This is a genomic window from Streptomyces sp. NPDC046909 (assembly GCF_040644695.1).
Taxonomy (GTDB): domain Bacteria; phylum Actinomycetota; class Actinomycetes; order Streptomycetales; family Streptomycetaceae; genus Streptomyces.
In genome coordinates this window covers 168,127-225,797 of sequence record NZ_JBEYXC010000016.1, presented here as the reverse complement: position 1 = coordinate 225,797, position 57,671 = coordinate 168,127, and the positions used below count along the sequence as shown (strand labels likewise).

The window sequence follows — 57,671 nt, the reverse complement described above, 5'->3', positions numbered from 1 at the left end:
CGTCCCGCACGAATCGGTAGACGATCCTCGCGTTCAGTGTGTCGCGGAAGATCCCGTCGTCGATGCCGTCCTCGAGCACCTTGGTCCACAGGCGTTCCACGTCCCGCTGTCGCTCGTCGAGGTAGCTGAAGCGCGAGAACTCGTGGAGGTAGTGCTGCTCGTTCTGGAGCACGATCACCGCGGCATGGTGGTGCTCGATCGACTCGAAGGCGGCCCGCACCAGTCGGCTGAAGGTATCCCTCGGGTCGGTCCCGGACTCGGTGATCTCCCGGTAGGTCCCCAGCAGCTCGTCGAAGTAGCTCGTGAAGAGCTCGTCGGCGATGGCTTCCTTGGAGTCGAAGTGGTGGTAGAGGCTGCCGGACAGTACGCCCGCGGCGTCGCCGATCGCGCGCACCGTGGTCGCCTTGTAGCCGCGCTCGGCGAACAACTCCGCCGCGATGCGGACGATCTGGGCGCGGCGTTCGGATGACGCTCCGGTGTCGGCCGCCGACTTGCGGGTTCGGCGCCCCGTCGATGTGTGCTGTTGTGCGATCCCCTTGGCCACGCGCGCCAGTATCTGCCCCCGGCGGACAGTTGTGCAAATGCTTGCTTGCTGAGGGCGCGCCGTCTCCGGCCTGCCGGATGCAGTGGCGTCAACCGCTGTGCAATCACTTGATTGGATCGTTCGATCGGCTTACAGTCTCGGCCGTGACCGGGCGATGGAGCCGATGGGACCGGCTCCGCGCCGCCCTCGTCGCCCGGTCACGGCCGCGGCAGAGTACGGGAGGTACGTATGCCGGGATCAGTCATCGTCGCAGGGGTTCGCACGCCCATCGCGAGAGTGGCCGGAGGTCTGCGGGACCATTCGGCGGTCGGTCTCGGCGCCCTGGCGATCGCCGCCGCCGTTCGGGCCGCGGGCATCGACGGGGGTGACGTGGACGCCGTGGTGATGGGCAGCGCAGTGCAGGCCGGGGCCGGGCCCAATCCGGCGAGGCAGGCGGCGGCCGACGCGGGAATCCCGATGGACGTCCCCGCGACCACCATCAACAAGCTGTGTCTGTCCGGCCTCACGGCCGTCGCGTTCGCGGACCAGCTCATCAGTACGGGCCAGCACGACATCGTCGTTGCGGGTGGCATGGAGTCGATGACGAACGCCCCACGTCTCCTGCCTCCGCGACACCATGCCGAGCGAGGCGCGCGCGGCGCGAACTCCGTCGACCACGACGCTCTGCGCTGCGCGTTCGATGGGGAGATCGCGACCGTCGCCACCGAGCGCTACCAGGAACTGGTCGACGTCCCCGCCGAGCAGCGGGACGAGTTCGCCGCCCTGTCGTACGCCAAGGCCCTGGCCGCGGACAAGGCGGGCAGGCTGACGGAGGAGATCGTCCCGGTGGGCGCAGGACCCGCGAGCGTCGACACGCTCCTCGAACACGACGAGGGCGTGGGTCCCCAGGCCACCACTGGGGCGCAAGGACGCTGTCACGCGCAGCCCTCCGACGGTGGGTGTGCGTTGGTGCTGATGAGGCGGGAGCACGCCATGCGGCTCGGACTCGACTGGCTTGCGGAGATCGGTGCCTACGGCGTCACCGCGGGAACGGATCCTTCTCTCTTCGGGCAACCGGCTGCCGCCGCTCGCGACGCCATGCGTCGAGCGGGCCGCATCGCCGTACGGGACGTCGACCTGTTCGAGATCAACGAGGCGTTCGCGGGCGTGGTCATCGCTGCCATGCGCGATCTCGGTCTCACCTCCGACCGCGTCAACGTCAATGGAGGCGGCATCGCCCTCGGGCATCCCCTCGGCATGACGGGTGCCCGTCTGGTCCTCACGCTTGCCCTGGAACTGTACCGGCGCGGCGGGGGAGTGGGGGTCGCCGCACTGTCCGGCGGCGGAGGGCAGGGGGACGCGGTCCTGCTGCGTGCGCCTGCGCGTCGGTGACCGGTACGGCGGGTCACAGTGCGGTGGCCCCGCCGTCGATGCTGAAGGCCGCACCCAGGACGTATCCGGCATCCGGGCCGAGCAGGTAGGCGACGAGCCGCGCGACCTCCTCCGGTTCGGCCCACCGTCCGGCCGGCGTCGCCTCGACCGCCTCTTTCACCATCTCCCGGTACGGCAGGTTCATGGGCGTGGCGATGTAACCCGGGCACACCGCGTTCGCGCGGATGCCCAGCGGCCCGTACTCCACCGCGAGCCTCTTGGTCAGGCCCAGCACGCCGTGCTTCGCGGCCGTGTAGGCGACGCCGCCGGCGCTCGCGACCAGCCCCGCGAGGGAGGAGACGTTGACGATCGCTCCCGCGCCACGCTCCAGCATCGATGGCAGTACCGCCCGGGCTGCGAGGAAGGGACCGGTGAGGTCGACGGACAGCACGCGCTGCCACTGGTCGGGCGACATCAGATGGCAGAGGGCCGCATCGTCCGGGATCCCCGCCACATTGGCCAGCATGTCGACGCCGCCGAGCGCGTCGACGGCGGCGTTCACCGCCCGGTCCACTTCGTCGACCGAGGTGACGTCGGCGGTCAACGCGAGGTGTCGTTCGGTGCCGCCCGGCAGCCCGGCCGCCGTCTCCTGCGCCGCGTCCGTGCGTACGTCGAGCGCCGCCACCCGTGCTCCTCGCCGCGCCAGTTCCTCCGCGACCGCCTGTCCGATGCCGGAACCGGCGCCGGTGACCAGAGCGGCTTTGCCTTCGAATTCCCCCACGGCGAACGTCCCTTCGCTGAGGTCGGGGCTGCCATCTCAGTATTTAACCAAGCACTTGCTTGTGTCTAGACTAGCGCTTGCTCAAGTCGTAGTCTCCGGGCATGCCACTCGTCGACAGGGACATCACGGACGGCTACGCGCTTGGCATCGACGTCGGCGGCACCTTCACGGACATCGTGCTCGCCGGACCCCTCGGCCAGGTCGCCGTCACCAAATGCTTGAGCTCGCACGACGACCCAACCGAAGGCATCCTGCGGGGTGTGCGGTCGGCGCTGTCCGAGGCCGCCGTGACACCCGCGGCGGTCACTCGCGTCGTGCACGCCACCACCCTCGCCACCAACGCCATCCTGGAACGTCAGGGCGTACGTGTCGCCTATGTGACCACCCGGGGTTTCCGCAGCATGCTGCCGCTCGGCCGCTACGCACGGGTCGAGGAGGACCGCTACGACATCCACTTCGATCCGCCCGCCCCGCCGGTCGCACTCGCCGACTGCTTCGAGGTCCCCGAACGGGTCGACCACCACGGGACCGTCCTCGTCCGCCTGGACGAGGACGCCGTACACGAGGTCGCCGCGCGGATCGCCGCTACCGGCGTGGACGCGGTCGCCGTCTGTCTACTGCACTCCTACGCCCACCCGGAGCACGAGCGCCGGGTGGCCGAGATCCTGCGTGAGACGTTGTCTCCGGATGCGACCGTGGTTGTCTCCTCGGACATCTGGCCCGAACTGCGCGAGTACGAACGCGCCACCACCACCCTCATGTCGGCCTACGTCGGCCCGGTCATGACCCGCTATCTGCGCAGGCTGGAGTCGCGGCTGGCCGAGTCCGGCATCCAGGCCACCGTGCAGGTGATGGAGTCCGGCGGCGGAGTGATGTCGGCCGAGCTGGCCGGACGCCGTGCCGTGGCCACCATCGAGTCCGGCCCCGCGGCCGGAGTGATCTCCGCGCGGGCCACTGGACTGGCCGTCGGCAGGCCGGACGTCATCTCCTTTGACATGGGCGGTACCACCGCCAAGGCCTGCGTCATCCGCGACGGACGGCCCGACGTCACCCGGGAGTTCCACGTCGGCGGAAAGGGCAGCTTCGGCGGCAGGCGGGCCGGCACCGGCGTCCCCGTCAAGACGCCGGCCATCGATCTTGCCGAGGTAGGCGCGGGCGGCGGCTCCATCGCTTGGGTCGACGACGTCGGAACCCTGCATGTCGGCCCCCGCTCGGCCGGCTCCCAGCCCGGACCGGCCTGCTACGACCTGGGCGGCACCGAACCCACGGTCACCGACTGCAACCTCGTCCTCGGCTACCTCGACCCCGACACCATCGCCGGCGGCACCCTCGCCCTGCGCCGGGACCTGGCCGAGCGGGCGATCGACACCCGACTGGCCGGTCCGCTGGGCGTGGACCGCGCCGTCGCCGCGCACGCGGTGCACGAGATAGCCAACGCCACCATGGGCGGCGCCGTCCATGTGGTCACCGTCCAGCGGGGCATCGACCCGCGCGGCTTCGCCGTCGTGGCGTTCGGCGGGGCGGGCCCGATGCACGCGGCGCGCGTGGCCGAGCGGTTCGACATCGACACTGTCATCGTCCCGCCGTCCTGCGGTGTGGGCTCCGCCGTGGGCCTGCTGGTCACGGACCTGAGCACCGACCGGGTGCTGACCCGGCCGGTGACGCACGCGGACGCCGACCTCGACGCGCTGGAGCGGACGTTCACCGAACTGAGCGGGTCCGCCGCCCTCGATCTGGGCGTCCAACTGGCCGATCCCGACGTGGAGGTGCACCGCTCGGCAGACGTTCGCTTCACCGGACAGGCCCACGAACTCACCGTCTCCGTCTCCGGCAGCCCCCTCACCAAGGCCGACCTCGACGAGGCCGCCGAGCGGTTCTACGCCGAGTACCACCGCGCGTACGGCATCGAACTGCGCGGGCCCGTCGAGTTCGTCAGCTGCCGGGTCCGGGTGACTCGCGTGGTGCCCAAGGTCCCCGTGAGCCGCAAACCGGGCGGCGCCGAAACCGCCTCGGGAGGCCTCGCGCACCGCCCGGTCTGGTTCCGCGAGTACGACGGCCACCGGGCGACCCCCGTGTACGACCGGGCCCGCCTGCGCGACGGTGACGCCTTCGACGGCCCGGCGATCGTGCAGGACGCCGAGTCCACCGTCGTCGTCCCGCCCGCCTGGCACGCGCGCGTCGACGCGGAGGGCAACGTCGTGCTGAGCAGGACCCAGAGCCGAGCGGGAGGAACCCGATGACGGACACACTGACCTCCGAGGTCTTGCGCAACGCCCTGGCCGTGGCCGCCGAGGAGGCGAGCATCGTCGTGGTGCGCTCGGCCCACTCCACGTTCATCGTGGAAGGCTCCGACGCCTCGGCCGCGATCCTCGACCGCGAGGGCCGGCTCATCGCGCACTCGGTCGCGACCACGCTGATGAACAGCATGGCCCTGTCGGTGGCGCTGCCCTACGTCGTCGAGGACTTCCCGTTGGAGTCGATGCGGCCGGGCGACGTCTTCATGACCAACGACGCCTACGGCGGCGGCATCCACACCAACGACCTGCTGGTCTTCCGTCCCGTATTCGTCGACGGCCGCGTCGAGTACTTCACGGCCACGCTGATCCACGTCTCCGACCTCGGCGGCATCTCGGCCGGCGGCATGGCCACCCTCGCCACCGAGATCTACCTGGAAGGCCTGCAGCTGCCGCCGGTGCGGATCGCCACCGCCGCGGGAACCGACGACCAGATCACCCGCATCCTCGCCCTCAACAGCCGTACCCCGGACAAGGTCCTCGGCGATGTGCGGGCCCTCATCGCCGGTACGACGGTCGCCGCCGGACGGGTGGAGAAGCTGCTCGGCGAGTACGGTCCGAAGGCCTTCCGGCAGGGCGTCGTCGACTACCTCGACCACACCGAGCAGCGCACCCGCTCCGCCCTCACACAGTTCCACGGCGGCACCTACCGCTCCGAGTACGCCATCGACGACGACGGCATCCACCCCGACGCGTCCTACACCGTGCGGGTCGCGGTGACCATCGGCGACGGCAGGGCCGTACTCGACTTCGAGGGCACCGACGCCCAGGTGGCCGCGGCGGTCAACTCCAGCCTCTCCCAGTCGCTGGCCGCCGCGGTGTTCGCGGTCCGCTGCTTCCTCGACCCCACGATCCCCATGAACGACGGCTGCCTGCGCGTGCTCGACGTCCGCCTCCCGGAGGGCTCCCTGCTCAACGCGCAGTCCCCGTACCCGTGCGGGGGGCGCTTCATCCCCTGCTACGCCGCTATGGAAGCCATCTGGCAGGCACTGTCGGACGCCTTCCCGGAGCGCGCCATCGCCGCCTCCGGCATCCTGCAGCCCTTCACCATCGCTGCGCACGACGCCCCTTACTGGATCCACCTGGCCTACGACTTCGGCGGCGTCGGCGCGCGCAGCGGCAAGGACGGACCGGACGCCACTGGGGTCCACTTCGGCCTGGGCCGTAACTCGGTACCCCAGGTCGAACCCGTCGAGAGCCGCTGCCCGTTCGTGGTCGAGAGCATGGAGTACGTACCCGACTCCGGCGGCGCCGGCCGCTGGCGGGGCGGCCTGGGCACCCGCACGGTCTTCCGTCTGCACGCCGACGCCCACGTCACCACGCGGGGCGACCGGCTGCTGAACCCGCCCCGGGGACGCGACGGCGGGACGGCCGGAGCAATCGGTGGCTTCTACCGGCTCACCGGTGACGGCAGCAGGCAACGGCTGCCGTCGAAGATGAACAACGAGCTGTTCCGGGCCGGCGAGGCGTTCGTCGTGGAGACCAGCGGCGGCGGCGGAATCGGGCAGCCCGCCGTCCGGGACATCGACCTCGTGCTGAGCGACCTGGCTGACGGCCGTGTGACACCCGAGGCCGCGACCGAGGTCTACGGCGTGGTCCTCACCCCGAGCGGCGAAGTCGACCACGACGCCACACACGCCATTCGCTCCGCCCGACAACCGTGATCCGCAAGAGCCGCTTGATGAACACCGCGATCCACAGGCGCCCCGGCGCCCGCGGCGCGCTGCACGCAGAGCAACCGATACGCAGGGGAGACCGATGAAGTTCTCGATGATCTTCGAAGCCCAGACGGCGGACTCGTCGCCGGCGGCGGAACAGCAGGTGCTGCGGGACTGTGTCGAACAGGCCGTCCTGGGCGAGGAGATGGGCTTCGACCGGGTGTGGGCGGTCGAACACCACGCACTGGAGTGGTACGCCCACATGAGCGCGCCGGAGATCTTCCTGACCTGGGTGGCCGCGCGCACCTCCCGCATCCGCATCGGCCACGGCGTGGTGTGCATGCCGTTCAACTACAACCACCCGGTGCGCGCGGCGGAACGGGCCGCGATGCTGGATGTGCTCTCGGGCGGCCGGGTCGACGTGGGCGCCGGCCGGGGCGCCACCCTGCAGGAGATGGCGTTGTGCGGGGTCGACCCGGAGCGCACCTATGCCGAGGTGGACGAAGCCCTGCGGCTGTTCGGGTCCGCCTGGCAGAACGAGACGTTCGAGTGGCACGGTGAGCTGCTCGACATCAAGCCCCCGGAAGGCAAGTACCACAAGATCCTGCCCCGCCCCGTGCAGACCCCGCATCCGCCGCTGTTCCTGGCCTGCACCAAGCGGGACACGGTGAAACTGGCCGCCGAGTACGGTGTCGGCGCCCTCGTCATGGGGTTCGCCGGACCGGACGAGATCCGCCTCTACCGCAAGATCTACGACGAGGCGATCGCCGCGCGCACCCCGGACACCATGGTCTCCACCGTCGCCAACGACTCGCTGGTCGCCCTGTGCCCGACCATCGTCTCCGACGACGCCGAGAGCGCCCGCCGCTACGGCGTCCGCGGGCAGCGCTTCTTCGCCGAGTCCATCGCCTACTGGTACGGCGGCGGCGAACCCCCCGCGCTGGAGTTCGGTGACGACCCGCTGGGCGATCTGGAGGAGCGCAAGCAGGCCCACATCTCCCGGCTGCACGAGGCGCAGATCCCGGTCAACCCCGAGACCGCGGCGCCGTTCAACGTCAACCACGCCTATGGCGACGCCCAGCGGGCGATCGACTACGTGCAGCAGCTGGTCGACGCGGGCGCCGACGAGATCATGTGTCTGATCCAGATGGGCTTGGTCCCGCACGAGGTGTGCATGGAGACCATCCGCCAGTGGGGCGAGACCGTCATCCCGCACTTCCGCGACCAGCAGAAGAAGGCCTGAGCACATGCCCGGCCTGGAGGGGAAGGTCGCGCTGATTACCGGGGCGGGCCGGGGGCAGGGCGCGGCCGAGGCCCGTCGGTTCGTCGCGGCGGGAGTCCGGGTGGTCGTCACGGACGTGCTCGCCGACGACGGCAAAAGCGTGGCCGAAGAGTTGGGCGACAGCGCGGTGTTCGTGCCCTTGGACGTGGCCGACCAGGAGCAGTGGCGCCTCGCGGTGAGCACGGCGGTCGAGATGTTCGGCCGCCTGGACGTCCTCGTCAACAACGCGGCGATCTACGGCACCCGGCCACTGTTGGAGGAGACCGCCGAGCGGCTGGAGCGGTTCTACCGGGTCAACACCATCGGCGCGGTCCTCGGCATCCAGGCCTGCGCGCCGGTGATGCGGGAGGGCGGCGGAGGCTCGGTCGTCAACATCTCCTCCGCCGCCGGTCTGGCCGGCTACCCCGGTCACGCCGGCTACGGCGCCACCAAGTGGGCGCTGCGCGGCCTGACGAAGACCGCCGCCCTCGAACTCGCGCCGTACCGCATCCGCGTCAACTCGGTGCACCCCGGCGTGATCGACACCCCCATGATCGCGGGCGCCTTGTCCGGGGCGGACGAGGACTTCCCGCACGTGCCGCTGCGCCGGGCCGGCAGACCTGAGGAGGTCGCCGAACTGGTCCTCTTCCTCGCCTCCGACACCTCCTCCTACATCACCGGGGCCGAGTTCACCATCGACGGCGGCGCCTTGACCGGCCCCGCCCTCCAGGACGGACGGTGACACCGTGGCCCTGTCCGCCACCGCGGCGGCGATCGTCGCCGAGATCGACCTGGTCATGTCCCGCATCGGCACGGAGATCACCGACGCGGCCGAGGCCCGGAAGCTCATGGCCACCCCACCCGAAGCTCTCACCGATCCGACCCCCGTCGGCTCGGTCGAGGACCGCACCGTACCCGGGCCGCACGGCCGCACCGTGCCGGTGCGCGTCTACCGGCCCTTGGACGAACCGGCCTCGCCCGCGCCGCTGATGGTGTTCTGCCACGGCGGCGGCTGGACCTTCGGCGACCTGGACGGACACGACGACATCTGCCGTCGGCTCGCCAACCGGACCTCCTGCGCTGTCGTCTCCGTCGACTACGGACTCGCCCCCGAGCACCCTTTCCCCGAGCCGCTCGAAGACGTCTACGCGGTCCTCGAGTGGGCGGCACGGCAGGGTGGTCCGGTGGTTCTCGCGGGCGACAGCGCCGGCGGGAACCTCGCCGCCGCCGCGGCCCTGCTGGCCCGGGACCGGCACGGACCCGCCGTTGCGTTCCAGCTGCTGATCTACCCCGTGCTCGACACCGACTTCACCCGTCTGTCCTATGTCGAGAACGCCACGGGGTACCTGCTCACCGCCGACCACATGCGTTGGTTCTGGGACCAGTACGCCATCGACCCGTCGGCTCGCGCCGACCCGTACGCGGCACCGCTGCGGGCACCCGACCTCACCGGGCTGCCCCCGGCGCACATCGTCACCGCCGAGCACGACGTGCTGCGCGACGAGGGCGAGCACTACGCCGAGCGGCTGCGCGAGGCCGGGGTGTCGGTCACCGCGCACCGCTGTGCCGGCGCCTTCCACGGTTTCTTCGGATTCGGAGCCCTGCTGCCGGTCGCCCGCGAGGCGTTCGGCGAGGCGGTGGCCCAGGTGCGGGCGGCGCTCGACCGCCCCTGAAACATCGTCACATCCCGCTGTCCGGTCGGGAAGCGAGAGAGGCCAGCATGTCCCTGTTCTTCGGATTCATCCTCACCGGCCTGGTCTCCGGCGCGATTTACGCGCTGATGGCCTCCGGCCTGGTGCTGTCCTACACCGCTTCGGGCATCTTCAACTTTGCTCTGGGCGGCATCGGCTTCGTCAGTGCGCTGACCTACTTCGAGCTCAACACCGGCCTCGGCATGCCGGTCGTCCCGGCCGCCGTCATCGCCGTCTGCGTCATCGGACCGCTCATCGGACTGGCCCTGCACCGGCTGATGTTCAACGAGCTGTCCAGGTCGGGCGAGGTGGCACAGATCGTGGCCACCATCGGCCTGCTGGTGGCGCTGCCCTCCCTAGCCCTGTTCCTCGTCGAACAGGCGATCAGCAGTCTCCACCTCGGCCTGGCGAACCCGGCGAACCAGTACTCGGTGCCCGGACTGGGCCCCTCGCCCGCACACCACTGGAAACTCTTCGGCGAAGTGGGCGTCGACTCCAACCAGCTCATCACCTTCGTCGCCGCCGCGGTCGTCGCGGCGGGCCTGTGGTTCCTGCTGCGTAGGACCTCCCTGGGGCTCTCGATGCGGGCGACGTCGGACCGCCGTGACCTCGCCGCCCTCCGCGGTGTGGACCCGGACCGGGCATCGGCAGCCTCCTGGATGCTCAGCTGCCTGCTCGGCGGACTCGCCGGCGTCCTCGCCGCACCCGTCGTGGGCCTGGACTCCAGCGCGTTCACCGTGCTCCTGGTGCTCTCCGCGACCGCCGCCGTCTTCGCCCGGCTGCGCTCTGTCCCCGTCGCCTTCGGCACCGGCCTGCTGCTCGGCGTCGTACAGAACCTCGTGGCCGGGTACGCCGACTTCGCCGGAGGCATCCCGGGCTTCCGCTCCTCCTTCCCTGTCCTGCTGCTCTTCCTGGGCCTGTTGTTCTTCAACCGCTCCCGGCGCCGGATCGCCGGATCGGTCGCCGAGGACGCGCCGCCGCCCGACTACCTGGCCGACCTTCCGCCCTGGCGGCGCGCCCTGCCGTGGGCTCTGGCGGTGGTCGCCCTGCTCGTCTGGCTGTTCTTCTTCGCCTCGGACTTCTGGGCCGGTCTCGCCGCCCAAGGGCTCGCCTTCGGCGTCATCTTCCTGTCGTTCGTGATCGTCACCGGCATCGGAGGCATGGTCAGCTTCGCGCAGGCCACCTTCGTCACCGCCGCCGCCCTCGTCACCGGCGCGCTCACCGCGCGCGGGGTGCCGTTCGGCGGGGCGGTGCTCGCCGGTGTCCTGACGGCCACCGTGCTGGGTGCGTTGGTCGCCCTGCCCGCCCTGCGCCTGGGCGGCCGGGTGCTCGCACTGTCCACGCTGGCGCTGGCCATGCTCGGCGACAAGCTCCTCTTCCAGCTCGACGCCATGACCAACCACCAGCTCGGCTGGGACCTGCCGACGGTGGCGATCGCCGGCTTCAACCTCACCGACCCCCGGGTCATGACGGTGTTCCTGCTCGTGGTGGCGGGCATCGTCTCCCTCGGCATCATCAACCTGGAACGGTCGAGCACCGGCCGAGCCGTCCTCGCCGTACGCAGTGCCCCCGCCGCTGCGGCCACGCACGGCATCTCGGCCACCCGCACCAAGCTGGTCCTGTTCATGTCCTCGGCCGCCATCGCCGGACTCGGCGGCGTGCTCGCCGCCATGTACAACGGCCGCATCATCAACACTGACTACCCCGCCTTCGCCGGGTTCTTCTGGCTGGCGGTCGTCGTGGTCCAGGGCGTGCGCCGGGTCGGTCCCGCGTTGCTCGCCGGGTTCCTGGCGGCCGTGGCGCCGCAGCTGTTCTCGTACGTCACCGACTCGCCGCACATTCCCAACATCCTCTTCGGGGTGGGCGGCATGGTGTTGGCCAAGTACCCGGACGGGGCCGTCTCCCAGTTCTCCGAGATGCGGCACCGGCGCCGGAACCGCCCCTCTGCCGCTGAGCCGATCGCCGCACCGGCCCGGGCCACGAAGGTCACCGAACCCGCGCCCGCCGCCGAGCTGGCCGAGTCCGCCGAGCCGACCGTCCTCGAACTGCGCCAGGTTGACGCGGGCTACGGCGATGTGCCCGTGCTGCGGGGCATCGACCTCGTCGTGCGCCGCGGCGCCGTGGTTGCCCTCCTCGGAGCAAACGGGGCAGGCAAGTCCACGACGGTGGGCGTGTCCACTGGCCAGGTCGCGGTGACGGGTGGGCACGTGATCTTCGACGGCACCGACGTCACCGCGTGGCCCGCACACCGGCGCGCCCGGGCCGGACTCTTCACGGCGCCCGAGGCGCGCGGCGTGTTCCCCGGCCTGACCGTGGAGGAGAACCTCGGTACCTGGCTGCGCGACGCCGACGAGATCGCGGAGGTCTACGACCGCTTCCCGATCCTGGCCGAGCGCCGACGGGGACTCGCGGGGGTCCTTTCAGGAGGCGAGCAGCAACTGCTCACCCTCGCCCCGGTGTTGGTCCGACCACCGAAGCTGATCGTCGCGGACGAGCCCGCGCTCGGTCTCGCACCGCGCGTCGTCGACCAGATATTCGAGGTCTTCGCCGAACTCCGCGACCGGGGTGTCTCGCTTCTGCTGGCCGAGGAAAAGGTCCACGACGTCCTCGCCATCGCCGACGAGGTCGTCTGTCTGGCCGCCGGACGCGTGACCTGGTCGGGGCCGCGCCGGCTGGTCGACGAGCCCCGACTCGCCGAGGCCTATCTGGGCATCACGGCCGAAGCCCCGACGACCAGGAACACGGTGCAGGCATGAAAACGACAGCCGAAGAGCTCGACACCCTGCAAGCGACGACCGTCGGCGCGCCGGCCGCCTTGGAAGCCGAGGACCTCACCGTCCGCTTCGGCGGAGTGCGCGCGGTGAACGCCGTCTCGCTGCGGGTCGCCCCCGGTGAGCTGCTGGGCCTCATCGGCCCCAACGGGGCGGGCAAGACGACCCTGTTCGACGCAGTCTCGGGCCTGAACCGGCCCAGTGCCGGTCGGGTCCTGCTCGGCGGCCGCGATGTCACCGGTGAGACGGCGCTGAACCGGTCTCGGCTGGGCCTGCGCCGCACCTTCCAGCGGCAGCAGGTCTTCGGCCGGCTCTCCGTCCTCGACAATCTGCTGGCCGCACTGGAGTGGCATGGCGGCGGAGGCGGCCTCATGGCCGACGTGCTGGGCCTGCCGTCCCGCCGCCGACTGGAGCGCGTCCGGCGAGCGCGGGCCGAGGAGACGCTGCACGAGGTCGGCCTGTGGGAGCAGCGCGACACCTACGCCGGTCATCTGCCGGTCGGTCTCGCCCGCCTGATGGAGCTGGCCCGCGCGGTCGTGGACGAGCCGTCGGTGCTGCTCCTCGACGAGCCGACCTCGGGGCTGGACGAGGCGGAGTCGTCGCGCCTCATCGGCATCGTTCACCGGCTCATGGAGAGCCGGTCCACCGCGGTCCTGCTCGTCGAGCACGACGTGCGGTTCGTCATGGACAACTGCGGGCGGATCGTCGTCCTCAACCTCGGCGAGGTGCTCATGGAGGGCAATCCCGCCGAAGTGGCCGCGGACGAGTCCGTTCGCGAGGCGTATCTGCGCGGATGAGACGCAACGAGAGGAGCTCGATGACGGAAACGCCGGAAGCGAAGGGCAGGACGGCCCTGGTGACCGGGGGAACGAGCGGTATCGGAGCGGCGATCTGCCGCCAACTCGCCGCCGCCGGGGCCCGGGTCCTGATCGCCGACGTCGACGAGCCAGGCGCCCGGGGCGTCGCAGGCGAACTGCCGGACGCCGTCGCCCTCGGTATCGACCTCGACGACCAGGAGGCGCTGGCGCTCCTCGGCCGCGAGGTGGTGGACCGGTTCGGCGGCGTCGACGTCCTGGTGAACAACGCGGGCGTCACCACGGTCCAGCCGTTCACCGAGAGCGACCCTGCCACCTGGGACCGCATGTGGCGCATCAACCTGCGTGCCCCGATGCTGCTCTCGCACATGTTTCTGCCGGGGATGCGGGAGCGCGGCTGGGGTCGGCTCGTCTTCGTCGCCACCGACGGTGCCCGCGCCGGAGCGGGCGGGGAGAGCGTGTACGCGGCCTGCAAGGCGGGGCTGTTCGGGCTGGCCAAGACCCTCGCCAGGGAGGCAGCCCGGGACGGCGTCACCAGCAACGTGGTGTGTCCCGGCCTGGTCGACACCCCGATGTTGCGCAAGGTCGGCGAGGAACGCCCCCGGATGATGGAGGCCCTCCTGCGTACGGTGCCCCTGCGCCGGGCGGGGGAGCCGGACGAGGTGGCCGGCCTCGTGACGTATCTCAGCGGCGACTCGGCGGCGTACGTCACCGGTCAGACGATCAGCGTCAGCGGAGGCGTCACCATGGTGTGACGCCTCCCAGCACAAGGGAGTTGTGACGATGACCGACACACCCGGGTCTGCTCCAGTGGGCTCCAACTGGGACCGCTGGGGCGCGGACGACGAACGGGGAGCGGCGAACCTGCTCACCCCCGAAGCCGTCCTGGGCGCCGTTGGCGCGGTTCGCGAGGGACGGCTGATCAGCCTCGGGATGCCCATCCGCGGTTCGACGTCCGGTCCGGGACGGGCCTCGGTCCCGCATCTGCCCGGCCGACCGCTGCCCCAGCACTTCATGTCCGTCGACGGCGCCGACTACACGGCCGGCGCGCGGATGCTGAACGGCAGCATCGGGGTGGCGGACGACGCCCTGATGCTCTCCCACCACGGCACGACCACGCACATGGACGCCCTGTGCCACATGTGGCGGGGCGACAGACTGTACAACGGCCACTCCGCCGCACGCGTCCGCTCCTACGGGGCCACCCGTTGCGGTATCGAGAAGGCCGGGCCTCTGGTCGCGCGCGGGGTGCTCTTCGACGTGGCGGCCCACCTGGGAGTGCCGTATCTCGACGAGTCGGTGCGCATCGGAGCGGATGTCCTGGAGGACATCGTGAAGTCGCACGGCGTCGAACTCCGGCCGGGTGACGTGGCGTTGGTGCGCACTGGATGGCCGACGGTGTACGCGGCCGACCGTGTCCGGTACCAGGGTGGCCAGCCGGGTCTCGACCACTCCGGTGGCCGGTGGCTGGCCGACCACGATGTCACGGCCGTCGCCTGCGACAACGCCGCGGTGGGAGCCCTGGCGATGGACGGTTCCTTCGATGCCGGGCCCGACGAGGACCTGCACCTTCTGCTGTTGTGGTCGCGGGGCGTCTACCTGCTGGAGATGCTCTGGCTGGAGGACCTCGCCGCCACCGGCCGCCATGACTTCCTCTTCGTCGCCGCCCCCCTCGCCATCGAGGGGGGCACCGGAAGCGCGGTCAACCCGGTCGCGGTGCTGTGACCGGGAGGCCGACGTTCATCGGAACGCAGGGATGACCTCCTCGGCGAAGAAGCGCAGCGTCTTCTTCATGTCCGCCAGTGGTACCGGGCGGGTGCTGCCGAAGTCGCACATCAGCTGCGAGTAGCCGAACTCCTGCAGCATGCGGATCTGGGAGATCACCCGCTTGGGGTCGCCGATCACCTCCAGCTGCTCCCAGCGGAAGTCGTTGTCGACCGCTCCGCCCTTGAGATAGCGGTCCTGCCAGTACTCGAAGCCCTTGGCGACCTCACCGGTCCCGGAGTCGATCGGAGCACTCTGGCGGTTGAAGATCCGTGACCGGTCGAAGAGCTTCTCGAAGCGCTCCTGGTCGGCACGGGCCTGTTCGACGGTCGGGGCGACATACACCGAGCGTGAGACCACCAGCTCGACGTCCGCGTCGTCGTGGCCGGCCGCCGCCGCGGCGGTGTGCCAGGCCTCAGCCGCGCGGCCGATCTTCTTGAAGGGGGCGGCGGGGTCGGCGAGGATCGGCAGACCGCGCGCGGCGTACAGCTCGACGGTCTCCGGGCTCACCGCGGCGACGTACACCGGGGGATGGGGCTTCTGCTCGGGCTTGGGCACCAGGTTGATGGTGCCCGTGCTGTAGTACCTGCCCTCGTGCCGGAAGTCGTCCTGGGTCCACAGACCCTGGATGACCTCCAGACACTCGTCGAACCGGTCGCGGGCTTCGGCGAGGTCCAGACCGAACGACTCGAACTCCACGCTCTGGTAACCGCGTCCGATGCCGAAGTCGACCCGGCCGCCGGACAGGACGTCCAACTGGGCGATCTGTTCGGCGATGTGCACCGGGTTGTGCAGGGGCAGCACGACGATGCCGGTGCCCAGGCGCAGGCGCTCGGTCCGCGCGGCGAGGTACGACAGCAGAGCGGGCGTGCAGGGCACGGTGCCGTAGTCGCGGAAGTGGTGTTCGGCGACCCAGAAGCCGTCGAAGCCGAGTTCCTCGACGTACTCGGCGAGTTCGAGGTTGTAGTCGTACACCTCGCGGACGGTCATGCCGTCGAAGCCGTGGAAGAGGTTGAACGTGGAGAACTTCATAGGCCGTCGCGGTGCTGACACTCTGCGCTCCTCAGGGGCTGGGGCGGTCCGGCGAGGCTGGGTGCCTTCGGCTCTCGAGGTGGGCGCTCTCGCCGTAGACCAAGCGTTAGCTTGGTTTGTACAGTAGCAGCGCGGCCGCCACCGGAGAAGCGGTCCGTGTCATCGAGGAGGCGCGTATGAAGGACTTCGCCGACCGTCCCGGAGCGGCGGTCGTGGCCGGGGCCACCGGAGGTATCGGGGCGGCGATCGCGCGGATGCTGGCCGAACGCGGCAGCGACCTCGCCCTGACCTACCGCAAGAACGCCGAGACCGCCTCACTGCTCGCGGACGACGTGGGGCGGTCCGGGCGGCGGGCTGTTGCCTGGCAGTTGGACCTCGCCGACGAGGCGGCGACCACGGGGTTCCTCCAGGACGTCGCCGAACGGTTCGGAGCGATCCACACCCTGGTGTACGCCTCGGGGCCGCACGTGCCGATGGTGCATCTCAGCCGTGTGCCGCCCGCGCAGTTCCGCCGGCAGGTGGAGCAGGACGTTGTCGCGTTCTTCAACCTCGCGCAGCCCTCGCTGGCCTATCTGCGCGCTTCCAAGGGCTCACTCGTCGCCGTGACGACGGCCGCCACACGGCGATTCCCGGTTCGTGACGGTCTTTCCGCCGGGCCGAAAGGTGCCGTCGAGGCGCTGGTGCGCGGGTTCGCCGCGGAGGAGGGGAGGTTCGGGGTGCGGGCCAACTGTGTCGGTCCCGGCATGCTCGTGGACGGTATGGCGGTACGGCTCATGGAGTCCGGTGACCTCGACGAGGCGGCGCTCGAGGTCGCCCGGGCCAACATTCCGCTGCGCCGCTTCGGCAAGGCGCACGACATCGCCGAGGCGGTCTGTTTCCTCGCCTCCGACCGTGCCGGATTCATCAGTGGGCAGACGCTCGACGTCGACGGTGCCTACGGAGTCTGAGCTCTGCTCCGTCGAGTGCGGAAGTCCGCATCTGACGGAAGCACGGGCACGTCAGTCGCCCTGCCCCTCCATCATGCGTTCCGAGATGGTCGTTGCGGCCTGCTTGACCGCGAACACGGCCTGCTGGAGGTCGACGTCACGCCGCTCGTTCTCGTCCCAGGCGACACCCACGCTGCCCAGAGAGGTCTTCTGATCGGTGAGAATGGGTGCGGCGACGCTGCGGACGCCGGGATTGAACTCTCCGACGGTCAGGACGTAACCGTCCCTCTTGATCTGTCCCAGGGTCGCGCGGAAGTCGGTCCACGTGCTGCCCAGCCCGGCGTTCTCGATTTCCTTGCTCTGGCGGCGGTAGACGGCCTTGAGGCGGTGATGGGGGAGATAGGCCAGGATGACCTTCGACACCGCTCCTTGGAACAACGGGCGCCGCTGACCGCGGCTGAACCGGTTCGCGGGGCTCGACGGGGCGCGGTACTCGCCGACGCACAGAACCGAGTCGCGAAACGCGGTACACAGAAGAGCCGAGTGCCCGATCTTGTCCACCAGTTCCTCGAGTACGCCATGGCTGGCCAGGAGCAGTGGGTCCGTCAGGCGAATCTGGAGGTCCATCTCGATGATCCGCGGGCCGAGAGCGTAGTGGCCATTGCGCACCACGGTGAGCAGCCCCGCTTCGTGGAGCGTCTTGATGTAGCGATATCCCGTCGACCTGGAGGTCTCCAGGGCCTCGATGATGTTGGCCGTCGACCAAACGGGCTCTGCCTCGCTGAACAGCTGCAGGATGTGCAGCATCTTGGCCAAACTGCCGGCGCTGTCCGGAGTTGCTGTCACCGTCATCTTTGGACAATATCTCACAATATGGGATTTTGTCCACGTGGTGAATGGGTGCCCATCTCGACCACCATGGTAATGCCCGGCCAAATGGCGGACTTCTGCCCCTCCGCACTCACCGGAATTCAGGGCCTGAGCGGCGCCGATTGCCCCGCTCAGGCCCTCGGCGGGTCAAACCCGTGGGATCGCCATGTACTTGTACTCCAGGAACTCGTCGATGCCCACGCGACCGCCCTCGCGGCCCAGACCGGACGCCTTGACGCCGCCGAACGGCGCGGCGGGATTGGACACGATGCCGGTGTTCAGGCCGACCATGCCGACCTCCAGGGCTTCCCCCACACGGAATCCGCGGTCCACGTCCTGAGTGAACAGGTAACCCGCGAGGCCCCATGGGGTGTCATTGGCCATGCTGACGGCCTCCTCCTCCGTGTCGAACGGGACGACGGGAGCCACCGGACCGAAGATCTCCTCGGTCATGAGGTCCGCCTCCGCCGAGACGTCCGAGAGGACGGTGGGGGCGTAGAAGTAGCCCGGGCGCTCCGGCCGGTTCCCGCCGCAGACGACCTTCGCGCCCTTGGCGACGGCGTCGTCGACGAGCTCCTGGACCTTCCGCAGGGCCTTCTCCTCCACGAGCGGGCCGACCTCGGTGCCCGGCTCGGCGCCGTCGCCGACCGACAGCGCGTCCAGCCGCGTGGCGAGACGGCGAGCGAACTCCTCAGCGACGGGCCGCTGGACGAAGATCCGGTTGGCGGCCGTGCAGGCCTCGCCCATGTTGCGCATCTTGGCGGCGACCGCGCCCTCGACTGCACGGTCGAGGTCGGCGTCCTCGAAGACGATGAAGGGGGCGTTGCCGCCGAGCTCCATCGACGAGCGCATGACGTGCTGGGACGCTTGCTCCAGCAGGCGGACGCCCACCCCGGTCGAACCCGTGAAGCTGATCTTGCGCGCGATGCCGCTCGACATCCACGGCGAGACCACCGCGGACGCCTCGGTCGTGCACACGACGTTGAGGACTCCCGCGGGGAGCCCGGCCTCGACCAGGATGTCCACGAGTGCCAGGGAGGAGAGCGGGGTGAGGTTGGCGGGCTTGAACACGATCGTGCAGCCGGCCGCGATGGCCGGTCCGATCTTGCGGGTGCCCATGGCGAGGGGGAAGTTCCACGGGGTGACAAGCACACAGGGGCCGACGGGTTCGCGCGAGACGAGGATGCGGTTCTTCCCGTCGCCCGTCGTCGTGAGGTCGCCGCCGATGCGGACGGCTTCCTCGGCGAACCAGCGGAAGAACTCGGCGGCGTACGCGACCTCGCCCTTGGCCTCGCCGAGGGGTTTGCCCATCTCGGTGGTCATGATGAGGGCCAGCTCGTCCTGCCGTGCCATGATCAGGTCGTAGGCGCGGCGCAGGATCTCGCCGCGCTCACGGGGAGCTGTCCTGGCCCAGTCCTTCTGTACGCGGCCCGCGGTTTCGATGGCGCGGAGGGCGTCCTCGGGGCCGCCGTCGGCCACGGTCGCGATGACTTCCTCGGTCGCCGGATTGACGACGTCGAAGCGGGCGCCGGACGCGGCTTCGCCCCAGTGTCCGTCGATGAAGACGCCTGTGCTGACCGTGGCGATGGCCTCGCTTGCGCGCTGCGAGGTGCGCAGGGCGCCGGCATTCGTCGTCATGAGAGTCCCTCTGATTGCTTGGTGTGGCGGTCGGTCGTGGTGGTGGAAGTCGGGTTGGCGGCGGTGGTTCTGCCCGGGTCGAGGACCTGAGCCAGGTGCAGGCCCGGTCTCGCGGCATCGAGCTGGTCGACCTGTCTGGCGCACGAGAAGCCGTCGGTCAGTACGGCGGCGTCGTGGCCGGTGGCCCTGAGCGCGGGGGCCAGCGACTGCTCGGCGACCCGCATGCTCACCTCATAGTGCTGGGCTTCGAAGCCGAAGTTTCCGGCCACGCCGCAGCAGCCGTTCGCGTCGACGACCTCGCGTACGCCGGCCGCCTGAAGTGCCGTCCGCTGGGCCGCCGCTCCGAAGACCGAGTACTCGTGGCAGTGCGTCTGTAGCACGGCCTGCTCCGGCACCGGTGTCGCCGGGGACGGCTCCCAGCCGGCGGACACCCGGTCGGCGATATGCGCGGCGAAACTGCGCACCCGTGCCGCGACCCGCTTGGCCTGCTCCGTGTGAACCAGCTCGGGCAGGTCCTTGCGGAGCGCGGCCGCGCAGCTTGGCTCGACGACGACGATCGGTCGGTCGGTGCCGTCGTCGAGCGCTTCCGCGGCCTTGGCGAGCAGCCGTTTCGCGGTACCGAGCTGGCCCGTCGAGATCCAGGTCAGACCGCAGCAGACGTCGGCGGAGCATGCGACGGCGGCGCCGGCGTCCGCGAGGACGCGAGCCGCGGCGCCGGCTACTTCGGGCCGGAAGCCGCGCGTGAACGTGTCCACGAACAGGACCACCGAGTCCGCGCCCCCGCTCGCCGTGGTGATGCCGGCGTCGGCGACCTCGCGCCGCCACTCCCTTGCCCCGGCGAACCGTGGCAGCGCGCGTTTCGTGGTGAGCCCGCCCGCCGCCGCTGCGACCTTGCCCATCGGGGTCGCGAGCACCGCGTTGACTAGGCGGGAGAGGCGGCCCATCAGCTTGAGCCAGCGGGGGAGCCAGCCGAGCGAGAAGTGCGCGAGCGGCCGGAGGCGGCCTCGGTAGTAGTGATCGAAGAACTCCGACTTGTAGGTGGCCATGTCCACGCCGGCCGGGCAGTCGGTCGAGCAGGCCTTGCACGCCAGGCAGAGGTCCAGCGCCTCCCGGACCTCCTCGGACCGCCAGCCGTCCTCGACCGTGCGCGCGCCGCGGACCATGTCCTGCAGGACGCGGGCACGTCCTCGCGTCGAGTCCTTCTCGTCCCGCGTGGCGCGGAAGCTCGGGCACATCACCCCGCCGCTGTCCGCGCGGCACCGGCCCACGCCGATGCAGCCCTGTACGGCGTGAGACCACGGATCCGTCGCGGCGGACGCCGCCGGGCTCAGGTCGAAGCTCGTGCGCCATTCGCGTTCCGGCACCCCCGCGAGGGCGAGGTGGGCGTCCATGGGGTCGGGGTCCGTCATGGAGCCTGGGTTGAGGATGCCCGCGGGATCCCACAGGCGGCGGCACTCGGAGAACGCGGCCATCATCTCGGGCGAGTACATGAGGGGCAGCAGCTCGGACCGTGCACGGCCGTCGCCGTGCTCGCCGGACAGCGATCCGCCGTGCCGGACCACGAGTTCGGCGGCCTGGTGGGTGAACGTGCGGAAGACCTCGCGGCCCTTCTCGCTCCGCAGGTCGTAGGTGATGCGGATGTGCATGCAGCCGGCGCCGAAGTGCCCGTACATGACCCCGGTGAGCTGGTGCTCGGCCAGGAGTTCGCGGAGGTCCGCGAGGTAGTCGGCGAGGCGCTCGGGCGCGACCGCCGAGTCCTCCCAGCCCGGCCAGGACTCGCCCCCCGACGCCAGTCGGGAGGACAGGCCCGCCCCGTCTTCCCGGACCCGCCAGAGCGAAGCGCGCTCCGCCGGATCGGCGGCCGCCCGGCCCTGCACCAGTCGCCCGTTCTCCGCCAGCCGTGCGAGCAGCCGGTCCGCCTGGGCGCGCACCGATGCCGGGTCGTCGCCGTCGAGGTCCACGAAGAGCCAGGCCCGTCCTTCGGGTAGGCCCAGGACGGAATCGGGGCCCCGACGGTCCCGCATCGTGGCGACGATGGCCTCGTCGGTGCCCTCGACGGCGGCCGGAGAGAATTCGAGGATCGTCGGGATGTCGCGGGCGGCGTCGACTACGTCCTCGTAGCCGAGGCAGACGAGCAGCGCGCTCGCCGGCTTCGGTACGAGCTTCATGCGAGCCCCGACGACGATGGCCCACGTCCCCTCGGAACCGACAACGGCGCGCGCGATGTTGAACTTCTTCTCCGGCAGGAGATTGTCGAGGTGATAGCCGGAGACCTGCCGGGGAATGCGGCCCAGTTCGAGGCGGAGAGCGCTCAGGTTCTCCTGCGCGAGCCGGGTCAGCGACGCCGTGAGGGCAGCCGCCCGGATGACGGAGAACGTGTCGGAGGGATCGGTGGCCTGCAGGCCTGTCTCGGTCGCCGTCAGGCGCGCACCGTCGGACGTGACGAGGTCGATCTCCGCCACGTGGTCGGAGGTGCGGCCGTAGCGTACGGAGTGGTTGCCGCAGGCGTCGTTGCCGATCGCTCCGCCGACCGTGGCGCGATTCTTCGACGAAGGGTCGGGCGCGAACGTGCGGCGACCGCCGGTGGCCCGTTCCACCTCGCGGGACAGGGTCGCGAGGACGACGCCGGGTTCGACGTCGGCCGTGCCAGCCTCCTCATCGACGGCGAGGACGCGGTCCATGTGCCGTGAGAAGTCCAGGACGACACCGGGGCCGACGGCGTTGCCCGCCATGGATGTTCCGCCCCCTCGGGCGATGACCGGGGAGCCGCTCGCCCGGCACGCCGCGAGGGCGGCCACGACGTCGTCGACGGTGCGCGGGAAGACGACCGCGAGCGGTTCGACTCGGTAGTTGGAGGCGTCGTACGCGTATTCGGAACGTCGCCGTGGTGACGTGTCCGCCGGCACCCCTGCTTCGGCGAGTTCCCGGAGCAACGCCGGACGGCCGGCGTAATGGGTCATGGGCATGAGCTCTTTCTCGGAAGGTCAGGCGGTGGCCGGCGACCGGTGTCGACTCAGAACCTGTGCAGCACCGCGCGGAAGAAATCGGTCGGCTCGACGGCCTCGACGGGCACCGGACCCTCGCCCGCTAGGAACTCGTAGCCGGTCTCGGGACCGTACTTCTCGCCGCCTGTCGTCACCCTGCCGTTGATCTGGAAGAGGATCTCGATGGAGGGGTGCAGGCCCGCCTGGTAGACCGCGCCGGCGTCCAGGCGCAGGAACCCGATCCGCAGGTCGCGTTCCGTGAAGCTGCCGAGCCACTTTTCCGAGACGCCGGGGTCGCTCTCCTGCCAGGCGTAGGCCTCCGGGTTCATCGCGATGACGTCGGTGTAGCGCGGGGTCGCGAACTCGAGCTTGCCGCCTGTGGCGTGCTCGAAGATCGCCTCCGAGCCGTCCTTGGTCTGGGGTACACCGTTGGCGTCGGTGTAGTGGTACAGGCCCTTCTTGAACTCGCCGGTCCTGGCCAGCTCGGCGTTGACTGCCTCACGCTGCGCGACGCTGAGGTAGCCGGCGCCGCTCGCCCCGCCGCATTGCAGCACCATGGTGCGAAGGCCCTCGGGGCGCTCCTGGGGGCCGTAGTGGACGCTCTCGGGGAAGTACCCCACCCAGCCTTCCTCCAGCACGTGGCTCTCGGTGTAGGGCAGCCGGCCCTGAATGACGTAGCGGATCTGGTCGAAGTTGTGCCGGTGGCGAGGGGTCCGCCAGCCGCCACCGCCGGTGAGGCCCATGTTCAGGTCGTAATTGTTGGGCGAGCCGTCTTCGCCGACCAGGAGGTGCTTCTGGTCGAGCGTTCCCTCACGCATGGTCCCGACGCGCTCACTGCCGGTGTCGGATGCCTTGCTGACGCGCATCTCTACTCCTTCACAAAACGGGTGTCGTCCCGCGGCCGAAGCCGATCAGGACCGATAGCCTTCGTTGACGATATCCCATAATGCGGGATAACGTTCAAGAGCCCCCTGGATGAAGTGCGACGCCGCGAGGATCGACGATGACGACGACACCCCTGACTCACACTCCCTATGACTCCGGCGTGCCGGCGTCGGCGCGGGATTTTGGCGTCGAGCGGCGAGTGGTTGTCGTCACCGGTGCCGCCCAGGGCATCGGCCGCGAACTGGCCCGCCAGTTCGCCGCGGCCGGAGCCTTCGCCGTGGTCGCCGACCTCGACGTCGGCAAGGCGGACTTGGTCGTCAAGGAGATCCATGACGTCGGCGGGGTCGGCCTGGCCGTCAGGGTGGACGTGGCCGACGAGGCGTCCGTCGAGGCGATGGTCGCCACCGTCATCGAGAAGTGGGGCCGGGTCGACGTACTGATCAACAACGCGTCGATCTTCGCGACCATCGAGAAGGGGCCGTTCGACCAGATCCCGGTGGCGCAGTGGGAGCAGGTGCTGAAGGTCAACGTCACCGGGAGCTATCTGTGCGTGCGGGCGGTGGCCCGGTACATGCGCGAGGCGGGCTTCGGCCGCATCATCAACATCTCCTCCGACGCGGTGACCCGAGGCGTCGGCAACTATCTCCATTACGTCACCTCCAAGTCGGCAGTGATCGGTATGACCAACTCCCTGGCGCGCGAGCTGGGCGGCCACGGGATCACCGTCAACTGCGTGCGGCCGGGCATGGTCACCACGGAGGTCGAGCGCGATCAGCCCGCCGAGGCCCGTGCGCGCGCGGCGTCCCAGCAGTGCATCCCGCGGAACATGGTCCCCACCGACCTGGTCGGCGTCATGTTCTTCCTGGCCGCACCGGCGTCCGCGTTCATCACCGGTCAGACGATCGCGTGCGACGGCGGCTACACCCACAGCAGTTGACCGACCCGACAAGCCACACGCATGCCGAGGAGACCGAGCCGCTCATGAGGCAGTACCCGCACCTCTATATAGACGGTCGATGGACCGAGCCGATCGAGCCCCACGAACTGGAGCTCATCGACCCCACCCGCGAGGAGGTCTTCACTCGGGTGGCGCTCGGCACCGCCGCGGACGCGGACCGCGCGGTCGCCGCGGCCCAGGACGCGTTCGAAAGCTTCTCCACCACCTCGGTGGAAGAACGGATCGCGCTGATCGACCGCGTCATCGACGCGTACGAATCACGCCTCGACGAGTTCTCCGAGCTGATCGCGCGCGAGGTCGGCATTCCCGTCGGCAACCGCGCCCAGGTCACCGGACCGGCCCAGCACATGAGGGTGGCCCGCGACCTGCTGCGCGAGTACCCCTTCGAGTCGCGGGTGGGCGGCGCCGTCGTCCGGCGCGAGCCGATCGGCGTCTGCGCGCTGATCTCACCGTGGAACTGGCCGATCCAGACGGGCGTGATCAAGGTCATTTACGCGCTGGCCGCCGGGTGCACGGTGGTCGCCAAGCCCAGCCTCAACTCCGCCGCGAGCGGTGCTCTCCTCGCCGAGGTGCTGCACGAGGCCGACGTGCCGCCGGGCGTGTTCAACCTGGTCAACGGAACCGGCCGGGACGTGGGCGACAGGTTGTCCCACCACCCGGGCGTAGACATGATCTCCTTCACCGGGTCCACCGCCGCCGGCAAGCTGGTGGGGGCCGCCGCCGCGGGCACCGTGAAACGGGTCTGCCTCGAACTGGGCGGCAAGTCGGCCAACATCGTGCTGCCCGACGCCGACCTCGAACAGGCCGCGCGCTGGAACGTCCAACGCTGCTTCTTCAACGCCGGCCAGTCCTGCCACGCCCCCAGCCGGATGCTGGTGCACGAGAGCCAGGTCGAGCAGGTGGTGCCCTTCCTGGTCGACGAGGCACGCCGCTACCGGCTGGGCGACCCCCTGGAGAGCTCGACGACCATGGGCCCCGTCGTCAGCGCCGCCCAGTTCAAGTCGATCAGGGAGTACATCCAGAGCGGTCTCGACGAGGGCGCCCGCCTCGTCACCGGCGGCGCCGAGCGCCCCGAAGGCCTCGCCCGGGGCTACTTCGTGCAGCCCACGGTGTTCACCTCGGTCACCCCGGACATGAGGATCGCCCGCGAGGAGATCTTCGGCCCCGTCCTGGCCGTCCTGCCCTACCGCGCCCAGGACGACGCCCTGCGCATCGCCAACGACTCGCCCTACGGGCTCGGCGGCTATGTCTTCGGCGGCGACCGGACGAACGCCCGCCGCGTGGTGAACGGGCTGCGCGCCGGACGGATCAGCTACAACGGCGCGGCCACGGACTCGTACACGCCCATGGGCGGCTACAAGCAGTCCGGCATCGGCCGCTCGATGGGCAGGTTCGGGCTCGACGAATATCTCGAGGTCAAATCCGTGTACGGGTTCGAGGACGAGGCGCAGACGCTGCCGACGCTGTTCGGCTGAGACACCCCGAGTCGGTCAGGAGCCGTCAGAACATGACCAGTGAAGCCACCCCTCTGCTGCGCAATCCCGTCAAGGAGAAGCTGTCCCGGGGCGAGCCGGTGTTCTCGATGACCGTCCGGCTGGTGCGGACTGTCGACATCGCCGCCATCGCGCACACAGCCGGGTTCGATTCGATCTACATCGACATGGAGCACAGCAGCTTTCCCCTGGAGGCCGCGGGCCAGATCTGCATGGCCTGCACCCACCTGGGAGTCACTCCTCTCGTCCGCGTCCCCGGCCCGGACCCGTTCTTCATCGCCAGGGTCATGGACGCTGGCGCGATGGGGATCGTTGTGCCCGGAGTGCAGTCCGCCGACGAGGCACGTGCCGCGGTGCGTGCTGTGAAGCACGCGCCTTGGGGCGAGCGCTCCCTGGCGGGTGCGGCGCCCCAACTCCTCTACCGGTCCCTCCCCGTCGATCAGACCGTCCGTGAGCTCGACCAGGGCTCCATGGTGGTGACCCAGATCGAGTCCCGGGCCGGCCTGGACGCGGCCGAGGCGATCGCCGCGGTGGACGGCGTGGACATCCTCTTCGTGGGCGCGAGCGACCTCAGCGTCGAGCTGGGTGTCCCGGGGCAGGTGGACCACCCCGAGGTGCACAAGGCGTTCCTCCACGTCATCGACACGTGCCGCGCCCATGGCAAGGCGGTGGGCATCGGCGGACTCGGCGGACGGCCCGACCTCGTCCGTCAATACCTGGAACTCGGCGCCGGCTACGTCTCCACCGGCAACGACATCTCCTTCCTCAGCGCCGCCGCAGCACAGAGACGCCGACAGTTCGACCGACCGGCATGACACGGAACAGGAAGCGCACATGAAAATCTGCGTGTACGGCGCAGGGGCCGTCGGCGGACACATCGCCGGACGCCTAGCCGAAAGAGAAGCCGAGGTTTCGCTGATCGCTCGTGGTGAGCAGCTGGCCGCGATCCGACGGCAGGGGCTGCGGGTGGAGACCCGGGACGGAGAGCTGGTCTCGCACCCGGCGGCCACCGACCGACCCGGGGACCTGGAGCCGCAGGACATCGTCATCGTCGCAGTCAAGGCCCCAGCCCTGCCGGCCATCGCCGAGCAGATCGGTTCCCTGCTGCATGAGGACGGCCTGGCGCTGTTCGTCATGAACGGCATTCCCTGGTGGTACTTCCACGCGCACGGTGGGGCGTTGGACGGCACGCACCTTGGGCGGCTGGATCCCGGGCGGGCGTTGTGGGACCACGTCGACCCGGAGCGCGCCGTGGGCGCGGTGGCGTACACCGCCTGCAGCGTGGTCGCGCCGGGGGTGATCCGAGCCGAGAACGCGCGCAACCGGCTGCTCGTCGGGCGCCCCGACGGCCGGTCCGATGCGCGGCTCGACGCACTGGCGTCGCTCCTGAACCCGAGCGGCCTGGAAGTCACCGTCACGCCGAGGATCCGTGACGCGGTCTGGGTCAAATTGCTGATGAACCTGATCGGGGGCTCGCTGGCAGTCCTCAGTGCCTCACCCATGAAGGACGTTCTCGACAAGCCCGCCGTCGCCGCCGCCGCCAAGGACATGGCAGCCGAGGGTGCCGCCATTGCCCGCGCCCTGGGCTGCGACCCTGGCGATCCCTACGAGGGTCTGGGCAAGCTGGCGAAGTCCGGCCATCTCCAGAGCATCGCGCAGGACCTTCTGGCCGGCCGGCCCATGGAGATCGACGCCATGTTCCGTGTCCCCCTGGACCTGGCCGAACTGATGCAGGTCCCGACCCCCAACCTTGACCTGGTGATCGAACTGGCCACCCAGAGGGCCCGCGCCGCGGGCCAGTATCACGACGCCGGTAGGTGACATCGCACAGGTGTGGCCCCGAGTGCCCGGGACGGTGCTCGTGGCCCGATCAGGCGCGTCCACAGTCGTCTCCGGCGGGCTCGCCGACTCGACCGGGCGGGGAACTCGCCCACTCCTTGAAGTGTGCCGACAAAGCCAGACCATCTCGTTCCGGCCATTGACGAAGTCTCACAATGCCGGATATCTTCAAGCACCGCTGCGAGGAGCCGCGCACCGTCGCTGCTGAACCGCCGACACGACGCATCAAGGCCCAGTCGCCGGTTCATGTTGATCGAGACGGTCCACCCGCAAGAAAAAGCGGTTCATCAACACACCGTCGTGTTCGCGCCGTCGCGCACCGAGCACCAAGCCAAAGGTAGTAGCCGCATGATCGGACAATGTCGATCGAACCCATGCGAAACTCTCAGCCTGGGCGACCACACTCGCACCGTGAAAGCCGTCCTGGGACGGCCCCCGCTCTCTGGCAGTCCCCATGACTCCACCAGCTCCCGTCACGCCGCGGGCCCGGCCCGGCTGGGAGGTGTCGGCCGATGAACACGCCCGTCAACGCGGTCCTGCGGCTCGACAGTTTTCCGATCAGCAGGTTCCACCGTCGCCTGGCGCTGCTGGTCAGCCTCGGCATGTTCTTCGACTCGTTCGACAACACGCTCTCGGCCGGCGTGCTCGCATCGATGCTGGACACCGGCTTCTCGACGCTGGAGCTGAACTCGCTCTTCCTGTCGGTCACGTTCGCCGGCCTCGCGATCGGAGCGGCCTTCGCCGGCTGGCTCAGCGATCGGGTCGGACGTGCCTTCGCCTTCCAGTTCAGCCTCGCACTCTTCGGGATCCTGGCTCTGTGCGCGGCACTCGCACCGTCGATGGAGGTGCTCATCGCCCTGCGAGGCGTGATGAGCATCGGGATGGGGGCCGAGTACGTCATCTGCTACGGCATGATCACCGAGTTCATTCCGCGTGGTCACCGGGGCCGATACCTGGGCGTGCTCGGAATCTTCGCCGGGCTCGGAGTTTCGCTGTCCTCGCTCCTCGGCTGGGTGGTCATTCCCGCATGGTCCTGGCGCGGGATGTTCGTCATCGGGGGAGTGGGTGCGCTCATCGCCTGGTGGATGCGCCGGAACATGCCGGAGTCCCCGCAATGGCTGGAGTCCCGCGGGCGGTACGAGGACGCCGAGGCCGTTATCCGGAGGATCGAGAGGGAGTCCGGCTTCTCGACCCAGGGGCTCAGCCCTGATCCGGTCGTGCACCAGGCGGCTGACGCAGCGGACGAGAAGGCCGAGTGGGTGCCGGTCACGGTGTTGTTCTCGCGTCCTGTCATCCGACGGACGTTGATGGCCCTGGTCCTGACCATGACCTGTCTGTTCGGTTCCTACGCCGTCACCGGATGGATGCCCACGTTCTTCGTGGAGCAGGGGATGACCGTGTCGAAGTCCCTCGGGTTCAACGCGGCCATCATGTCCGGCTACGTCGCGGGACCTCTGCTGTGCGCGTTCATCGTCGACCGCCTCGGCCGGCGGCGCAGCATCATGCTGTTCGGGACGCTCGCGGCGATCTTCGCGGGCATCTATCCCTTTATGGCGGAGCCCGCGTTGGTCATCGCCGTCGGCTTCATCCTGGTCGCCACGGTCGCGTCGTTCCTGGTCCTGGGGCTGGGAACGACCCCAGAGTTTTTCCCCACGGCCTTCCGCTTCCGTGGCGGCGGTTTCGCACAGACGGTCGGTCGCGTCGGCCTGATCTTCTCCCCCTTCATCGTCCTGTGGCTGTTCCACAGCGCAGGTGTCCTCGGGGTGATCCTGGCCGTATCGGGCATGTACGTCGTCGTCACCCTACTCAACGCTGTCGCCGGTGTGGACACCTCTCGTGAGGCGCTGGAGCAGATCGCCCCGGACGGCGGCACCGCTGAAGCGCCGGACAGGCCCAGCGCCGCGCACGCCGCACCGCGAGCGTCGGATCCCTCACCCGGCACGTCGCTCTCGGGCTGATCTCGCGGGAGCCGCCGGAAGACCCGCCCCTCTCATCTCGCCGATGGAGGGGCGCTCCGGCGCTACAAGTCCGCTGCCGGCTATCCCACACGGCGTCGCCGGCGCCGTCCGCCTCCTGACCATCGAGGATCGTTGACATGAAAGCCGTTCTCTTCCTGGGCGAAGGCAAGCTCGATGTCCGTGAGTTTCCGGATCCGGTACCCGGGCCTGACGAAGTCGTGATCCGTATGAAGGCCTCCGGCATGTGCGGAAGCGACCTCAATCACCTCCACGGCCCGCTTCGTAGCGAGTCTCAGCTGGTGATCGAAGGGCATGAGCCGTGCGGCGTCGTCGAGCTCGTCGGTGACGCCGTGCGCCCCAGCGAGGTCAGGGTCGGAGACCGGGTCATGGTCCACCACTACGACGGGTGCCGCACCTGCCGGTACTGCCGCTCCGGCTGGACGCAGTACTGTCCGAACACACGCACGGTCTTCGGCGGGCTCGACGGCGACGGCGGGCACGCGGACTTCATGAAGGTTCCCGCCCACACGCTCATCGGCTTGCCCGACTCGCTCTCGTTCAAGTCCGGCGCGGCCATCTCGTGCGGTACCGGGACGGCCTTCGGGGCCATCAAGAGGGTCGGCCTGTCCGCCGATGAGACCGTGGCGATCTTCGGGCAGGGGCCCGTGGGTCTGAGCTGCACCATGCTGGCCAAGGCCTTCGGCGCTCGGGTCATCGCCATCGACGTCGAGCCCTCGCGATTGGAGATGGCCGAACGGTTCGGCGCCGACCACGTCGTCGACGCCCACAAGCAGGACCCCGTGTCCGCAGTTCGTGAACTCACCCGCCACGGCGAGGGCGCGGACAAGTCCATCGAATGCAGCGCCAACTCCACCGTGCGTCAACAAGCGGTCCAGGCACTCAGGCGCTGGGGAACCGCATGCATGGTCGGGGTCTTCGGCAAAGTCGAGTTGGACAGCGAGGAACTCATCCAGTTGCAGAAGACCGTCGTGGGTTCGCTCACCTTCAGCAAGAACCTCCAGGAGGAGTGCGCTTTGTTCGTGGCCGAGCGTGGCCTCGACGTGGAGTCGCTGTTCACCGATGAGTTCCGGCTGGACGACGCGGAGCGGGCCTACGAACTGTTCGATCGACGCCAGATCGGCAAGGGCGTCTTCGTCTTCGACTGACGAAGTGCCGAAGGTCAGGTGAGAGGGAAGCAAGTGACGACATCCCAGCAGAACTTCGCTCTGTGTGAGCAGGCCCAGAGTTTTTTCTCCCGCGACGTGCACCAGCTCGTCATCGACGGCCGAAGCGTCCCGGCCGCGTCCGGGCGGACACTGACCACCGTCAATCCGTCGACGGGTGAGGTCCTTGCGCGGCTCGCCGCAGGTGATCAGCTCGACGTCGATCGCGCGGTCCTCGCCGCACGCAAGGCGTTCAAAGGCCAGTGGAGTACGTGGACCCCGTACGAGCGCCAGGCGTTGCTGACGCACGTCGCTCAGTTCCTCGACGAACGATTCGAGGAACTGATCCAGATCGAGGCCATGGACATGGGCGCCCCGGTCTCGAGATTGCGCAACAGCAAGCCTGCCTTGATGAAGATGCTGTCGTTCTTCGCCGCGCAGGCGGCCAACATCACAGGTGAGACGTTGATGAACGGCATTCCCGGCAACGTCGCCACGATGACGTTGAAGGCCCCGGTCGGGGTCATCGGCGGAATCATCCCCTGGAACGGCCCGCTCAACAGTCAGTTCTGGATCATCGGCGCGGTGCTGGCCAGTGGGTGCACCGCCGTGCTGAAGCCGTCCGAGGATGCCTCTCTGTCGGTACTGCGGGTGGTCGAGATCCTGCACGAAGCCGGAGTGCCGGCGGGAGTCGTCAATGTCGTCACCGGCCTGGGCAAGGAAGCCGGCCATGCGCTGGCAGCCCATCCCGACGTCGACCGCATCGCCTTCACCGGATCGACGCAGACAGGGCGCAGCATCATCGAGGCGTCCACCGTGAACATCAAGAAGCTGCAGCTGGAGCTCGGAGGCAAGTCGGCGGACATCGTGTTCTCGGACGCGGACCTGGACAAGGCCGTACCGGGAGCTGCGATGGGCGTTTTCGCCAACTCCGGTCAGATCTGCTTCGCCGGCACCCGGGTGCTGGTGCAGCGGACCGTCGTCGACGAGTTCACCGAGCGTCTGCTGGCGTTCACGGACACCCTGCGGGTCGGGCACAGCCTGGACGCCGCTGCCACGTTGGGCCCGGTCATCTCTCAACCCCAGTTGGACAAGGTGCTGTCCTATATCGACATCGGACGAGACGAAGGAGCCGAACTCCTCCGCGGCGGCGGGCGGCTCGGGGACGAGTTCAAGAGCGGATACTTCTTGGAGCCGAGCGTCTTCGGCGGCGTGACCAATGAGATGCGGATCGCCCGTGAGGAGATCTTCGGCCCGGTTCTGTCGATTCTGCCGTTCGACGACGTGGACGAGGCGATCGCCATCGCCAACGACAGCGACTACGGCCTCGGGGGAGCGGTGTGGTCGCAGAATCTGTCCACCGCTCTTCGGGTGGTCCAGGGCGTGCACACAGGCACGATGTGGGTGAACTGTTACGGCTACATCGATCCCTTGGTCGGATTCGGCGGGACGAGGCTCAGCGGGTACGGCTCCAAGGGGAGCGCTGCGCATATGGATACGTACCTGTACACCAAGAGCGTCTACATCCAGTTGTGAGTAGACGGGGATGAGGTGTTCCCTCCGTATCATCCAGGCGCTCGGGCGCTGGCCGGGCCCGACCGTCTGGTGGCTCAGCGGGACTCGGCTCTTGCAGCAGGAGCAGGCCTCGTCCACTGCGACCGTGTCGGGCCGGAGGTGGAAGGTGGGCGGCCCCGGCGTCAGAGGGCCGGGGCGACCTACCGGTCTGCCCGCGCTGTGCGCATTCCGGCCAGCGTTGCGTCACCCGCAGTGCTCGTCGGTGCCGGTCATGTTGCCGTTCTTCGGGCGGACCCCAGGGTGTCGTGATGAGCGCGGTCGGTGGCGGGTCGACGCACACCCTGTACGGGCGTCCTGGGGCAACGCTGCCCCCGGTTTCGAACCGCTGGATCACATTCGCGAACTGTGCACCGCGCGCCTTCCTCTCGCGCTCACGTTCGGTCGAGGCGCCATCCGATGATGCAGCGACCTTGACAGGGGATGGGCGCCGCAAAGAAGCTGAAACCAAGCAGGCGCTTGGTCAAGTGACCCGTTGGGGCGTGCCCGCCCGCGAGCCGGAGAGCGCCCGGACAGGTGTGAGCAGGGACGGAGCTGAGGCTGTATGGTCCACGAGGTTCAAAACCGGATGCGGTTCGGCGTTTTCCTGCCGCCGCTGTATCGCCCCAGCGGCAACCCCAGTTGGGACCTCGAACGCAGCCTCCAACTGGCCGAGAAACTGGACGTGCTCGGCTTCGACGAGCTGTACTTCGGCGAGCACCACTCCGGCGGTTGGGAGATCTTCGGCAGCCCCGAGATCATGATCGCCGCCGCCGCGCAACGCACCAGGCAGATCAAACTCGGCACGGGTGTCATCTCGCTGCCGTACCACCATCCCTTCAACGTCGCCGACCGGATCGTCCTGCTGGACCACCTCACCCGCGGTCGGGCCGTCATCGGCGTCGGTCCCGGGGCGCTGCCGTCCGACGCCGCCATGCTCGGCATCGACTACACCAGCGCCCGTGAGCGCATGGAGGAGTCGCTGGAGGCGATCCTCGCCCTGCTCGACCAGGACGGGCGCATCGACCGGAAGACCGAGTGGTTCGAGTTGGTACAGGCGCAGCTGCATCTGAAGCCCTACACCCGCCCGCGTCCGGAGATCCTCGTCACCGCGGTCGCCTCGCCGTCGGGCCCGCGCCTGGCCGGCCGACTGGGCCTGCCCATGCTGGCCCTGACCGTCTCCACCCCGGCCGGCAAGGAGGCGCTGGCCGCACACTGGCGGATCGCCGAAGAGGAGGCGGTCGCTGCGGGGCTGCCGGCCCCCGACCGCTCCCGCTGGCGCCTGGTCACTCCCCTGCACATCGCGCCCACTCACACCAAGGCCGAGGACCAAGTGGCCTACGGCATCGAGGAGTCGGGCGAGTACTTCTTCCGCGACGCCGGCATCCTGCGCAACCTCATCGAGGGAGCGGGGCTGCCACCGGACGCCTCCAAACTGGATGTGTTCCGGCACACGGGCATGGGTGTCATCGGCACGCCGCAGGACGCGATTGAGCACATCGAAGGCCTCCAGGAGACCTCCGGCGGCTTCGGCACCTACCTGATCATGCTGCAGGACTGGGCCGACCACACCGACACCCTCCGCTCACTGGAGCTTTTCGCCGAATACGTCATCCCGCACTTCCAGGACGCCACCCTGCGGCGCGAGGACAACTGGTCGGCCTTCCAGGCGGACTCGGAACGGGCCATTGAGGTGGCCAACCAGGCGGCACGCCAGGCACGGGAGAAGTACGAGCGGAGCCGCCGGCCATGACCACGAAACAGACCGCCCTCGCACGGCTCGCCAGCCGGGTCGCCCTCGTCACCGGCGCCGCGCGGGGACAGGGCGAGGCGATCGCCCGGCTCTTCGTCGCCGAGGGCGCCCAGGTTCTGCTCGGCGACGTACTGGAGGAGCCCGGCGAGAAGCTCGCGGCCGAACTCGGCGTGGCCGCGCGTTTCGTACGACTGGATGTCACGGACGAGGGGCAGTGGCGTCGGGCTGTCGAGGTGGCGACGGGGACCTTCGGCCGGCTCGACGCGCTGGTCAACAACGCGGGCATCCTGCACATGGGCTCCGTGTCCGACACCACCGCGGCGCAGTTCCGGCGTGTTGTCGAGGTCAACCAGGTCGGCGTCTTCCTCGGTATGAAGGCCGCGGCGCCGGCGATCGCCGCCGCGGGTGGCGGAACCATCGTCAACTCCGCGTCCATCAACGCCTTCGTCGGAGTCGCCGGCACGGTCGCCTACTCCGCCTCCAAGTGGGCCGTGCGCGGCATGACCCGTACCGCCGCCCTGGAACTGGGGCCGAGGGGCATCCGGGTCAACGCCGTGGCCCCGGGCAGCGTGGCCACCGCGATGATCGCCCCGGACGGCATCGAGGCGATGCCCGAAGAGGCGAAGGCCGCGTTCGCGAAGCTGCCGCTGGGCCGGGTCGGCCGGCCCGAGGAGATCGCCCGCGCGGTGCTGTTCCTGACCAGTGACGAGTCGTCGTACTGCACGGGCGCCGAATTCGTCGTGGACGGCGGCTCGCTCGCCGGCCCGGTGTACGACTGAGGAGCGGGGATGAATTCTTCGGCAGACACGGACTCACTGCACGGCACGGCCGCGATCGTCACCGGCGCCGCACAGGGTATAGGCCGTGTGACGGCCCTGTCCCTGGCGTCCCACGGGGCGCGTGTCACGATCCTCGACATCAACGGCGACGGCGCCCACGCGGTCGCCGACGAGATACGCGACACCGGCGGAGACGCCCACGCGGTGGTCGGTGACGTCGCCAAGGAGCCAGATGTGGTCCGCACGGTCGAGGAGACGCTCGCCCGTTTCGGCCGCCTCGACGTCCTCGTCAACAACGCGGTCGCCTACAACCGCGAGGTCGAGGGCAGCGACCTGAACGTCGTCTCCACCCCGAACGAGGTGTGGGACCGCACGATGGCCGTCAACCTGCACGGAGCGGTGCTCGGCTGCCGCCACGCCATCCCGGCCATGCTCACCACTGGCGGAGGAACGATCGTCAACGTCGGTTCCACCGCCGGATTCAGCGGCGACACCAACCACGTCGCCTACGCCGCATCCATGGCCGCGAAGTACTCGCTGACCCGTTCCGTCGCCACCTCGCACGGGAAACTCGGCATCCGCTGCAACGCCGTCGCCACCGGACTTGTGCTCAGCCCGACCGCCCGCGGCAACCTCGACCCGGTGAAGCTCGGCATCTACCGCGACAACCTCCTCGTCCCCGACTTCGCCGAACCCGAGGACATCGCCTCGGTCATCGTCTTCTTGGCATCGGACGCCGGCCGCTACGTAACCGGCCAGACGATCATTGTGGACGGCGGCTTCCAGGCCCACCAGCCGTGGCACGCGCAGGCACACATAGTGCATCCCGAGGCGGTGCTCTGACCCGGACGATCCGCTCCCCGTACCCGGGCGGCCGGTGATGTGTCCCCCGGCCGGCCGGCTTCTCTCCCTCCCCGCAGGCGGTGACGCATGCTGTTCGGGCTGCAGATGTTCCCGACCGACTACTCGATGTCCCCGGTCGACTTCGGCGCCGCCGCCGAGGCCCGTGGGTTCGAGTCCGTCTTCTTCCCCGAGCACACCCACATCCCGGTCTCCCGGGACACGCCGTGGCCCACGGGCGGTGAACTGCCGAGGGAGTTCGCGCACGCGCTGGAGCCCTTCGTGGCCATGACCGCCGTAGCGGCCACCACCTCGCGCGTACGCGTCGGTACGGCGGTGTGCCTGGTCGCCCAGCGGGACCCGATCCTGCTGGCCAAGCAGATCGCCTCACTGGACCTCGTCTCCGGGGGACGCTTCCTGTTCGGTGTGGGCGCCGGCTGGAACGCCGAGGAGATACGCAACCACGGCACCGACCCCGCTACCCGTTGGCGCCTCATGCAGGAACGCATAGAGGCGATGACCGCCGTCTGGACCCAGGACGAGGCCTCATATCACGGCAGGATGGTCGACTTCGACCCCCTGTGGTCGTGGCCCAAGCCGGTCCAGCGTCCGCGACCGCCCGTTCTCGTCGGCGGCGGAGGCCCCCGTGTCCTGGACCGCGTGCTCGCCTATGGCGACGAGTGGATGCCCTTCCGTGACGGCAGCGACGACTGGGACTCCGCCGCCTTCCGGTCAGCCGAGCCCGAGGACTTCGACGCCGAACTGGCCAGGCGGATCGACGAGTTGCAGACCCTCGCCGAAGAGCGCGGACGTGGCCGGGTGCCAGTCACCCTCTTCAACGCCAAGCCGCACCCGGCCGCGATCGAGCGCTATGCCGCGATGGGCGTCCACCGCTGCATCTTCTGGCTGCCGTCGGAGAAGGCAGACGTGCTGATGCCCCGCATCGACCAGATCAGCGAGGGGTGTGCGAGCCGATGAGCCAGTCGCCGTCCGGGCACGTGGCTGTGCCTCAACTGATCTACCGATACGCGGAGTTGCTGGACAGCGGTGACTTCGCCGGAGTGGGGGAGCTCTTCACCGACGCGGTCATCCACGTCCACGAGACCGGAGAGGAGTACGCGGGCCGCGACGAGATCCGGGCCATGTACGAGGACTGGGTGCGGACCTACCCGGACAACGGCACACCCCACACCCGGCACGTCACCACGAACCTGATCCTCGACGTGGACGACGAGAGGGGCACCGCGACGTGCCGCTCCTACGTCACCGTCCTGCAGTGCACGGACGAACTGCCCCTGCAGCCGATTGTGTCGGGTCGCTATCACGACAGGTTCCGCCGAGTCGACGGCACTTGGCGCTTCGAACACCGCCGCATGATCAACGACTACCTCGGCGACCTGAGCCGCCACCTCCGCCACCCGTTCGCGCAGCAGGCCGCCGGTGAGAGGAGCGGCCCGGCCTGAACCAGCGCAACGGGGTGGGCCACCGGCCTGCTCCCGCCGCGGCTGTTCGACTCGCGGGACGCTGGGCGTGACCCGTCGGATCTGTTCGAAACTGTCAAGTTGCTGTGGCCTTTTGGCGCCCACCGTTGCTACTTTTCGTGTGCACGACAAGCTTGCCGTACGCGAGGAGCTCGCGCCCGGCCGACAACGGGGTCGTCACGAGCGGGCTTCGCCCCTGACAACGCCACCCTGTGGAGTGCCGTCGGCCATGCCCCGGCGCTCCGCCCCACCAGGAGGAACGCTTGCCTCGCAGAAGACGCGGGGCGGGCTGCCTCGTCCTGCTCACACTCGCCCTGAGCGTGTTCCCAGGACCCGCAGGCCCGTCCGCAGCAGCATCCGTCCCCGGCACCGTCGCTCCGTCCTCGTGGCGGACCGCGACCGGAACCGGCCCGGCCGGGGCCGCCGAAACCACCGTCCCCCTCACTCTTCTGACCGGAGATCAGGTCGTGCTCGCCGGTGACACCGTCTCCGTCACCCCCGGCGAAGGCCGCAGCAGCATGGCCTTCACGCGCTACGAGGACTCCGGCCACCAGTACGTCGTCCCCGACGACGCCCTCGCTCTCATCGCCTCGGGTGCCCTCGATCGCCGTCTGTTCGATGTGACCGGGCTGGCGGATGCCGGGTACGACAGTTCGCACGGGGTTCCACTCATCGTCAAGTACCGCGCACAGGACGGCGGTTCGCAGCGGTTGCGGGACGACGTACGCAAGGCGGGAGCCCGCCTGACCCGTACCGTGCCCGGGCTGCGCCTCGCCGCGGTGCGGCCCGGCCGCGGTGCCGCCGCACCGCTGTGGTCGCAGTTGACCGCGCGCGCCGCCGGCACCGGGGAGCGACAGCTCGCCAGCGGCGTGTCCCGTGTCTGGCTGGACGCGAAGCTGAAGGCCAGCGACGACGTCAGCGTGCCGCAGATCGGCGCCCCCGCAGCCTGGCAGGCCGGGTACACCGGCACCGGCGTCAAGGTCGCGGTCCTCGACACCGGTGTCGACGACACCTACCGGGACTTCGCCTCGCGCATCGTCGAGAAGGAGAACTTCACCACCGCACCCGACACCACCGACGCCGTCGGCCACGGAACGCACGTCGCGTCGATCGTCGCCGGCGACGGTGCCGCTTCCGGCGGCAGGTACACCGGTGTCGCCCCCGATGCCTCCCTCCTCATCGGCAAGGTCTGTGTGGACCGCGGCTGCGAGGAGTCGGCGATCCTGGCCGGCATGCAGTGGGCCGCCCCGCGCGCCCGTGTGGTCAACATGAGTCTGGGCGGCACGGACACACCGGGCATCGACCCGCTGGAGGAAGCCGTCAACACCCTCAGCGCCGAGTACGGCACGCTCTTCGCGATAGCCGCAGGCAACACCGGCATGGACCAGGACGTCGGCAGCCCCGCCAGTGCCGACGCCGCGCTCGCCGTCGGCGCGGTCGATGCCGACGACGCGCTCACGGACTTCTCCAGCCGTGGACCCCGCGTCGGCGACGGCGCGATCAAACCGGACATCACCGCTCCCGGCTCGGAGATCGTGGCCGCCCGTTCCAAGGACAGCGACCTCGAACCCGTCGACGGCGCCCCCGAGTACGCATCGCTGTCCGGTACGTCCATGGCCACCCCGCACGTCGCGGGCGCCGCCGCGCTCCTGTCCCAGCAGCACCCCGACTGGAAGGCAGAGCAGCTCAAGGACGCGCTTATGGACTCGGCGAAGCCGAACCCGGCCCTGAACGTGTACGCGCAGGGGGCAGGACGCGTGGACGTCGCCCGCGCCCTCGGCCAGAGCGTCACCGTCAACCCACCGAGCCTGTCGCTGGGTACCACGACCTGGCCACACGACGACGACCAGCCGCTTACGAGCACTCTGACGTACCGCAACCCCGGTCCCTCGGACGTCACCCTCGACCTCTCCGCGACCGCCACGGGACCGGACGGCCGGCCGGCACCCGACGGCCTGTTCATGGTCAGCCCGGCCCGGCTGGCCATCCCCGCCGGCGGCCGGGCCGAGGCGGTTCTCACCACCCACACCCGCGTGGACAGTGCCACCGGTCTCTTCCACGGCACCGTCCTCGCCCGCGCTGCGGACACGACGGTCCGCAGCGTCTTCGCCGTCACCAAGGCACACGAATACCACCCGCTGACCGTCAAGGTCCTGGACCGCGACGGCGAACCCGCCCTCGGCAGCTTCGTAACGCTGTTCGACATCGACCGCGACGAGAGGCAATACCTCTACGTCCCGGGCGGCACCGGGACGCTCGACGTGCGCCCCGGCCGCTACCACCTGGACGTCCATGTCGTGACCGCCGCCGCGGACGGGGGTTACGACCACACCATGGTGGTCCAGCCCCTGAAACGGGTCACCGGCGAGGACACCGTCGTGCTCGACGCCCGCAGGGGGACACCCGTCACCGTGCTCTCCCCCCGCGAGGGCGCGACCAGTGCCCTCGGCAGTGTCGGCATCGTGCGGTCCGCCCCGTCGGGCGCCCGCGTCTCGTCCCTGGTGTCGGCGAACTCTTTCGCACGGATCCAGACCGCCGACATGGGCACGGAGGCGGGAACACTGCCCGCCGACGCCGGTACCCTCACCTCCGTGGTGCGCAGCTCTTGGGCGCGACTGGCCGCGGACGGCACCTTCACCGACACCCCGTACGACTACGAGCTGGCCTGGGTGGTGCGCGGCCGCTTCCTCACCGACTTCCGCGCACGGGCGAAGCGCGGCGACCTGGCGAAGGTCACGCACGTCTTCTACAACGACCGCGCCGACGAGCGCACCGCCTCCTTCCGGACCTACGCCTTCCCGTCCGAGGGAGGCAGTGCGGCCACCCCGAACATCAAGTTCCGCGCCGGCGGCAAGCGCACCGTCTACTACTCGGCGCGCGATGTCGCCTGGATGCTGGTCCTCAACCGGTTCAACGCCCTGGGCCAGTCCGAGTTCCAGCAATGGGGGGCGCCGCGAGCCCTCGAAGCGGGCGGTAAGGACGAGTTCCGTTGGGGCAACGGCCCGCTCGGCCCGAGCTTCGCCGACCGGCAGGGGCTGACCTACGGCGCCGTACTGCGCCACGGGAACACACTGATGTTCCATACACCGCCCTTCGCCGACCAGGATCCGGGCCACACCGGCTTCTCGCTCGGAGACTCCGGACACACCCGCCTGTACCGGAACGGCAAGCTGCTCGTCGACGTGCCGTTCCCGTTCTACGACGCGCGAGGTCCGGTGCCGGCGACGCAGGAGGCGTACCGGCTCGAGACGTCCGCGCAGCGCGGCGGCCAGGGGTACACCACCTCGACCTCCGTACAGGCGGCGTGGACCTTCCGCTCCGGTTACACCGCCGGCGACGACTGGCGGTCCTTGCCGGTGACAGCGATCCGGTTCACGCCCGAACTGCGCCAGGACAACTCGGCACGGGCCGGCCACCGGATGGTCCTACCCGTCGTACTGCAACGGCAGCCCGGCGCGCCCGAGTCGAAGGTGCGTGACCTGACCGTTGAGGTGTCGTACGACGACGGCGCCACCTGGACTGCCGTGGACGTGCACCGTACGGGAAGCCCCGCGCGGTGGTGGGCGGAGACGCGCAGTCCCCATGGCAAGGGCTTCGCCTCCCTGCGGGCCAAGCTGGCCGACGACGACGGCAACACCGCCGAGTACACGGTGATCCGCGCCTACCGGCTGCGCTGATGCCGGAGCAGCCACGACCGGCCTGTCCGCCTTCCCCGGTCCCGGGGAAGGCGGACAGGCCGCCGTTTCGTTGACCCTGCTGCCCGGTTCAGCGCTCGGCGCGCTCTGCCTGGTCGGACACCAGGTACCCCCACCGCTCACGGATCTCACGCCGCAGCAGCTTCCCACGGCCGCCCGACGAGTCCTGGGCGTGAGGGAGAGCCTCGGTGACGAGGATCGCGTCCGGGCGGGCTTCCTCCGGGAGACGGTCGGCCAGTTCCTTCTCGACGGCCCTGGCGTCCAGTTCGCCGCCCGGCCGTACCTGCACGGCGAGCAGGATCCGCTGCCGGTCCGCGTCCTCCGGCACCCCGACCGCGCCCGCCTCGACGACGCCGTCCACGCCCAGCGCCGCGTCCTCCACCTCGCCCGGCAGGACGTACCGCGTCGCCCTGCGGATCGCGTCCTGCCGCCGCCCGAGCACGGTGAGCGTTCCGGCATCGTCGAGGATGCCGATGTCGCCGCCGACGTACCAGCCGTCCCGCAGCACCTCGGCCGTGCGCTCGGTGTCGCCGTCGTAGCCGCGCATCAGGTGCGGGCCCGTGAGCCACACATCGCCGACGGCGTTCACCAGTCGGCGGCCCTCGCTGTCGACCACCTGCACGGCGCAACCGGTACGCGCCCGGCCGGAGGAGCGGACGTCCTGGCTGCCGTCGTGCTGGCGGCCCACGACGGTGTACGGCGCCTCCGTCTGCCCGTAGTAGGAGCACAGCGCCACACCCGGCAGGCGCTCCAGGATGCGGCGGCGCAGGGACGGAAGGAGGGGCTCGCCGCCCAGCAGGATCACCCGCAGCGAGGTGAGATCCGCGCCTGTCTGCTCCTCGGTGGCGAACAACTGGCTGAAGAAGCTGGGGATGACGCTGATGTGGGTGATCTTCTGCGCCGGTACGGCTTCCAGGAAGCGGTCAGGGCCGAAGTCGTCCTCCAGGACCAGCCTCATTCCGGCGTACAGCGCGGGACCGGCGATGGCGAAGTAGCCGACGCCCCAGATGATCGGGCCGGTGCCGAACGCGGACTCGTCGTCGTGCGGCACGTCCAGCCACTGCTGTGCCGTCGCCAGGGCGCTCGCGTGGGTGTGGACGACGGCCTTGGGCAGTCCGGTCGTGCCGGAGGTGAAGAACAGGGCCAGTTCGTCGTCGTGATGGGCACCCGGCTCCGGCGCCTCGTCCGAGGCCTCGTCGGTCAGCCGGTCCAGGTCGATGGCGTCCGCATCGGCCCCACCCAGCCGCAACCAGCACGTCACGCGCGGGAGTTTCGGAGCAATGTCGGCCGCGAGGGCGTCGAAGACTCCGTCGCGCACGAAGGCGGTGCACGCGCTGCGCTCGACCAGCGTGGTCGTGACGTCCGCGCTCCAGTACGGGTTGAGGGCGACCAGAGTGGCCCCGACCTTGGCCAGTGCGAGGTAGGTCTCGGTGATGCCCAGCGTGCCCTGGAGCAGGACGGCGACGCGGTCCCCCGTGCCGATGCCCGCCCGCTTGAGGGCGTTCGCGCGGCGGTTGACCCGTGCGTCCAGTTCGGCGTAGGTCAGATGCAGGCGGCCCTCGTACGTGACGGCGATCCGGTCCGGGTGCCGTCGTGCGCCCGCGGTGACGACCGCGTGGGCGTAGTTGCCGTAGGGGGACGGGGCGTGTCGCTGCTGCACGGGCTTCCTCCTCGCACCTGCTCCTCGATGAGCCGGGGCGCCACCGGCAAGGCGAACCTAGCGCATGCTTGGTTCGCTAACAAGAGCGTGCGCACTCTATTGACCTGCGGGGAAAGCCCGACTAGCTTCCGCATAACCAAGCAAGCGCTCGGTTCACTAGCGCGGGCCGGGCAGGACCGAGGAGAAAACGCGTGCACCGCGGTATCTACCTGCTCGAAGAGGTCTACTTCCACCCGATGAACTCGCAGCGACCGCTGGAGTATCTGAAGTGGCTCACCACGTACAAGCGCGAGGACGAGTCGATGCCGACGGGCGACTCCGAGCTCACCAAAGGGCTGTCCGTCCGCTCCCGCGACATCGACCTCGTCGGCGCCTTCTACGCCATCGGCATCACCGGGCACGAGCAGTTCAAGGCCGTGACCTTGTGGGACTGTGTCGGGGGGTGGGACGGCGGCTGGCGGCAGATGATGGACATCTACGACGACGTCAAGCCGGAGCTGTTCCTGTCCAGCATCGACGACCTGCGGCACAAGGCGTTCTCCCGGCCCATGGGCGCGGTCCACGGCACGCCGGATCTGCAGGCACTCAAGAGCGAGGGATACACCGCGCCGTTCTTCCTGCACGAGATCGCGCAGGTCCGCCCGGGCGCCGCCCTCGACTACCTCGCCGCCGTCCGTGAGGAGCGGGCGCCGATCCTCGCGGACCACGGGCACCGCCTCGTCGGCCTGTACGAGGTGCTGCTCAGCGACACCGAGGTCGTCACCTTCTGGGGCACCGACCTCGATGCGCACCTCGCCCTGCAGCGCTCGCGCGATGCCGCGCTCGGCCTGGATGACGAGACCGAACCGGACGAGCGCCTACTGACCTGGCCGAAGCGGGCCCGGGAGTTCCTCGACGGCCCCTGGCGCGAAACGCTGCTCGCGCCCTACCCGGGCTCGCGGCTCGCCCCGCACGTGGGCTGACGCCGTGCCCACGGCACTGCGGGACCGTACGGCCGTCGCAGGCGTCGGCTGGACGCCGTACTCGAAGAACTCCGGCGTCAGCACCCTCACCCTGGCGCTGCGGGCCATCAAGGCGGCGCTGGACGACTGCGGTCTGACGCCGGCTGACGTGGACGGTCTGGCGACGCACTCCGTGGGCGACGCCACCCCGGCGGCGGTCGTCGCCCACGCCCTCGGTGTCCGCGACCCGCGCTTCCTGACCGACCTGGTCGGCGGCGGCAGCATGTCGGCGGCCGTGGTCGGGGCGGCGGCCATGGCGGTCGCCACCGGACAGGCCGAGGTGGTGGTGTGCTGGCGCGCGCTCAACGCCCGCTCGGAGTTCCGCATGGGCGGCACCGGCCGCGCGGCGCCCACTCTGGTCGAGTTCCAGTACCAGGTGCCGTACGGACTGCTCACGCCGCCCCAGCAGTACGCGCTCGTGGCGCGTGCCTACATGGGGCGGGCGGGCGCGACCGCGGAGGACCTGGGCCGGGTCGCCGTCACCCAGCGCGAACACGCCCGCCTCAACCCCCGGGCGATGATGCGCGAGCCGCTGACCATGGACGCCTATCTGGCCTCCCGGTGGATCGCCGAGCCCCTGCGGCTGTTCGACTGCTGCCTGGAGACCGACGCCGCCGTGGCCCTGGTGGTGACGAACGCCGAGCGGGCGCGTGATCTGCGTCGCCGCCCGGTGCTTGTCAGCGGTGCGGCCACCGGCGGCGGACACAGCCTCTACTCCAACGCTCGCGCCGACTGGTCCACCAGCGCCGCCCGGGACATGGCTCCCCGCCTGTACACCGCGGCGGGCATCGGTCCGGAGGACGTCGACATCGCCGAACTGTACGACGCGTTCACGCCGTTGGTGCTCATGCAGTTGGAGGACTACGGCCTGTGCGGGCCGGGGGAGGCGCCCGCGTTCGTCGGCGACGGCGCGATCCGGCTGGATGGGAAGCTGCCGGTGAACACGCACGGCGGACATCTCTCCGAGGGCTATGTCCACGGCCTCAACCACGTGGTGGAGGCCGTCCTCCAACTGCGGGGCGAGGCGGGGGAGCGACAGGTGCCCGACGCGGAGACGGCCCTGTGCACCGGACAACCGGGCTATGTCTCCGGCGTCACCTCCGCCTTGTTGCTGCGAGGGGACCGGTGACGGGCGGGATGCCGACGGCCGTGTTCTCCCTCACCGGCCGCGTCGCGATCGTCACCGGCGCGGGCAGCGGCATCGGGCGAGCCAGCGCCCTGGCGCTGGCCTGTGCGGGGGCCACCGTGATCTGCACCGACCTCGATCCGGACACGGCCGACGAGACCGCGCGGGCGGCGGAAGGTGAGGGGTGGCGCGCGGTCGCGCGGCGGCTCGACGTCACGGACACCGCGGGGATGCGGACGGTCGTGACGGAGGCTCACGAGCGGTACGGACGGCTGGACATCCTGGCGAATGTCGCGGGTGCGATCACGGCGCGCGGACCCGTGGCCGTGCTCACCGAGGCCGAACTCGACCGCGGCCTGGAACTCAACCTCAAGAGCGCGGTGTTCGCCTGTCAGGCCGCGGCACGTGTGATGGGCCGTGGCGCCAGCATCGTCAACGTCGGGTCCGGCACGGTCGACGCGGCCGTCGACGGCCTCCCCGCATACAGCATCCCGAAGGCAGGACTGCTTCAGCTGACCCGGAGCCTCGCCCGCGAGCTGGGGGCGGCCGGGATCCGGGTGAACCTGGTGTCTCCCGGCTATGTCCTGACCGGGATGACCGAGCCGCATTTCCGGGACGCCGACGGCAACCCCGACGCGGAGCTCCGGCGTCAGGTGATCGCCGGTCAGACCGAGACCATCCCCCTCGGCCGACCGGGCACGGCGGACGAGGTGGCATCCGCGGTGCTCTTCCTGGCCGGGGACGGTGCCTCGTATGTGACCGGCCAGGTGATCCGGGTCAACGGGGGCGCCGTGATGCCGCTGTGAGCGGCCAGTTGCGGTTGCCCGAGGTGAGGGATCACCGTTTCCCGGGCTTGGCCGGCCGGACCGCCCTCGTCGTCGGCGGCGCCGGAGGCGGAGTCGGTACGGCGTGCGTGGTGCTGCTCGTGGCGAGCGGTGTCCAGGTGCTGGTGGCCGACCGGGAGCCGTCTCGACTGGAGCAGCTCCAGTCCCGTTTCCCGAGGGCCGTACAGGGGGTCGTCGCCGACGTGACGACCGACGACGGCATCGACGCCGTCGACCGCGCCGTGGCGGACGCTCCGGTGTCCGCCCTGGTGAACGTAGTGGGCGGGGTGACACCCGACGAGGTCGGCCACTTCCTGGAGCTGGACCCTCAGGCATGGCGGAGCAGCATCGACCTGAACCTCACCGCTGCGATGCGCACCTGCCAGGTGGTCGCCCGGCACATGGTGTCAGCGCGGCGGACGGGGGCCCTGGTCAACCTCTCCGTCGCCGACGCACGTCACGCCACGCCGTGGTTCGCCGCGTACGGCGCCGCCCGTAGCGCTCTGGAGGCCCTGACCCGCACCATGGCCGTCGAACTCGGCCCCCTGGGCATACGCGCGAACTGTGTGGCCTGGGGACTGGTCAACAGCCCCCGAGCGCACGCCGGCAACGATTCCGACGGCGGGCGTGAGCGGGAGCTGATTCCGCTCGGACGCCGTGGAGCGGTGGCCGAGGTGGCGGCGGCGGTTCTGTTCCTCCTCTCCGACCTCGGCAGTTATGTCACCGGGCAGTGCCTGGCGGTGGACGGCGGGCTGACCCTGCGGCAGTCGCACTACGGTCCCCACCACAACATCCCGGAGTTCCTCGAGTCCCAACCCGCGCGCACGCGGCTGCGATCGACATTCGAACGACTCACAGGAGACGGACCATGCCCATACGATTCGGCGTGACCGTGGCACCCGACGCGTCCGCCGCGGCGTGGCGGGACAAGGTTCGCGCGCTGGAGGACAGCCCGGTCGACGTGCTGCTGGTCAACGACCACCTCACCGGCCTGCGCTACGCGCCCATGACCGCCCTCGCGGCCGCGGCGGCGCTGACGACCCGCCTGAGACTGGGCACCCTGGTCCTGGCCAACGACTACCGGCACCCCGCGATCCTCGCCAAGGAGGCGGCCACCGTCGACCTGCTGTCCGACGGGCGCCTCGAACTCGGCATCGGCGCGGGCTGGATGCGCTCCGACTACGACCGGACCGGACTGGACTTCGCGGCGGCGCCGGTACGACTGGCCCGCATGCGTGAGGCCGTCGACGTGCTGCGGGGCGCGTGGTCGGACAAGCCGTTCTCCTACGACGGCGCTCACTACCGCCTTGATGGACTCGACCTCGCCCCCCGCCCGGTCCAACGGCCCCATCCACCGCTGCTGCTGGGCGGCGGCGGGCCGGCCGTGCTGCGGTACGCGGCCCGGCAGGCCGACATCGTCAACGTCACCAACCGGACGTCGGCGGACGGGCGCGGCGTCGACCCGTCCGACGTGGGCCGGGCCCCGCTCCTGGCCAAGCTCGCCCTGATCCGCGAGGCTGCGGCGGACCGGCCCCGCCCGCCCGAGGTGTCCGTGGGCGTCCGGTCGCTGTCCGTGGACGGCAGGGCGAGTGCGGTGCATCCGGCCGTGGCCGACCAGCTCGACGCCCTGCGGGGCACCCCGTTCTTGCTGGAAGGCAGCGTGCAGCAGATCGTCGAGCAGATCCTCTACTGGTACGAGGAACACGGCATCGCGTACTTCGTGCTCGGCAACGACACCGACGCCGAGGCGATGTACCCGGTGATGGAGCGGGTACGTGCGGCGGCGGTGAACCCGTCCTGACAGGGTCACCGCCGCATGCACCGAGTCCGCTCCTCGGCTTCAGCCCTTGAAGTCGAAGGTCTGGCAGGTCAGCGGAGCCGCCAGCTTCCAACCACCGTTCTCGACGCGCACCAGCGACTGGCAGCCGTTGGGTGCCTCGTGGTTCGCCGGCCAGGACACGGTGCCGCCGTACGGGCTTTGGACCGTGATGTTCTTGGCCGCCTTGAGGAAGTTCTCGGTGGTGAGGTCCTTGCCGGTCTTCTCCAGGATCTGCAGGAACACATCGGCGGTGGCGTAGCCGACGGCCATGTCCTGGCTCCACTCGAAGTTCTTCTGCCCGGTGGCCTTCTCCAGGTCGGTGCGCATCTGCCGGGCAGCGGCCGAGTCGGAGACCAGTGGCTCGATCGGCGCGGAGATGTACGCTCCCTCGAAGGCCTTGCGCACCTGCGGGTTCTTCAGCGTGCTGTCGTTGTAGCTGATGCCGTCCATGAGCGTGCCCTTGTAGCCGGAGTCCTTCAGCGCCCCGAAGAGACCGGCGTTGAAGGGCGTGGCCATGGTCGAGAAGACGATGTCGGGAGCCTTGCCCGCATCGCTCTTCGTCAGACGGTTCACATATGGCGACCAGTCGGTCGGGATGCTCGTCTGCGGCACGGTGTTCTGGACGGTGACGACCTTGAAGCCGAGCCTGGAAGCGCTCGCCCGGGCGATCTTGTTGACGGCCCGGGTGTTGGGGTCGTCGTGGCCGATGACCGCGACCGTACGTCCCTTCGCCGGCCCGGTGGCCTTCGTGAAGGCGGCGAAGAACCCGGCAGACTGGGTGCCCGGTTGTGCGGAGCCACTGCATCCGTCGAAGCTGAACGCGACGGCCGGGCCACACCATTCGGGAGCCGAGTAACCCCAGCCGAAGTAGGGGACGTTCTGCTGCTGCAGGAACTTGGCGCCGGCGAACATGAAGGTGTGCACCGGCACGACGGCGAACACCTCGTCCTGCTGGACCAGCTTGCGCGCGGCCGTGATGTCCTTCGCCTGGTCCGCCCCGTCGTCCTCGGTACCGATGAAATCGATCTTGCGGCCGTTGACGCCGCCCTCGGCGTTGGCGCGGTCGAAGCGCGCCTTCGCGCCGATCTCCGTGGCGGTCTCGCTGACGCCGAAGGACGAAGTCTTGATGATCAGTCCGCCGACCTTCACGCTGTCCGCGGTCACGCCCCGGGTGGTGCCGGACCGGTCTGCCGTCTGAGAACCGGGTGTGCTGGTCGAACAGCCGGCGAGGGCCAGCACCGCGAGGCTCAGCACGGTGACGAGTCGTCGTTTCACGATCGACTCCCTTCATGGATCCAGGGGAACCCGGGCGCATGTCCAGAACCCGAGCAAGCAATTGCTTGGTTAAGGTCGATCCTGCGGGACCGCGCTGTCAAGCCTTCGTACGGGATGTGTCGTGCACCCACCCGCTCAGTCACCCGCGCACGAGAACCGCCGCGCTGCCGTAACTGCCGCCGAAGCCGGTGCACAGGGCGACCTCGGCGTCCGAGGCCGGAAGGCAGGAGTCGCCGCGCAACTGCCGTACCGCCTCGGCCACGTTGTTCAGACCGTGGACGTAACCCTCCGAGAGCAGACCGCCGTTGAGGTTGACCGGCAGACGGCCGGACGGACCGGTCTGCCCCTGCCGTACGAACTCTCCGGCCTCGCCCGGTCCACAGAACCCGAAGTCCTCCAACTGGCGCAGGACGAGGAAGGAATACGCGTCGTAGAGCTGCGCGACATCCACGTCCCGCGGCGTCATCCCGGCGGCGGCGTAGAGCGGTTCGGCGAGATGGGACGCGAAGATCCGGCCCAGGTCGGCCGCCTTGTCCATCGCGCTCGCCCCGGGCCCGCCGCCCCGCACCACGGCGTGGATGCGCGGACTGCCAGGGCGTACCCGGTCGGCGATGTCGGCGCGAGTGACGACCAGCGCCGTCGCGCCGTCCGTCTCTAGGCAGCAGTCGAGCCGGCGCAGGGGTGTGGCGATGTAGGGGGAGGCCCGGTAGTCGATGGGGCCGACGGGCGTACGCATCACGGCTCGCGGGTTGGATGTCGCGTGTGCCCGGGAGCGTATGACGACGGCGGCGAGGTCGTCCTCCGTACTCTTCGTCTCGTACATCCACCGCTGGGCGGCGAGCGCGAACAAATGGACCGGGCCGAGCATGCCGTACGGCAGTGTGAACTGCTCGTCTCCGCTCGCGCCGAGCCGCAGCGCGACCTGGCCCATCCGGTTGCCGGACCGCCCGTTGAGGGCGCGGTACACCAGTACGGTCGAGGCGATGCCGGACTCGATCAGCATGGCGGCGTCGCCCAGGATCGAGGCCGCCTGCGTACCGCCGCCGTACAGCTCGTTCGTCCATGCGGGTTCGTGCACGCCGAGGGCCGCCGCGACGTGGTTCACCGGCGCCGAGCTGCCCAGGTGGTACGTGAGCACCGCGTCGACCGCGGAGGCCTCCAGGCGGGCGTCGGCGAGCGCGTGGCGGCCCGCCTCGACGGCGAGTCGGGTCTCGGTGCGGCCGGAGCGTCGGGACAACTCGGTCATACCGACGCCCACGACTGCCGTACGGCCGGAGAACGACTGACGTCCCGCGCGGGACCTCCCGCCCGGCGCGTTCAGGGCCGGCCTCCCCGTGCTCGGTGCCGTGCGAAGCGCTGGGCGGCGGCGACGGCAGTGGCAGCCTCGTCGAAGGAGCGGAACAGCGTCAGACCCGACTCGGCGGCGAAGGCGGCGAGCCGTGCCGTGTCTTCCGGCCGGGCGACATCGAGGTTGCGCACCACCAGGGCGAGCCGCACGGGCAGGTTGCGCGCGAGGACCGACCGGAGTGCGTCGACGAGCGGGGTGAGCCCGGCGGTGCCGTAGCCGTAGTAGGCCGCCGCATTGACATGTGCAACAACGTCACCGAAAGGCTGGTCCCGCACGATCGCGTCGAGCGTGTCGGCCAGCAGTTCCACGGGCGAGGCCGGGCCGATCGGAATCTCCACCGGGTTGGCCACGCTGGTCCCCGCGCCGAGTCCCCTGCCCCGCAGCCGCTCGCGGATTTCCTCGCCGAGGGGCGGGAGCGCCAGCCCCGCACGGTCGCAGGCGTCGGTGCCCAGCACCGAGGCCCCGCCGCCCAGGCCGATGACGAGGACGCCGTCGGCTCCGGTCGAGGTGCTCCCCTGTAGATAGGCCAGAGTGGCCAGGAAGTCCTCCAGGGTGTTCACCAGGGTGATCCCGGTGGCATCGGCCACGGCTCGCCACACCTTCGGTGCGCCCGCCATGGAGCCGGTGTGCGAGGACACGGCCCTGGCGCCCTGGCGGCTCAGCCCGCCCGCCAGGACCACGACCGGTTTGCGGCCCTGCGCGCGGCGCAGTGCGCCGAGCAGCCGGGTGCCGTTCGTGACGCCTTCCAGGTACGTGCCGACGACCTCGGTGTCCGGATCGTCCACGAGCAGGTCGAGCAGCTCGGCGGGCGTGACGTCGAGAGCGTTCCCGACGCTGACGACCTTCGAGTACCGCACCCCGCGGGCCGCGCCGGCGGTCACCATGTCGCCGGACAGCCCCCCGCTCTGCGACACCACCGACACCGTGCCCGGCACGCGCGGTGCCCCGAGAGTGAAGGCCTGGCGGCCCGCCGGGCAGTACATGCCGATGCAGTTGGGTCCCAGGAGCCGGGTGGCGGTGCCGTCCACGGCCTTCAGCAGGCGCTCTTCGAGTACGGCACCGTCCGCGCCCATCTCGCGGAAGCCGCCGCTGACGACATGGACGAAGGACACCGCTCCCGCCGACTCCTCGACCAGGTCGACGGCGGCGGCCGCTGGGACGGCGACCAGGAGATAGTCCACGCCCCCAGGAACCGCTGCGACGGACGGATACGCCGGGACGCCGTCGATCGTCTCCGCGCCGGGATGGATGGCGACCAGGCCCTCGCTCCGGCCGGCGTCCTTGTAGGCGGCGAGGAACCGGTTACCGAAGCCCGTTCCGCGCGTCGAGGCCCCGGCCACCGCGACGGTGCGTGGGGCGAACAGGGCGGAGAAGTCGGTCTCCCGGCGCGGCTCCGAGCCCGGCAGCGCCTCGGCCGCCAGCACCAGCCGGGCATCCAGTGCCGTGACCCCGTCCGCCGTCGCGACCACCGGATTGCACTCCAGCTCCAGCAGATGGGTGTCCAGGCGCGCGGTCATACCGTCCTCACCCGCGAGCGCGAGCAGGAACCGGACCAGTGCCTCCCGGTCCACCGCCGTTCCGCCGCGGGCGCCCCGCAGTAGGGGTGCACCGGGGAAGCCGTCCACGAGGTCCTCGGCGTCGGCACGGCTGAGCGGGCTGACCCGCAGGGCGTTCACATCGAGCAGTTCGGTCGCGACACCCCCCAGGCCCAGCATGACGACGTGTCCGAAGGCCGCGTCCCGCACCACCCCGACGATGAGCTCCACCCCGCCCGGATGCTGCTCCTCGACGAGGAAACCCTCGGGGGAGAGGTCCGCCGCCCTCAGTGCGTCGGCCATTTCCTGTGCGGCGTCCGCGATCGACGCGTGCGTCAGGCCTAGCCGTACCGCGCCCACGTCGCTCTTGTGGACCAGGCCCGGTCCGTGGGCCTTGAGCACCAGGGGAGCGCCCAACCCCGCTGCCGCCGCGCCTGCCTCCGCGGCCTCCCGTACGACCCGGCCCTCCGGGACGTCGATCCCGTGCCGGCGCAGCAGCGTCTTGACGGCGTGCTCGGGAACCACCACGCGAGCGGGGTCGCCCCGTTCCGGGAAACCGGTGGCGAGGAGTTCCGTGACGGGCGGCAGCCCACTGGCGTCGGTCATGCTTCTCCTTCGGTGGCCGCTCTCCAGGACAACAGCGCTGCCGGAGGCCGCCCGTCGACGCAGGGGAAGTCGCGGAACCCGGCCCGCACGGGCAGTCCGAGGCGCAGACCGTCCCCGTTCGCGGGACCGTCGTAGAAGCCGGGCAGCAACAGGTCGTCCTGGTCGTCGAGACGGACGAGCACGACGACGTAGGGGACGGGGACGCGGGGGTCCGCCGTGCGCCAGGTGACGTTCCACGTGGCGACAGTGCCGCTCCTTGCGGCGGGGACCCAGGTCCAGTCGGCCGAGGCGCAGGCTCCGCACAGCGCGCGGGCCGGCCAGCGCAGCCGGCTGCAGGCCTCGCAGCTCTGGAGCAGCAGTTCGTGTCGTCCCAGCGCCTCCCACCAGGGTGCGGAGTCGCGGTCGGGGACCGGGGCCACGACCAGGTCCGGGGGTGGTGCCATCCATGTCCTCCCGGGTATCGCCCGGCCGCGTCGCCGCTCTTCCCCGGCACCGCCTCCGGAGTGGATGATGTCGTCAACCTACCAAGCGCATGCTTGGGTGGTCTAGGGTCGTTCCGGAAGAACGCACCGGCTCACGACACCCGATGGGTACGCCCCACCGCGAGGGAGAAACCACCATGGCCGTACGCCCGTTCCGCTTCGGTGCCGTCGTCCGTCTCGCCTCCAGTGCGAAGGAGTGGGCGGAGAAGGCCCGGCGTTTGGAGGACGCCGGATTCGACGTCCTGCTGGTCCCCGACCACTTCGTGGGCCCTCGCTTCGCACCGGTCGCCGCGATGGCGGCGGCCGCCGCGGCCACGACCCGGCTGCGCATCGGCACGATGGTCTTCTCCAACGACTACCGGCATCCGGTCGTCCTCGCGAAGGAGGCCGCGACCCTCGACGTGCTCTCTGAGGGGCGGCTCGAACTCGGCGTGGGCACCGGCTGGATGCGCAAGGACTACGACGCCACCGGCATCCGCTTCGACCCGCCCAAGGAGCGCTTCACCCGGCTCAAGGAGTCCCTCGCCGTGATGAAGGGCTGCTGGGGCGAGGGCGCCTTCTCCTTCCAGGGCGAGCACTACACGATCACCGACCTTGTCCAGGAGCCCAAGCCGGTGCAGAAGCCGTACCCGCGCATCCTGCTCGGCGGGGGAGGCCCGGGGATGCTGCGGCTGGCCGCGCGGGAAGCGGACGTCGTCAACCTCGCCCAGCGGGTCCTGCCCGACGGCAGTGCACCGGACCCGGCCGACGGCGGACTGGACAACTTCCTGCGCAAGATCGACATCATCCGCGAGGCCGCGGGCGAGCGCTTCGAGCGGATCGAACTCGGCACCAGCATCCAGAAGATCGGCGGCACGCGCGCCGTCGCCTCCTGGAGCGAGGTCGACCTGTCGCGAGCCGACGAGACACCGCAGGTGCTCATCGGCGACACGGCCCAGATGGCGGACAAGCTCCGGCAGTGGCGCGAACAGACGGGCCTCACTTACTTCGTGCTGCACAACGAGACCGACCTGGACGACTTCCTGCCGGTCGTGTCCGAACTGGCCGGACGGTAAACCGCGCCCACCGAGGCGCTCCCGGGGAGAGAAGGGACAGCGATGACACAAGCCGCTTCAGCAGGCGAGGAGTTGACGATCCAGACCGCTCAGGGGGCGATACCGGTCTCCGGGCTCGGTAGGACCCTTATGCACGAACACGTCTTCGTACTGAGCCCGGAGATCCAGCAGAACTGGCCCGATTACGAGGAGGGCTGGGAAGAGGAGCGGGAGATGGCCGCCGCCCTCGACAAGCTCGCCGAGGCCAAGGCCAACGGCATCGACACCATCGTCGACCTCACGGTGATCGGCCTGGGCCGCTACGTCCCCCGCATCCAGCGCCTCGCCGAGCACACCCACGTCAACATTGTGGTGGCGACCGGGGCGTACGTCATCGAGACGCTGCCCATGTACTTCCACTTCCGCGGCCCGGGAGCACCCGCCGGTGGCCCGGAGAAGATGACCCCGATGTTCGTCCGGGACATCGTCGAGGGCGTCGCGGGCACCGGCGTGAGGGCAGCGATCCTCAAGTGCGTCACGGACACGGCCGGCCTCACCCGTGACGTCGAGCGCACCCTGCGGGCGGTGGCCCAGGCGCACCGGGAAACCGGTGTCCCCATCACCACGCATACGCATGCCGGGCTCAAGCGCGGACTCGACCAGCAGCGGGTCTTCGAAGAGGAAGGAGTGGACCTGACGAGGGTGGTCGTCGGGCACTCCGGCGACACCGACGACTACCCCTACCTGGAGGAGCTCATCGCCCGCGGCTCCTACCTCGGCATGGACCGCTTCGGCCTGGAGACCATCTCCTTCGACAAGCGGGTCGAGATCGTCACCGAGATGTGCCGGCGCGGCCACGCCGACCGGATGGTCCTCTCGCACGACACCTCGTGCTTCTCCGATCTGTCCGACCCCGTGCGCCGCCGCGAGATCTACCCCAACTGGCGCTGGACGCACATCCCGCAGGATGTGGTGCCCGCACTGCGCAAGCGCGGTGTCACCGACGAGCAGATCGACACCATGCTCGTCCACAACCCACGCCGCATCTTCGAACAGCAGGGGAGGTACTGACGGTGGAACGGTTCCTCAACTACGTGTCGGGCGAGCACCGCCCGGCGCGTTCGGGGCAGTGGCTGGACTCCGTCGACCCGGCGACAGGGGAAGTATGGGCGCAGATCCCGGCCGGTGACACAGCGGACGTGGACGACGCGGTGGCCGCCGCACAGGAGGCATTCCGCTCCAGTGACTGGCGGCGCGTGCCGACCGCCGTTCGCGCCGTTCGGCTGCGTGCCTGGGCCGACGCGATCGAGGCGAACGCCGAGCACCTGTCGGAGATCGAGACCAGGGACAACGGGCGTCCTCTGAAGGAGACCCGGTTCGCCCAGCTGCCCGGTGCCGCCATGCAGGTCCGTTATCTCGCCGGACTGGCCGAGGAGATAGAGGGCACCACGACCGACATCCGGCCCGAGGCCTTCGCCTACACGCTGTGGGAGCCGGTCGGGGTCGGGGCCGTGATCATCCCGTGGAACGGCCCGCTGCCGGTCTTCTTCGCCAAGGTGGCCGCCGCGCTCGCGGCCGGGAACGCCGTGGTCGTCAAGCCGTCGGAGCACGCCTCGGTCTCCATACTGGAAGCCACCAGGCTCTTCGCCGGCCTCGACATCCCGCCGGGGCTGGTCAACGTGGTCGCAGGCACCGGGGCGGCGGCCGGTGACGCCGTCGCGGGCCACCCGGACATCGGCAAGATCAGTTTCACCGGCTCCACCGAGACCGGACGCCGCATCACACGGCGGGCGACCGGGAACATCAAGAATCTCCAGCTGGAACTCGGTGGCAAGTCCCCCCACATCATCTTCGCCGACGCCGACCTGGAGGCCGCCGCGGCGGGCGTCGCGGGCGGCATCTTCACCCCCAACGCCGGCCAGACCTGCGTCGTCGGCTCCCGTGTGCTCGTACAGTCCGCCGTCTACGACGAGTTCGTCGGCCTGCTCGCCAAGCAGGCGGAGAACCTCGCCGTCGGCGATCCCGCGGACCCCGCCACGGGCATGGGTCCCATCGCCAACCCCGCGCAGTACGACAAGATCCGCTCCTATCTGCAGATCGGCCGCGAGGAGGGTGCGGAACTGGCGTTCGGTGGCCGCACCACCGAGGATCTCTTCCCCGCCGACTCCCGCCTGCGTGGCGGCTACTACGTCGAGCCGACGCTGTTCACCACCGGCGACAACCGGCTGCGGATCTGCCAGGAGGAGATCTTCGGCCCCGTCGCGGTCGCCCTGCCCTTCGACACCGAGGAGCAGGCAGTCCGGATCGCCAACGACACTCCGTACGGCCTCGCCGCGGGACTGTGGACGGAGAACCTGCGTCGCGCCCACCGCCTGACACGTGCACTGCGCGCGGGCTCGGTCTGGGTGAACACCTACAAGGCCCTGCACTGGGCGCTGCCCTTCGGCGGGCACAAGCACAGCGGCAACGGCGGTGCCGCGGGGGGCGCGACCGCGCTGCGCGAATGGATGGAACTCAAGTCGGTGTGGATGAACGTCGGCGATCCGGCACCGCGAGGCGAGGAGCGATAGCGAACCCGCCCGGCGGGGGAGGGGCGGCTCCGGCTGTCACACCGCCGGTGCCGGGGCGGCCATCCCCTCCATCAGGACGGTCAGGTACTGCTCCGTGAGCTGGTCGGCGGAGAGTTCCCCGCTCGGGCGGAACCAGCGCACCGCGACCCAGATCGCATCGCGCAGCAGCCGGTAGGCGATCTTCGGGTCGATGCCGGCGCGGAACACCCCGGCATCAACACCCGACGTGATGACCGCCACCCACAGCTCCTGGACCTCCGCCTCGCTGCGTTGCACGTACGCGAAGCGGGGGAGCTGGGTCAGATGGTGCCGTTCGTTCTGGAGCACAGTGATGGCGGCGCGGTGGTCCTGCAGGGATCTGATGGCCGCACCGACCAGTCCCTCCAGGGTCTGACGTGGGCCGGATCCGGCGGAGACGATCTCGCGGTACGTGGCGAGCAACTCTCCCAGGTACTCGGAGAGCAGTTCGTCGATGATCGACTCCTTGGACTCGAAGTGGTGGTAGAGACTGCCGGACAGGACCCCGGCCGCGTCGGCGATCTCCCGCACGGTGGTGGACTGGTAGCCCTTCTCGGCGAACAGCTCCGCGGCCAGCGAGACCAGCGCCAGCCGTCGCTCGGACCGTGCGCGGGGCGCGGAAGGCTTCATCCCCGCAGTATCCGCCTGGGCGCGATAACCGTGCAAGCGCTTGGTTGGCAATGGTCGTGCGGCTTGACCCGTGGGGCGCCCGGACCTAGGCTCTTCCGTAAACCAAGCAAGCGCTCGGGCAAAATCTAACGAAGGGGCGGAGGCGGCACATGGAACAGGGGCGCGTGCTTCCCGAGCCCACGGAGCTCACCCGTCCGTACTGGGAGGCGTTCCGGAGCGGAGAGCTGCGCCTGCAGTACTGCGGTGCGTGTCGGCGCTTCATCCACTTCCCGGAGCCGGAATGCCCCGCCTGCGGCAGCGGTGAGCTGGGCTGGAAGCCGGTCTCCGGCCGGGGCGTGGTGCACACGTTCAGCGTCGTGCACCGTACCTTCGCACCCGGTTTCTACGACCGCGTCCCGTACGTCGTCGCCTGGGTGGAGCTGGAAGAGCAGACCGGCCTACGGCTCTTCGGCAATGTGCTCTACACGCACCCCGACGACGTACGGATCGGCCTCCCGGTCGAGGCGGTCGCCGAACACCTGGAGGGCTTCGGCCCGGTGCCCAACTTCCGTGCGTCACACGGCGCCCCGCGTGAGGAGAACCAGACATGGCAGACGGCGTGAAGCTCGGCAACGTGCTCTATCCGACCGCTGACGTCCCGGCCGCTGTGGCCTTCTACGGCGATACCCTCGGCTGCACCGTGAAGTTCCAGGACGGAGGGCGCTTCGCCGCCCTCGACGCAGGCGGTGCGACCCTGGCACTCGCGGGCCCCGAGGAGGACGTGACGGGCGGTCGGCCGGCCGCCTCCTTCAAGGTGAAGGACCTGGATGGGACCGTCCAGCGGCTGCTGGCCGCAGGGGCCGAGCTGCACCGCCCGGCCGAGGAGGGGCCGCACGAGACGCGGGCCGTGCTCCTCGACCCGTGGGGCAACCCCGTCGTCGTCTACTCCTCCCGCTGAGGAGGCGCCATGCGCATCGGCGTCACGCTCGG

48 protein-coding genes (2 of these 48 only partly in view) are annotated in these 57,671 nt (G+C 70.0%); 35 read left to right on the top strand and 13 right to left on the bottom strand.

The genetic code is table 11. The features are described from left to right. Positions 1–544, bottom strand: partial view of a TetR/AcrR family transcriptional regulator gene (locus ABZ928_RS40645; protein WP_361530483.1) — the 5' portion only. It extends 149 nt beyond the left edge of the window; only the first 544 of its 693 coding nucleotides appear in the window; its start codon is at positions 542–544; its stop codon lies off the left edge, out of view. A 228-nt stretch (positions 545–772) separates the two neighbouring features. Here ABZ928_RS40645 and ABZ928_RS40640 point away from each other — a divergent pair, with 228 nt between their 5' ends. After that, a complete protein-coding gene (locus ABZ928_RS40640; RefSeq protein WP_361530480.1) occupies positions 773–1,915 on the top strand; it encodes an acetyl-CoA C-acyltransferase in 1,143 nt (380 codons plus the stop codon). Between the two features lie 13 nt (positions 1,916–1,928). On the opposite strand, the gene ABZ928_RS40635 is transcribed toward ABZ928_RS40640, so the two are convergent. Further along, a complete protein-coding gene (locus ABZ928_RS40635) occupies positions 1,929–2,675 on the bottom strand; it encodes an SDR family NAD(P)-dependent oxidoreductase (RefSeq protein ID WP_361530477.1) in 747 nt (248 codons plus the stop codon). A gap of 101 nt (positions 2,676–2,776) precedes the next feature. Between ABZ928_RS40635 and ABZ928_RS40630 the strand changes: the two genes are divergently transcribed. From ABZ928_RS40630 to ABZ928_RS40590, 9 genes are all read left to right on the top strand, one after another. Continuing rightward, on the top strand, positions 2,777–4,915 hold the full coding sequence (locus tag ABZ928_RS40630) for a hydantoinase/oxoprolinase family protein (protein WP_361530474.1): 2,139 nt from the start codon (positions 2,777–2,779) through the stop codon (positions 4,913–4,915). Then, the gene (locus tag ABZ928_RS40625) at positions 4,912–6,633 is read left to right on the top strand and encodes a hydantoinase B/oxoprolinase family protein (RefSeq protein WP_361530471.1); all 1,722 of its coding nucleotides are present in this window, start codon (positions 4,912–4,914) and stop codon (positions 6,631–6,633) included. The genes ABZ928_RS40630 and ABZ928_RS40625 overlap by 4 nt, the downstream gene beginning before the upstream one ends. A 94-nt stretch (positions 6,634–6,727) precedes the next feature. After that, positions 6,728–7,870 carry an LLM class flavin-dependent oxidoreductase gene (locus ABZ928_RS40620; RefSeq protein WP_361530468.1) on the top strand — a complete coding sequence of 381 codons (1,143 nt, stop codon included), beginning with the start codon at positions 6,728–6,730 and terminating at the stop codon, positions 7,868–7,870. Positions 7,871–7,874: 4 nt separating this feature from the next. Next, positions 7,875–8,630, top strand: coding sequence for a glucose 1-dehydrogenase (locus ABZ928_RS40615; protein WP_361530465.1), 756 nt, complete (start codon positions 7,875–7,877; stop codon positions 8,628–8,630). Between the two features lie 4 nt (positions 8,631–8,634). Beyond that, a complete protein-coding gene (locus tag ABZ928_RS40610) occupies positions 8,635–9,561 on the top strand; it encodes an alpha/beta hydrolase (protein WP_361530462.1) in 927 nt (308 codons plus the stop codon). A 47-nt stretch (positions 9,562–9,608) separates the two neighbouring features. Then, entirely contained in the window at positions 9,609–12,335 is a 2,727-nt protein-coding gene (locus tag ABZ928_RS40605) for an ATP-binding cassette domain-containing protein (protein WP_361530459.1), read from the top strand. Further along, entirely contained in the window at positions 12,332–13,147 is an 816-nt protein-coding gene (locus tag ABZ928_RS40600) for an ABC transporter ATP-binding protein (protein ID WP_361530456.1), read from the top strand. The genes ABZ928_RS40605 and ABZ928_RS40600 overlap by 4 nt, the downstream gene beginning before the upstream one ends. Positions 13,148–13,167: 20 nt before the next feature. Continuing rightward, positions 13,168–13,920, top strand: coding sequence for an SDR family NAD(P)-dependent oxidoreductase (locus tag ABZ928_RS40595; RefSeq protein ID WP_361530453.1), 753 nt, complete (start codon positions 13,168–13,170; stop codon positions 13,918–13,920). A 28-nt stretch (positions 13,921–13,948) separates the two neighbouring features. Further along, positions 13,949–14,890, top strand: coding sequence for a cyclase family protein (locus ABZ928_RS40590; protein ID WP_361530450.1), 942 nt, complete (start codon positions 13,949–13,951; stop codon positions 14,888–14,890). Positions 14,891–14,905: 15 nt separating this feature from the next. On the opposite strand, the gene ABZ928_RS40585 is transcribed toward ABZ928_RS40590, so the two are convergent. Next, entirely contained in the window at positions 14,906–15,982 is a 1,077-nt protein-coding gene (locus ABZ928_RS40585; RefSeq protein ID WP_361530447.1) for an LLM class flavin-dependent oxidoreductase, read from the bottom strand. 155 nt (positions 15,983–16,137) lie between these two features. On the opposite strand from ABZ928_RS40585, the gene ABZ928_RS40580 reads away from it, so the two are divergent. Then, complete coding sequence (locus ABZ928_RS40580) at positions 16,138–16,908, top strand: SDR family oxidoreductase (protein ID WP_361530445.1); 771 nt, start codon at positions 16,138–16,140, stop codon at positions 16,906–16,908. Between the two features lie 51 nt (positions 16,909–16,959). Here the strand turns inward: ABZ928_RS40580 and ABZ928_RS40575 are convergent, their stop codons facing one another. The 4 genes from ABZ928_RS40575 to ABZ928_RS40560 all read right to left on the bottom strand — a co-directional run bounded on the left by ABZ928_RS40575 (position 16,960) and on the right by ABZ928_RS40560 (position 23,245). Next, complete coding sequence (locus ABZ928_RS40575) at positions 16,960–17,739, bottom strand: IclR family transcriptional regulator (protein WP_361530442.1); 780 nt, start codon at positions 17,737–17,739, stop codon at positions 16,960–16,962. Positions 17,740–17,904: 165 nt separating this feature from the next. Further along, complete coding sequence (locus ABZ928_RS40570; protein WP_361530439.1) at positions 17,905–19,395, bottom strand: NAD-dependent succinate-semialdehyde dehydrogenase; 1,491 nt, start codon at positions 19,393–19,395, stop codon at positions 17,905–17,907. Beyond that, the gene (locus tag ABZ928_RS40565) at positions 19,392–22,355 is read right to left on the bottom strand and encodes an FAD-binding and (Fe-S)-binding domain-containing protein (protein WP_361530436.1); all 2,964 of its coding nucleotides are present in this window, start codon (positions 22,353–22,355) and stop codon (positions 19,392–19,394) included. Before ABZ928_RS40565 ends, ABZ928_RS40570 begins: the two co-directional genes overlap by 4 nt. 53 nt (positions 22,356–22,408) lie before the next feature. After that, the gene (locus ABZ928_RS40560; RefSeq protein WP_361530434.1) at positions 22,409–23,245 is read right to left on the bottom strand and encodes a hypothetical protein; all 837 of its coding nucleotides are present in this window, start codon (positions 23,243–23,245) and stop codon (positions 22,409–22,411) included. A gap of 137 nt (positions 23,246–23,382) precedes the next feature. Between ABZ928_RS40560 and ABZ928_RS40555 the strand changes: the two genes are divergently transcribed. The 13 genes from ABZ928_RS40555 to ABZ928_RS40495 all read left to right on the top strand — a co-directional run bounded on the left by ABZ928_RS40555 (position 23,383) and on the right by ABZ928_RS40495 (position 40,756). Beyond that, positions 23,383–24,201, top strand: a complete 819-nt coding sequence (locus tag ABZ928_RS40555) for an SDR family oxidoreductase (protein ID WP_361530431.1) — start codon at positions 23,383–23,385, stop codon at positions 24,199–24,201. Positions 24,202–24,245: 44 nt separating this feature from the next. Further along, positions 24,246–25,697, top strand: coding sequence for an aldehyde dehydrogenase family protein (locus tag ABZ928_RS40550; protein WP_361530428.1), 1,452 nt, complete (start codon positions 24,246–24,248; stop codon positions 25,695–25,697). Between the two features lie 32 nt (positions 25,698–25,729). Further along, on the top strand, positions 25,730–26,530 hold the full coding sequence (locus tag ABZ928_RS40545) for an aldolase/citrate lyase family protein (protein ID WP_361530425.1): 801 nt from the start codon (positions 25,730–25,732) through the stop codon (positions 26,528–26,530). Positions 26,531–26,561: 31 nt separating this feature from the next. Next, positions 26,562–27,536 carry a 2-dehydropantoate 2-reductase gene (locus ABZ928_RS40540; RefSeq protein ID WP_361530422.1) on the top strand — a complete coding sequence of 325 codons (975 nt, stop codon included), beginning with the start codon at positions 26,562–26,564 and terminating at the stop codon, positions 27,534–27,536. 530 nt (positions 27,537–28,066) lie between these two features. Next, a complete protein-coding gene (locus tag ABZ928_RS40535; RefSeq protein ID WP_361530419.1) occupies positions 28,067–29,512 on the top strand; it encodes an MFS transporter in 1,446 nt (481 codons plus the stop codon). A gap of 137 nt (positions 29,513–29,649) precedes the next feature. Further along, positions 29,650–30,678, top strand: coding sequence for a zinc-binding dehydrogenase (locus tag ABZ928_RS40530; protein ID WP_361530416.1), 1,029 nt, complete (start codon positions 29,650–29,652; stop codon positions 30,676–30,678). A 33-nt stretch (positions 30,679–30,711) separates the two neighbouring features. Continuing rightward, positions 30,712–32,211: an aldehyde dehydrogenase family protein gene (locus ABZ928_RS40525; protein WP_361530413.1), complete on the top strand. Its 1,500-nt coding sequence runs from the start codon at positions 30,712–30,714 to the stop codon at positions 32,209–32,211. A 604-nt stretch (positions 32,212–32,815) separates the two neighbouring features. Continuing rightward, on the top strand, positions 32,816–33,979 hold the full coding sequence (locus ABZ928_RS40520) for an LLM class flavin-dependent oxidoreductase (RefSeq protein ID WP_361530410.1): 1,164 nt from the start codon (positions 32,816–32,818) through the stop codon (positions 33,977–33,979). Continuing rightward, the gene (locus ABZ928_RS40515) at positions 33,976–34,758 is read left to right on the top strand and encodes a glucose 1-dehydrogenase (protein WP_361530407.1); all 783 of its coding nucleotides are present in this window, start codon (positions 33,976–33,978) and stop codon (positions 34,756–34,758) included. Before ABZ928_RS40520 ends, ABZ928_RS40515 begins: the two co-directional genes overlap by 4 nt. Before the next feature lie 9 nt (positions 34,759–34,767). Next, complete coding sequence (locus ABZ928_RS40510; protein ID WP_361530404.1) at positions 34,768–35,601, top strand: SDR family oxidoreductase; 834 nt, start codon at positions 34,768–34,770, stop codon at positions 35,599–35,601. Between the two features lie 87 nt (positions 35,602–35,688). After that, positions 35,689–36,576 carry an LLM class F420-dependent oxidoreductase gene (locus ABZ928_RS40505; RefSeq protein ID WP_361530401.1) on the top strand — a complete coding sequence of 296 codons (888 nt, stop codon included), beginning with the start codon at positions 35,689–35,691 and terminating at the stop codon, positions 36,574–36,576. After that, a complete protein-coding gene (locus tag ABZ928_RS40500; protein ID WP_361530398.1) occupies positions 36,573–37,061 on the top strand; it encodes a nuclear transport factor 2 family protein in 489 nt (162 codons plus the stop codon). Before ABZ928_RS40505 ends, ABZ928_RS40500 begins: the two co-directional genes overlap by 4 nt. A 281-nt stretch (positions 37,062–37,342) precedes the next feature. Beyond that, positions 37,343–40,756: a S8 family serine peptidase gene (locus tag ABZ928_RS40495; protein ID WP_361530395.1), complete on the top strand. Its 3,414-nt coding sequence runs from the start codon at positions 37,343–37,345 to the stop codon at positions 40,754–40,756. A gap of 88 nt (positions 40,757–40,844) precedes the next feature. Here the strand turns inward: ABZ928_RS40495 and ABZ928_RS40490 are convergent, their stop codons facing one another. Further along, a complete protein-coding gene (locus tag ABZ928_RS40490) occupies positions 40,845–42,434 on the bottom strand; it encodes a class I adenylate-forming enzyme family protein (protein ID WP_361530392.1) in 1,590 nt (529 codons plus the stop codon). Positions 42,435–42,625: 191 nt separating this feature from the next. On the opposite strand from ABZ928_RS40490, the gene ABZ928_RS40485 reads away from it, so the two are divergent. The 5 genes from ABZ928_RS40485 to ABZ928_RS40465 are packed head-to-tail and all read left to right on the top strand — an operon-like array spanning position 42,626 to position 47,186. Next, a complete protein-coding gene (locus tag ABZ928_RS40485) occupies positions 42,626–43,396 on the top strand; it encodes a hypothetical protein (protein WP_361530389.1) in 771 nt (256 codons plus the stop codon). 4 nt (positions 43,397–43,400) lie between these two features. Next, positions 43,401–44,564 (top strand): lipid-transfer protein, encoded by a 1,164-nt coding sequence (locus ABZ928_RS40480; RefSeq protein WP_361530386.1) that lies wholly within the window; start codon positions 43,401–43,403, stop codon positions 44,562–44,564. Positions 44,565–44,572: 8 nt separating this feature from the next. Beyond that, positions 44,573–45,367, top strand: coding sequence for an SDR family oxidoreductase (locus ABZ928_RS40475; RefSeq protein ID WP_361530383.1), 795 nt, complete (start codon positions 44,573–44,575; stop codon positions 45,365–45,367). A 47-nt stretch (positions 45,368–45,414) separates the two neighbouring features. Next, on the top strand, positions 45,415–46,275 hold the full coding sequence (locus ABZ928_RS40470; protein WP_361530380.1) for an SDR family oxidoreductase: 861 nt from the start codon (positions 45,415–45,417) through the stop codon (positions 46,273–46,275). Beyond that, the gene (locus tag ABZ928_RS40465) at positions 46,254–47,186 is read left to right on the top strand and encodes a TIGR03621 family F420-dependent LLM class oxidoreductase (RefSeq protein ID WP_361530377.1); all 933 of its coding nucleotides are present in this window, start codon (positions 46,254–46,256) and stop codon (positions 47,184–47,186) included. The genes ABZ928_RS40470 and ABZ928_RS40465 overlap by 22 nt, the downstream gene beginning before the upstream one ends. 39 nt (positions 47,187–47,225) lie before the next feature. On the opposite strand, the gene ABZ928_RS40460 is transcribed toward ABZ928_RS40465, so the two are convergent. The 4 genes from ABZ928_RS40460 to ABZ928_RS40445 form a co-directional block, all read right to left on the bottom strand. Then, positions 47,226–48,479, bottom strand: a complete 1,254-nt coding sequence (locus ABZ928_RS40460) for an ABC transporter substrate-binding protein (RefSeq protein ID WP_361530374.1) — start codon at positions 48,477–48,479, stop codon at positions 47,226–47,228. Between the two features lie 139 nt (positions 48,480–48,618). Further along, complete coding sequence (locus ABZ928_RS40455; RefSeq protein WP_361530371.1) at positions 48,619–49,725, bottom strand: lipid-transfer protein; 1,107 nt, start codon at positions 49,723–49,725, stop codon at positions 48,619–48,621. A 71-nt stretch (positions 49,726–49,796) separates the two neighbouring features. After that, positions 49,797–51,968, bottom strand: coding sequence for an acetate--CoA ligase family protein (locus ABZ928_RS40450; RefSeq protein WP_361530368.1), 2,172 nt, complete (start codon positions 51,966–51,968; stop codon positions 49,797–49,799). Beyond that, positions 51,965–52,411, bottom strand: a complete 447-nt coding sequence (locus ABZ928_RS40445) for a zinc ribbon domain-containing protein (RefSeq protein WP_361530365.1) — start codon at positions 52,409–52,411, stop codon at positions 51,965–51,967. The genes ABZ928_RS40450 and ABZ928_RS40445 overlap by 4 nt, the downstream gene beginning before the upstream one ends. A 176-nt stretch (positions 52,412–52,587) precedes the next feature. Here ABZ928_RS40445 and ABZ928_RS40440 point away from each other — a divergent pair, with 176 nt between their 5' ends. The 3 genes from ABZ928_RS40440 to ABZ928_RS40430 are packed head-to-tail and all read left to right on the top strand — an operon-like array spanning position 52,588 to position 56,054. After that, a complete protein-coding gene (locus ABZ928_RS40440) occupies positions 52,588–53,505 on the top strand; it encodes a TIGR03621 family F420-dependent LLM class oxidoreductase (protein ID WP_361530362.1) in 918 nt (305 codons plus the stop codon). Positions 53,506–53,547: 42 nt separating this feature from the next. Further along, positions 53,548–54,555, top strand: coding sequence for a phosphotriesterase-related protein (locus tag ABZ928_RS40435; RefSeq protein WP_361530359.1), 1,008 nt, complete (start codon positions 53,548–53,550; stop codon positions 54,553–54,555). Between the two features lie 2 nt (positions 54,556–54,557). Then, positions 54,558–56,054: an aldehyde dehydrogenase family protein gene (locus ABZ928_RS40430; protein WP_361530356.1), complete on the top strand. Its 1,497-nt coding sequence runs from the start codon at positions 54,558–54,560 to the stop codon at positions 56,052–56,054. 36 nt (positions 56,055–56,090) lie between these two features. Here ABZ928_RS40430 and ABZ928_RS40425 read toward each other — a convergent pair whose 3' ends face one another. Further along, positions 56,091–56,702, bottom strand: a complete 612-nt coding sequence (locus ABZ928_RS40425; protein ID WP_361530353.1) for a TetR/AcrR family transcriptional regulator — start codon at positions 56,700–56,702, stop codon at positions 56,091–56,093. Between the two features lie 149 nt (positions 56,703–56,851). On the opposite strand from ABZ928_RS40425, the gene ABZ928_RS40420 reads away from it, so the two are divergent. The 3 genes in view from ABZ928_RS40420 to ABZ928_RS40410 are tightly spaced (at most 9 nt apart) and all read left to right on the top strand, a layout consistent with a single transcriptional unit that may run on beyond the window. Then, a complete protein-coding gene (locus ABZ928_RS40420) occupies positions 56,852–57,304 on the top strand; it encodes an OB-fold domain-containing protein (RefSeq protein WP_361530350.1) in 453 nt (150 codons plus the stop codon). Beyond that, a complete protein-coding gene (locus tag ABZ928_RS40415; protein ID WP_361530347.1) occupies positions 57,289–57,639 on the top strand; it encodes a VOC family protein in 351 nt (116 codons plus the stop codon). The genes ABZ928_RS40420 and ABZ928_RS40415 overlap by 16 nt, the downstream gene beginning before the upstream one ends. Positions 57,640–57,648: 9 nt before the next feature. Next, positions 57,649–57,671, top strand: partial view of a TIGR03619 family F420-dependent LLM class oxidoreductase gene (locus ABZ928_RS40410; RefSeq protein WP_361530344.1) — the beginning only. 847 nt of this gene lie beyond the right edge of the window; 23 of the gene's 870 nt are visible here — the first part of the coding sequence; the start codon lies at positions 57,649–57,651; the stop codon falls past the right edge of the window.

What these genes read in the sequence shown, in the direction of transcription:
- ABZ928_RS40605 (WP_361530459.1), top strand. Translation starts at nt 9,609, where the DNA reads ATGTCCCTGTTCTTCGGATTCATCCTCACCGGCCTGGTCTCCGGCGCG.
- ABZ928_RS40475 (WP_361530383.1), top strand. Translation starts at nt 44,573, where the DNA reads ATGCCGACGGCCGTGTTCTCCCTCACCGGCCGCGTCGCGATCGTCACC.
- ABZ928_RS40560 (WP_361530434.1), bottom strand. Translation starts at nt 23,245, where the DNA reads ATGCGCGTCAGCAAGGCATCCGACACCGGCAGTGAGCGCGTCGGGACC.
- ABZ928_RS40615 (WP_361530465.1), top strand. Translation starts at nt 7,875, where the DNA reads ATGCCCGGCCTGGAGGGGAAGGTCGCGCTGATTACCGGGGCGGGCCGG.
- ABZ928_RS40620 (WP_361530468.1), top strand. Translation starts at nt 6,728, where the DNA reads ATGAAGTTCTCGATGATCTTCGAAGCCCAGACGGCGGACTCGTCGCCG.
- ABZ928_RS40640 (WP_361530480.1), top strand. Translation starts at nt 773, where the DNA reads ATGCCGGGATCAGTCATCGTCGCAGGGGTTCGCACGCCCATCGCGAGA.
- ABZ928_RS40420 (WP_361530350.1), top strand. Translation starts at nt 56,852, where the DNA reads ATGGAACAGGGGCGCGTGCTTCCCGAGCCCACGGAGCTCACCCGTCCG.
- ABZ928_RS40575 (WP_361530442.1), bottom strand. Translation starts at nt 17,739, where the DNA reads ATGACGGTGACAGCAACTCCGGACAGCGCCGGCAGTTTGGCCAAGATG.
- ABZ928_RS40545 (WP_361530425.1), top strand. Translation starts at nt 25,730, where the DNA reads ATGACCAGTGAAGCCACCCCTCTGCTGCGCAATCCCGTCAAGGAGAAG.
- ABZ928_RS40580 (WP_361530445.1), top strand. Translation starts at nt 16,138, where the DNA reads ATGAAGGACTTCGCCGACCGTCCCGGAGCGGCGGTCGTGGCCGGGGCC.
- ABZ928_RS40520 (WP_361530410.1), top strand. Translation starts at nt 32,816, where the DNA reads ATGCGGTTCGGCGTTTTCCTGCCGCCGCTGTATCGCCCCAGCGGCAAC.
- ABZ928_RS40440 (WP_361530362.1), top strand. Translation starts at nt 52,588, where the DNA reads ATGGCCGTACGCCCGTTCCGCTTCGGTGCCGTCGTCCGTCTCGCCTCC.
- ABZ928_RS40535 (WP_361530419.1), top strand. Translation starts at nt 28,067, where the DNA reads ATGAACACGCCCGTCAACGCGGTCCTGCGGCTCGACAGTTTTCCGATC.
- ABZ928_RS40625 (WP_361530471.1), top strand. Translation starts at nt 4,912, where the DNA reads ATGACGGACACACTGACCTCCGAGGTCTTGCGCAACGCCCTGGCCGTG.
- ABZ928_RS40445 (WP_361530365.1), bottom strand. Translation starts at nt 52,411, where the DNA reads ATGGCACCACCCCCGGACCTGGTCGTGGCCCCGGTCCCCGACCGCGAC.
- ABZ928_RS40550 (WP_361530428.1), top strand. Translation starts at nt 24,246, where the DNA reads ATGAGGCAGTACCCGCACCTCTATATAGACGGTCGATGGACCGAGCCG.
- ABZ928_RS40425 (WP_361530353.1), bottom strand. Translation starts at nt 56,702, where the DNA reads ATGAAGCCTTCCGCGCCCCGCGCACGGTCCGAGCGACGGCTGGCGCTG.
- ABZ928_RS40565 (WP_361530436.1), bottom strand. Translation starts at nt 22,355, where the DNA reads ATGACCCATTACGCCGGCCGTCCGGCGTTGCTCCGGGAACTCGCCGAA.
- ABZ928_RS40450 (WP_361530368.1), bottom strand. Translation starts at nt 51,968, where the DNA reads ATGACCGACGCCAGTGGGCTGCCGCCCGTCACGGAACTCCTCGCCACC.
- ABZ928_RS40510 (WP_361530404.1), top strand. Translation starts at nt 34,768, where the DNA reads ATGAATTCTTCGGCAGACACGGACTCACTGCACGGCACGGCCGCGATC.
- ABZ928_RS40590 (WP_361530450.1), top strand. Translation starts at nt 13,949, where the DNA reads ATGACCGACACACCCGGGTCTGCTCCAGTGGGCTCCAACTGGGACCGC.
- ABZ928_RS40570 (WP_361530439.1), bottom strand. Translation starts at nt 19,395, where the DNA reads ATGACGACGAATGCCGGCGCCCTGCGCACCTCGCAGCGCGCAAGCGAG.
- ABZ928_RS40600 (WP_361530456.1), top strand. Translation starts at nt 12,332, where the DNA reads ATGAAAACGACAGCCGAAGAGCTCGACACCCTGCAAGCGACGACCGTC.
- ABZ928_RS40465 (WP_361530377.1), top strand. Translation starts at nt 46,254, where the DNA reads ATGCCCATACGATTCGGCGTGACCGTGGCACCCGACGCGTCCGCCGCG.
- ABZ928_RS40415 (WP_361530347.1), top strand. Translation starts at nt 57,289, where the DNA reads ATGGCAGACGGCGTGAAGCTCGGCAACGTGCTCTATCCGACCGCTGAC.
- ABZ928_RS40500 (WP_361530398.1), top strand. Translation starts at nt 36,573, where the DNA reads ATGAGCCAGTCGCCGTCCGGGCACGTGGCTGTGCCTCAACTGATCTAC.
- ABZ928_RS40595 (WP_361530453.1), top strand. Translation starts at nt 13,168, where the DNA reads ATGACGGAAACGCCGGAAGCGAAGGGCAGGACGGCCCTGGTGACCGGG.
- ABZ928_RS40530 (WP_361530416.1), top strand. Translation starts at nt 29,650, where the DNA reads ATGAAAGCCGTTCTCTTCCTGGGCGAAGGCAAGCTCGATGTCCGTGAG.
- ABZ928_RS40435 (WP_361530359.1), top strand. Translation starts at nt 53,548, where the DNA reads ATGACACAAGCCGCTTCAGCAGGCGAGGAGTTGACGATCCAGACCGCT.
- ABZ928_RS40505 (WP_361530401.1), top strand. Translation starts at nt 35,689, where the DNA reads ATGCTGTTCGGGCTGCAGATGTTCCCGACCGACTACTCGATGTCCCCG.
- ABZ928_RS40555 (WP_361530431.1), top strand. Translation starts at nt 23,383, where the DNA reads ATGACGACGACACCCCTGACTCACACTCCCTATGACTCCGGCGTGCCG.
- ABZ928_RS40455 (WP_361530371.1), bottom strand. Translation starts at nt 49,725, where the DNA reads ATGACCGAGTTGTCCCGACGCTCCGGCCGCACCGAGACCCGACTCGCC.
- ABZ928_RS40630 (WP_361530474.1), top strand. Translation starts at nt 2,777, where the DNA reads ATGCCACTCGTCGACAGGGACATCACGGACGGCTACGCGCTTGGCATC.
- ABZ928_RS40515 (WP_361530407.1), top strand. Translation starts at nt 33,976, where the DNA reads ATGACCACGAAACAGACCGCCCTCGCACGGCTCGCCAGCCGGGTCGCC.